The sequence below is a fragment of the Apibacter sp. B3935 genome (assembly GCF_009827705.1).
GTDB lineage: Bacteria > Bacteroidota > Bacteroidia > Flavobacteriales > Weeksellaceae > Apibacter.
On record NZ_WINL01000002.1, the window covers coordinates 346,029 to 403,699 of the forward strand.

The 57,671-nt window shown below is 30.1% G+C and carries 42 protein-coding genes and 1 tRNA gene (2 of these 43 cut by a window edge); 24 read left to right on the forward strand and 19 right to left on the reverse strand.

Annotation, left to right across the window (positions count from 1 at the left end):
- From GFV00_RS04470 to GFV00_RS04510, 9 genes are all read right to left on the reverse strand, one after another.
- Positions 1-805: the 5' portion of a PfkB family carbohydrate kinase gene (locus GFV00_RS04470; protein ID WP_160557071.1), read on the reverse strand. 116 nt of this gene lie to the left of the window's left edge; the window shows 805 of its 921 coding nt (coding positions 1-805); it begins with the start codon at positions 803-805; its stop codon lies off the left edge, out of view.
- Positions 806-999: 194 nt separating this feature from the next.
- Positions 1,000-1,917, reverse strand: a complete 918-nt coding sequence (locus GFV00_RS04475; RefSeq protein WP_160557070.1) for a DUF3078 domain-containing protein — start codon at positions 1,915-1,917, stop codon at positions 1,000-1,002.
- Between the two features lie 420 nt (positions 1,918-2,337).
- On the reverse strand, positions 2,338-2,946 hold the full coding sequence (locus GFV00_RS04480) for a DUF4254 domain-containing protein (RefSeq protein WP_160557069.1): 609 nt from the start codon (positions 2,944-2,946) through the stop codon (positions 2,338-2,340).
- 37 nt (positions 2,947-2,983) lie between these two features.
- Complete coding sequence (tatA, locus tag GFV00_RS04485; RefSeq protein WP_160557068.1) at positions 2,984-3,178, reverse strand: twin-arginine translocase TatA/TatE family subunit; 195 nt, start codon at positions 3,176-3,178, stop codon at positions 2,984-2,986.
- A gap of 76 nt (positions 3,179-3,254) precedes the next feature.
- A complete protein-coding gene (locus tag GFV00_RS04490; protein WP_160557067.1) occupies positions 3,255-4,793 on the reverse strand; it encodes a murein hydrolase activator EnvC in 1,539 nt (512 codons plus the stop codon).
- Positions 4,793-5,587: a DUF4292 domain-containing protein gene (locus GFV00_RS04495; protein ID WP_160557066.1), complete on the reverse strand. Its 795-nt coding sequence runs from the start codon at positions 5,585-5,587 to the stop codon at positions 4,793-4,795. Before GFV00_RS04495 ends, GFV00_RS04490 begins: the two co-directional genes overlap by 1 nt.
- A gap of 5 nt (positions 5,588-5,592) precedes the next feature.
- Positions 5,593-6,603, reverse strand: a complete 1,011-nt coding sequence (locus GFV00_RS04500) for a sugar phosphate nucleotidyltransferase (protein WP_160557065.1) — start codon at positions 6,601-6,603, stop codon at positions 5,593-5,595.
- Between the two features lie 49 nt (positions 6,604-6,652).
- Positions 6,653-7,087: a dUTP diphosphatase gene (dut, locus tag GFV00_RS04505; RefSeq protein ID WP_105296616.1), complete on the reverse strand. Its 435-nt coding sequence runs from the start codon at positions 7,085-7,087 to the stop codon at positions 6,653-6,655.
- Positions 7,088-7,122: 35 nt separating this feature from the next.
- A complete protein-coding gene (locus GFV00_RS04510) occupies positions 7,123-8,748 on the reverse strand; it encodes a hypothetical protein (RefSeq protein ID WP_160557064.1) in 1,626 nt (541 codons plus the stop codon).
- A 268-nt stretch (positions 8,749-9,016) separates the two neighbouring features.
- Between GFV00_RS04510 and GFV00_RS04515 the strand changes: the two genes are divergently transcribed.
- From GFV00_RS04515 to GFV00_RS04545, 7 genes are all read left to right on the forward strand, one after another.
- Entirely contained in the window at positions 9,017-10,576 is a 1,560-nt protein-coding gene (locus tag GFV00_RS04515; protein WP_160557063.1) for a helicase HerA-like domain-containing protein, read from the forward strand.
- 26 nt (positions 10,577-10,602) lie between these two features.
- A complete protein-coding gene (locus GFV00_RS04520) occupies positions 10,603-11,868 on the forward strand; it encodes an exonuclease domain-containing protein (protein WP_160557062.1) in 1,266 nt (421 codons plus the stop codon).
- Between the two features lie 167 nt (positions 11,869-12,035).
- Positions 12,036-13,052 (forward strand): ferrochelatase, encoded by a 1,017-nt coding sequence (gene hemH, locus GFV00_RS04525; protein WP_160557061.1) that lies wholly within the window; start codon positions 12,036-12,038, stop codon positions 13,050-13,052.
- Positions 13,053-13,123: 71 nt separating this feature from the next.
- The gene (locus GFV00_RS04530) at positions 13,124-13,999 is read left to right on the forward strand and encodes a lysophospholipid acyltransferase family protein (RefSeq protein ID WP_160557060.1); all 876 of its coding nucleotides are present in this window, start codon (positions 13,124-13,126) and stop codon (positions 13,997-13,999) included.
- Positions 13,963-14,979, forward strand: coding sequence for a glycosyltransferase family 2 protein (locus GFV00_RS04535; protein WP_160557059.1), 1,017 nt, complete (start codon positions 13,963-13,965; stop codon positions 14,977-14,979). The genes GFV00_RS04530 and GFV00_RS04535 overlap by 37 nt, the downstream gene beginning before the upstream one ends.
- A gap of 67 nt (positions 14,980-15,046) precedes the next feature.
- The gene (gene lysA / locus GFV00_RS04540; protein ID WP_160557058.1) at positions 15,047-16,261 is read left to right on the forward strand and encodes a diaminopimelate decarboxylase; all 1,215 of its coding nucleotides are present in this window, start codon (positions 15,047-15,049) and stop codon (positions 16,259-16,261) included.
- Positions 16,262-16,330: 69 nt separating this feature from the next.
- A tRNA-Ser gene (locus GFV00_RS04545) sits at positions 16,331-16,415 on the forward strand.
- 968 nt (positions 16,416-17,383) lie between these two features.
- Here the strand turns inward: GFV00_RS04545 and GFV00_RS04550 are convergent.
- The 4 genes from GFV00_RS04550 to GFV00_RS04565 all read right to left on the reverse strand — a co-directional run bounded on the left by GFV00_RS04550 (position 17,384) and on the right by GFV00_RS04565 (position 23,856).
- On the reverse strand, positions 17,384-17,818 hold the full coding sequence (locus GFV00_RS04550) for an ASCH domain-containing protein (protein ID WP_160557057.1): 435 nt from the start codon (positions 17,816-17,818) through the stop codon (positions 17,384-17,386).
- Positions 17,781-19,286, reverse strand: coding sequence for a hypothetical protein (locus GFV00_RS04555; RefSeq protein ID WP_160557056.1), 1,506 nt, complete (start codon positions 19,284-19,286; stop codon positions 17,781-17,783). Before GFV00_RS04555 ends, GFV00_RS04550 begins: the two co-directional genes overlap by 38 nt.
- A gap of 950 nt (positions 19,287-20,236) precedes the next feature.
- Entirely contained in the window at positions 20,237-22,096 is a 1,860-nt protein-coding gene (locus GFV00_RS04560) for a hypothetical protein (RefSeq protein WP_160557055.1), read from the reverse strand.
- 542 nt (positions 22,097-22,638) lie between these two features.
- Positions 22,639-23,856, reverse strand: coding sequence for a DUF6051 family protein (locus tag GFV00_RS04565; protein ID WP_160557054.1), 1,218 nt, complete (start codon positions 23,854-23,856; stop codon positions 22,639-22,641).
- Between the two features lie 418 nt (positions 23,857-24,274).
- Between GFV00_RS04565 and GFV00_RS04570 the strand changes: the two genes are divergently transcribed.
- Complete coding sequence (locus tag GFV00_RS04570; protein WP_160557053.1) at positions 24,275-25,219, forward strand: 3-oxoacyl-ACP synthase III family protein; 945 nt, start codon at positions 24,275-24,277, stop codon at positions 25,217-25,219.
- Positions 25,220-25,772: 553 nt separating this feature from the next.
- Here the strand turns inward: GFV00_RS04570 and GFV00_RS04575 are convergent.
- The gene (locus GFV00_RS04575; protein WP_160557052.1) at positions 25,773-26,321 is read right to left on the reverse strand and encodes a hypothetical protein; all 549 of its coding nucleotides are present in this window, start codon (positions 26,319-26,321) and stop codon (positions 25,773-25,775) included.
- Positions 26,322-26,574: 253 nt separating this feature from the next.
- Between GFV00_RS04575 and GFV00_RS04580 the strand changes: the two genes are divergently transcribed.
- Complete coding sequence (locus tag GFV00_RS04580; RefSeq protein WP_160557051.1) at positions 26,575-28,095, forward strand: lipopolysaccharide biosynthesis protein; 1,521 nt, start codon at positions 26,575-26,577, stop codon at positions 28,093-28,095.
- A 540-nt stretch (positions 28,096-28,635) separates the two neighbouring features.
- On the opposite strand, the gene GFV00_RS04585 is transcribed toward GFV00_RS04580, so the two are convergent.
- Positions 28,636-28,824 carry a hypothetical protein gene (locus tag GFV00_RS04585; protein WP_160557050.1) on the reverse strand — a complete coding sequence of 63 codons (189 nt, stop codon included), beginning with the start codon at positions 28,822-28,824 and terminating at the stop codon, positions 28,636-28,638.
- 55 nt (positions 28,825-28,879) lie between these two features.
- Between GFV00_RS04585 and GFV00_RS04590 the strand changes: the two genes are divergently transcribed.
- Complete coding sequence (locus GFV00_RS04590; protein ID WP_160557049.1) at positions 28,880-30,211, forward strand: HTTM domain-containing protein; 1,332 nt, start codon at positions 28,880-28,882, stop codon at positions 30,209-30,211.
- A 92-nt stretch (positions 30,212-30,303) separates the two neighbouring features.
- Here GFV00_RS04590 and GFV00_RS04595 read toward each other — a convergent pair whose 3' ends face one another.
- Complete coding sequence (locus tag GFV00_RS04595; RefSeq protein ID WP_160557048.1) at positions 30,304-31,251, reverse strand: DMT family transporter; 948 nt, start codon at positions 31,249-31,251, stop codon at positions 30,304-30,306.
- Positions 31,252-31,547: 296 nt separating this feature from the next.
- Here GFV00_RS04595 and GFV00_RS04600 point away from each other — a divergent pair, with 296 nt between their 5' ends.
- Positions 31,548-34,343, forward strand: coding sequence for a hypothetical protein (locus tag GFV00_RS04600; RefSeq protein WP_160557047.1), 2,796 nt, complete (start codon positions 31,548-31,550; stop codon positions 34,341-34,343).
- Positions 34,344-34,783: 440 nt separating this feature from the next.
- Entirely contained in the window at positions 34,784-36,316 is a 1,533-nt protein-coding gene (locus GFV00_RS04605; RefSeq protein WP_160557046.1) for a DUF6770 family protein, read from the forward strand.
- 26 nt (positions 36,317-36,342) lie between these two features.
- Here GFV00_RS04605 and GFV00_RS04610 read toward each other — a convergent pair whose 3' ends face one another.
- Positions 36,343-37,650: a M48 family metallopeptidase gene (locus GFV00_RS04610; RefSeq protein ID WP_160557045.1), complete on the reverse strand. Its 1,308-nt coding sequence runs from the start codon at positions 37,648-37,650 to the stop codon at positions 36,343-36,345.
- A 108-nt stretch (positions 37,651-37,758) separates the two neighbouring features.
- Between GFV00_RS04610 and metH the strand changes: the two genes are divergently transcribed.
- From metH to GFV00_RS04660, 10 genes are all read left to right on the forward strand, one after another.
- Positions 37,759-40,422, forward strand: a complete 2,664-nt coding sequence (gene metH / locus GFV00_RS04615; RefSeq protein WP_160557044.1) for a methionine synthase — start codon at positions 37,759-37,761, stop codon at positions 40,420-40,422.
- 151 nt (positions 40,423-40,573) lie between these two features.
- A complete protein-coding gene (locus GFV00_RS04620; RefSeq protein WP_160557043.1) occupies positions 40,574-41,251 on the forward strand; it encodes a response regulator transcription factor in 678 nt (225 codons plus the stop codon).
- Positions 41,248-42,606, forward strand: coding sequence for a HAMP domain-containing sensor histidine kinase (locus GFV00_RS04625; RefSeq protein ID WP_160557042.1), 1,359 nt, complete (start codon positions 41,248-41,250; stop codon positions 42,604-42,606). Before GFV00_RS04620 ends, GFV00_RS04625 begins: the two co-directional genes overlap by 4 nt.
- A gap of 129 nt (positions 42,607-42,735) precedes the next feature.
- Positions 42,736-43,860 (forward strand): efflux RND transporter periplasmic adaptor subunit, encoded by a 1,125-nt coding sequence (locus tag GFV00_RS04630; protein WP_160557041.1) that lies wholly within the window; start codon positions 42,736-42,738, stop codon positions 43,858-43,860.
- Positions 43,861-43,875: 15 nt separating this feature from the next.
- Positions 43,876-46,968, forward strand: coding sequence for an efflux RND transporter permease subunit (locus GFV00_RS04635; protein ID WP_160557040.1), 3,093 nt, complete (start codon positions 43,876-43,878; stop codon positions 46,966-46,968).
- A 12-nt stretch (positions 46,969-46,980) separates the two neighbouring features.
- On the forward strand, positions 46,981-48,264 hold the full coding sequence (locus tag GFV00_RS04640; protein WP_160557039.1) for a TolC family protein: 1,284 nt from the start codon (positions 46,981-46,983) through the stop codon (positions 48,262-48,264).
- A gap of 94 nt (positions 48,265-48,358) precedes the next feature.
- Positions 48,359-49,339 carry a tRNA dihydrouridine synthase DusB gene (gene dusB / locus GFV00_RS04645; protein ID WP_160557038.1) on the forward strand — a complete coding sequence of 327 codons (981 nt, stop codon included), beginning with the start codon at positions 48,359-48,361 and terminating at the stop codon, positions 49,337-49,339.
- Positions 49,340-49,520: 181 nt separating this feature from the next.
- Positions 49,521-50,606: a DNA-processing protein DprA gene (gene dprA, locus GFV00_RS04650; protein ID WP_160557037.1), complete on the forward strand. Its 1,086-nt coding sequence runs from the start codon at positions 49,521-49,523 to the stop codon at positions 50,604-50,606.
- 333 nt (positions 50,607-50,939) lie between these two features.
- Positions 50,940-51,455, forward strand: a complete 516-nt coding sequence (locus GFV00_RS04655; RefSeq protein WP_160541823.1) for a YceI family protein — start codon at positions 50,940-50,942, stop codon at positions 51,453-51,455.
- Between the two features lie 211 nt (positions 51,456-51,666).
- Positions 51,667-52,665: a homocysteine S-methyltransferase family protein gene (locus GFV00_RS04660; RefSeq protein WP_160557036.1), complete on the forward strand. Its 999-nt coding sequence runs from the start codon at positions 51,667-51,669 to the stop codon at positions 52,663-52,665.
- 130 nt (positions 52,666-52,795) lie between these two features.
- Here GFV00_RS04660 and GFV00_RS04665 read toward each other — a convergent pair whose 3' ends face one another.
- Positions 52,796-53,212 (reverse strand): Hsp20/alpha crystallin family protein, encoded by a 417-nt coding sequence (locus tag GFV00_RS04665; RefSeq protein WP_160557035.1) that lies wholly within the window; start codon positions 53,210-53,212, stop codon positions 52,796-52,798.
- Between the two features lie 323 nt (positions 53,213-53,535).
- On the opposite strand from GFV00_RS04665, the gene GFV00_RS04670 reads away from it, so the two are divergent.
- On the forward strand, positions 53,536-54,189 hold the full coding sequence (locus tag GFV00_RS04670) for a DedA family protein (RefSeq protein WP_160557034.1): 654 nt from the start codon (positions 53,536-53,538) through the stop codon (positions 54,187-54,189).
- A gap of 117 nt (positions 54,190-54,306) precedes the next feature.
- Positions 54,307-55,704, forward strand: a complete 1,398-nt coding sequence (locus tag GFV00_RS04675; RefSeq protein ID WP_160541820.1) for a dicarboxylate/amino acid:cation symporter — start codon at positions 54,307-54,309, stop codon at positions 55,702-55,704.
- A gap of 343 nt (positions 55,705-56,047) precedes the next feature.
- Here GFV00_RS04675 and GFV00_RS04680 read toward each other — a convergent pair whose 3' ends face one another.
- Positions 56,048-57,671, reverse strand: partial view of a thioesterase family protein gene (locus GFV00_RS04680; protein WP_160557033.1) — the 3' portion only. 251 nt of this gene lie beyond the right edge of the window; 1,624 of the gene's 1,875 nt are visible here — the last part of the coding sequence; the start codon falls outside the window, past its right edge — the gene reads right to left on this strand; the stop codon is at positions 56,048-56,050.

Consider the following 57,671-nt stretch of genomic DNA (forward strand, 5'->3'; position numbering starts at 1 on the left):
CTAATGCACTTCCCACGATAATGGCTTTTTTCATGTTTTCATAGGATAAATCTGCCGTTTGGGTTATATAGCCTGCAAATCCCCCAGCAAAAGTATCTCCGGCACCCGTTGGATCAAAAACATCTTCTAAAGGCAGAGCGGGAGCAAAAAATATTTTATTTTCATTAAACAATAAGGCACCATGTTCACCTTTTTTTATAATCACTACCTTAGGACCCATGCTTTGAATTTTTTTTGCTGCTTTAACTAAGCTGAATTCCCCCGATAATTGTCGGGCTTCTGCATCGTTTACTGTTAATACATCTACTTTGGAAATAATTTGAAGCAATAAATCCCAAGCGGTATTCATCCAGAAGTCCATAGTATCTAAGATTACCAATTTTGGTTTATCAGTCATTTGTTCTAAAACGGATAATTGTATGGCGGGATGTAAATTTCCTAACATTACAATTTCAGAATTTTTCTGAGAATCGGGTATTTTTGGCTCAAAATTTTCCAACACATTTAATTCGGTGATTAATGTGTCTCGATTATTCATATCTATATGATATTTTCCTGACCAAAAAAAAGTTTTTCCGTCTTCTATTTTTTTTACTCCTTCAATACCAATGGAATTTTTATGAAATACCTCTATATATTCAGGTTTAAAATCACCGCCTATTACAGAAACAAGGTTAACTTCTGCTCCCAGCTTGGAAGCAGCCAAACCTATATAAGTGGCAGCTCCGCCTAAAATTTTATCAGTTTTCCCAAATGGGGTTTCTATGGCATCGTATGCTACGGTACCCACTGCTAGTAATTTCATTTATTTTAATTAAAATTGTGTGTCTACAAAGATAAACCTATTGTAAAAGATAAGAAAAGTTTTACCGAAAAATATATCCTGTTTTATAAAAAATTTTTTACTTAAATGCCTATACTTCAATAATTATTTGAAATATGTTTAAATTCATTCAGGTTGATTTTTATTTTCAATAACTGATTCTATTCTCCTTACGGCTATTTATTTTTTGACTTAAATCCGTAGGATAAGCCTATTCCAAATGTTTGTCTTGTTTGAACTCTTTCTATTTGATCGTGATCGTAAATTAAGTCAAAGGTTAGTTTCGTGGATATGTGGTTATTGACTTTCATATCTATAACACTTCCAAAATTCACATCAACCCTTTCGGTGTGAGATAAGTAATTGGTAAATAAAGACAAAGCATTATCCCAAACAACATTTTTCATGATTTCAACTTTATATTTAGCGGTAACCATTGCCCCAAGTTCCATAAACATACAATCTCCATCATGTTTTAATCCGTAATTATCTTTTTTCTGCAATTTTCTGTCCAGAACAAATGTATTTTTAGAGGTTATGGGTAATAATGATAATTGAAAATTTCCATCCGGTTTATATTCAAAACCAACCCCCAACGTTAAATAGCCCGGAGACATAAAAGAGGAAATTCTGTCTTTGGAAGTGTAATCCGGATGGGCAGAATAATCATATCCGTTAAACATTTGTGTTTTAAAAGACATATCTATACTTGCATACCAATTCTTCGATATGCTCCGTCCATACATCGACTCAAGTAACAAAATATCATCTGTTTTTCTCATCTTATCGTTTTTGTTGTTAACTTGACCGTAGCCGATGGTTATTGTATTTTTAAAAATATTTTTTCCTTTTTTGTAATCTAAGGAATATTTTATTCTTGCTGATCCTCCAAAAGAATTCGTTCCTCCGGCTATCCAATGTGAAAATGAACTTTGATTTACTATAAGTGAATGGTCTCCACTAATTTTCCAATTTTTAGTTTTCTTGGGAACAGTTACCGTATCTGTAACAGGATTTTCTGTACCTAATTGTTGAGCATAAATAAAATGTGAAAGGATGGATACAAATAAAAATAATAAAATTTTCTTCATCATTCTTGATCGATTTATTGGTTTTAAAAAAAGTTAAATATAGCAAGTATTCAATTTACGTATTAGTTTACATTTTACTTCGTTATTTATCAATTAAAGGATTGAATTGATATTGTTTTTCTTGTGTTATATAAGTTTCTTGTTTAATAAAATAAATAATATACGAATATATTCGTATATTATCTAAATTCAAAATTAAATATGCGTATTGTTGATAACCTTACTAATTATCTAGTTAAAAAATGATAATTTTTAAGTATTTATTGGTCGCAAAAATATTCCATAGAAATTAGTGAGGTAAAATCAAAATGAACATGAATGCAAAAAAAATAAAAATAACTATAAGAGCAATATCATATATAGCTGTTGTTATTATTCAGCTATATATGATGTAACTAATTTATATTAACTAAATGATAAATTTTATTTTTTGCTTTTATAAAGAACCGGATTTAATTCGTCATCATTGTACATCTTCATTTGTTTATATACTTTCATATACTTTTTCCCGGCTGAGTAGTCTTCTAAAAGTTCTTCTATTGCAGTAGACAGATCCACATACTGCTGTTGTAAAACATCTAATTTTTTCTGACAGCTTTCTTTGTGTTCTTGGCCCGCATCCGGACGTTCAACCTCAGCTTTCATATGATATATCTTTAAAGATAAAATCGATAAACGATCTATCGCCCAAGCCGGACTTTCCGTATTTATTTTTGCATCGGGAAGAATTTGAACGTCTTTATATTTATTTAAAAACCAGCTATCCAAATTTTCTACCCGATCAGTCCTTTCTTGATTAGATTTGTCAATCCACCTTTTTAATCGTAAGGCTTCAATCGGATCAATATTTTCATCTCTAATTAGGTCTTCCAAATGCCATTGAACGGTATCAATCCAATTTTTTAAATACAATAAGTGTTCAAGGCTATCTTGAGGATATGGGTTGTTAATTTTCTGGTTTACATCATCTTTTACATGATAATCCTGAATACTTAGATTAAATATTTTCCAGGCTTTTTCTGTAAATTTCATGTTGTTATTTATTATTTTACTAATAATTAATTTGTGATTAGTTTTCGTTTTTGGAATTGGATGATGATTGAGAATCTTTTTTCTTTTCATCATCTGACTTAGTAGCATCTTTAAACTCCTTCAATCCTGTTCCCAAACCTCTCATCAATTCAGGAATTTTTTTCCCACCAAACAATAATAATACTACAATCAATATTATTACTATAGACATAGGATGTTCAAATAATCTCATAATTTTTTTGATTTGTTTCAAAGTTAATGAATTTTTGAAAATTCTTAACTTCAATAATAGATTTTCTATAAATAACTTACATACCGGATAACCAGTTGGATGGATTTTGAGGAACAGTGCCTTTCCATACCTGGAATCCTAAAAGGGTGGTATTCGTATCGTCTGTGTAAATTTTACCTAACGCTTGACCTGTTTTTACTTTGTCTCCTACGGAAACAATAACGGTTGAAAGGTTTGAATATAAGGTAAAATAATTTCCATGACTGATCAATACTGCCTTACCTCCTCCGGGAACTATTAAAATTCTGCTTACCGATCCGTTGAATACGGATTTAGCCAAACTACCCGGTGCAGCAGCTATTTCAACGCCTTGATGCTCTACATAAATATTCGGTACTACCGGATGTGGCGTTCTACCAAATCCCGAAACCACTGTTCCTGCAACCGGCCAAGGAAGTGAGTTTTTATTGGCTTCAAAATTTCTAGACAGTGTTTCTGAAGCACTCGAATTTATATTTGGAATATCTAAGGACTTCTTCTTTGCAACTGCTTTTTCTTCTGCAATTTTTGCATCTTGTGCTTTTTGGGATGCTAATTTTTCGGCTGCCGACTTTTCAGCAGCTGCCTTTTCTGCAGCTTTTCTAGCGTCGTCCGCTCTTTTTGCGGCTGCTTTATCATTAGCCTCTTTTTCAGCTGCTAATTTAGCGGCTAAGGCTTGTTCTGCTGCTTTTTTAGCTGCAGCCGCTTTTTGCGCAGCCATTTTTTCTGCCGCCATATGAGCTTCCATTGCTTTTTTAGCTCGTTCTTCTTCTATTGTTTTTTTTCGTAATCTTTCCGCTTCTTCTGCCTTTCTTCTTTCTTCTGCCTCTTTTGCCTTAACAACTCTAAGCTCTTCTGCAATAATCGCTTGAACCTGTCTTTCCAAAGCCTTTCTTTGTGATTGTTTTTGCTTTATTTTTTCGGCTAAATCACCTTGCTCCTTCATATATCGCTCAACTAAAATTTCTTTTTCTTTCTTTTCTGTGTTTAGTTGATTGATTTGGGCTTGTTGTTGAGCCAAAACCTCTAATTTTTCTTTTTTTGCGGCTTCTCTTAATTCGATGGTATGCAAAATTTGCTGTTGTTTTTCATTAATTTCAGCAACTTTTTCATCTTGGAATTCCGAATATTTCTGTAAATATTTTATACGTCGAAAAGCTTGGGATATGTTTTCTGACGATAATATGAATAAAATCTTATTTTGAACGGATTTATTTTTATAGGATCGTATCAATACATCTGCATAATCTTCTCTGAGCTTTTTTAATTCTCTTCGTAATTTATTAACTGCTAATTGATTTAAATATATTTCTTCATCTAACACTCTGGCCTCTTTCCGTGTGGTGTTGATCAATTTTGCCCGTACGCTGATTTTTTTATTAAGATTCGCAATATAGGTAATAGATGTTTTCGATTCATTTTTACTTGAAATCAAAGCCTTGTTTAGTTCGGCAATCTCTTGTTTTAACTGAGCACTCTGTTTTTGAAGGTCTTCTTTCTTATAGGGTAACTGACTATAGATAAATATAGTTAGTAAAAGAAAGAAAAATGTATATATTTTTTTATTAATAGCCATTAATTAATTTTTCTTTGCGAATATCCCTTTGGAATTTCAAAAGGCGTTTCCATATTAACGAACTCAAATTTATTATAATTCAATGTAATTTTAATCTCTTTTTCTCCTTTTATGAAAATTTTAATATTTCTTGGCAAAATTTTATTCTCAATATTTATATAATCATCATAATCTATCTGTAAATACGTATTTTTTGATGAATCATCCATACGTATCTGTCTCAAATTAAAATTGGAATCGAAGGTAAGTCTTCTTGAAAAATTTCTTGCATCTTTACCGCTGCCTACTTTCATAGTTTTTTTGGAAGTAAGTATGTAATAATTATTCTCAATTGAAAAATTAAAATCGTTGATATCTAAAGGAAAAAATAATTTACCTATCAATAAATCTTCAATATTTTTATAGGTTAAAAAATCTACTTTTAAAAGATTATTTAGATAATCAAAATTTGAATCAACATATGTTTTTCCTAATCTTTCGTACATCTTAAATCCTCCCGGATAAATAGAAGCTCTTGCTAAAGGAAGAATCAAAGATGCGTTAGCCCAAATTTGATTTCCTTTATCGATATATAGGGTTAAGGCTACCGAAGGATATGAATTCCCCGATTCTATATCTGCATTGGCTTTTATCTTTAAAGTAGTAAAATCGACAGGTTGAGCAATCGTTTTAACTAAATTTTCAACACTTGCATTTTCAGACTTGATTTCTTTTTCATTAATGGATATTCCTTTTTGGGTTTTACATGAAAATATCAATGCAGAAGCCAAGAATAGAATCAGTAATTTTTTCATATCTTTCATTTAGTTTCCAATACACTAAAGTCACCTAAGCTTAATGATCGAGAGACACCGATATACTTAGCAGAATTACCAATCATTGAATTGGTAAGATTTCCATGACTGATCTGAGTGTTTTCTTGTATCAACGAATTTTCTATATTACTTTTATTAATTTTAGTTCCATTGCCTAAAGAAACATTGGGACCTATTTTTGAGTTAATTATTTCTACATTTTCACCGATGAAACAGGGAGGAATAATTAAACTGTTTTCAATTTTTGCACTTTCAGGATATAAAGCTAATTCATCTTTTTCATAATTTAAAATTTTAGAATTAGTTTCTACCGTTACATCTTTGTTTCCACAATCCATCCAGTCATCTACTTTTCCAAGTGTGAATTTGGCACCTTTATCTCTTAAAATATCTAAAGCATTGGTCAGCTGATATTCATTAGCTACTTTAATATCGTTATCAATTAGATAATTTATTTCATTCATTAATTTATCTGCATCCTTAAAATAATAAATACCGATAATTGCTAAATCAGAGACAAACTCTTTAGGTTTTTCAACGATTCCTTTTATAATACCGTATTCATCTAATTTCACCACTCCAAAAGCACTCGGATCTTCCACTTTTTTAACCCATATTACTCCATCAGAATTTTTATCTAATTGAAAATCTGCTTTAAATAAAGTATCCGCAAATGCAATTATAATTGGGCCTTTCATACTTTCTTTCGCACAATGAATGGCATGTGCCGTTCCTAAGGGACATAATTGATGATATATAGTACCTTTAGCTCCTAATTTTTCAGCAATATCTATTAATTGATTTTCCGTTTCTTGTCCAAAATCGCCTATTATAAATGCTATTTCTTCTATTTTATCATCCACTACTTTAGCGATGTCTTCAACTAATCTTTGAACGATAGGTTTTCCTGCAATAGGTATCAACGGTTTTGGAATAGTCAATGTATGCGGCCTTAACCTTGACCCTTTACCGGCCATTGGAACAATAATTCTCATATTTATCTAATTAAAATGTTCTTAAAAAGTTTTTTTAGTGTTATTAATTTTATTTGATTCCTGAACTTCCATACCCACCTGTACCTCTTACCGTTTCACTCAGTTCTTCAACTTCTTCCCAAACTATCGTTTCATGTTTTGCTATCACTAATTGCGCTATCCTTTCTCCATCATTTATAGTAAAATCTTCTTTAGAAAGATTTACTAAAATTACCCCTAATTCACCTCTATAATCAGCATCTATAGTTCCCGGAGAATTGGGACAACCGATTCCGTGTTTAATAGCTAATCCACTTCTTGGACGGATTTGCCCTTCATATCCGGGAGGAATTTCAATATATAGTCCTGTAGGTATTATTTTTCTTTCCAAAGGCTTTAATAATACAGAAGCTTCCAAGTTTGCTCTTAGATCCATTCCTGCGGAAAAGGCCGTTTTGTATTCGGGAAGCTCATGCTTTGATTTATTTATAACTTTAATTTTCATTTGCATTGGTATATTTTTAAATAAATAATTTATTATTATAAATTATCATAGGATTTATTCCAAATAAAATTAACTCTACTTGGCAGTTCTTTTTTATTAAATTCATTTAATGATCTTATTAAATATTGTAAATCTTTTGGATCATTACTTATACTATATACTGAAACTTCAGAATTGGCCACTACTGAACAACAATTATTTAATTTCCAAGAGCCTATTTCTGTGTAACCTCTGTATACATTTGGGTCAAACCAATTTTTATAAATAAAAATAACATTTACATTTTTTTTCTCTAATTCTGTTTTTATTACTTTAGCAAGATATTCTTCACTTATTTTCTTACTTAGTGCAATATTCTTATTTCCTAAACCAAACATATCAACAATATAAGAATTAGATAAAAACGACGGATAACCAATATCATTGATTCCTACGCTCTGATTTTCATAATATTTCTTTATAAACTTAGCTGTTTGATACTGTTGATAATAAATTTCTTCAGCACCTCTTTTTATGCAAATATAATTAAAAACTGATCTTTGTGTAAACCTAATTAAAGGATATAGTAAAAATAAACCTATAAACGAAGACAGAATGATCTTTTTAAGAGTTATTTTTTTAGTTAAGATTGGATATAATTGATAAACTGAGTAAAAAAACAATGACAACACCATGGGAAATAAAAATGCCTCATATCTATATATCCATCCGAATTTAGCAAATGATATATAGAGAAGAAGATTTAACAAAAAAGCAAAAATTACATAAGTTACTCCATCAATTTTTTTCTTTTTAAACCTTATTATAAGTTGTGTACACAGAGAAAATGAAATTAAAATTATAAAACATATCAGATAAATTCTCGACCCTTTTTTCCATATAAAATTTTCTAAAATTGATTTAAAAGGAATAATTTTTGCCAAAAAGTTTTGTTCTGCCAAATTTGATTTAACTATTACGGAATATGGAAAAAAAGTCCCCCCGTTATAAATGAAATAAACCCCAAAGATAGAAACTGATAAACCCGCAGCAATAAAACCTAAAAAACTTAATTTGAATTTATGTTTATACAGAAGAATTATCCCTCCTGCTATTATAAGAAAAAGCCCCTCATATCTTGAAATGGGCAAAAAAAAAGAAATAATTATATAACTGATTATATTTTTTTTCTCAAATTCACCAGAAGTAATTTTCCATAAAACAAAAATATACAATAGAGATAAAAGGGCATGCAATATATGTTCCATTGCAATTATACTCATATTGGGTAAAGGTGTAAATATTATAATAGAGGATAATAAAAAGAATACTGTTAGATTTGAAATTTTATTTTTAAAAAAATCCCAAACAAAGTATATTAAAAATAGTGAAATAATAATATTAATAATTAAAGGAGCTAGTTCATTAACTCCAAATAAAAAAAAACATACTGCTAAAAGTAAAGTAAATAATGGAGAAGATGAAGCAGAGCTAAATTCATGAGGGTTAATGCCCCATGTGCCGTATTCTGCTAAATTTTTGGAAATCGCCATATGAATATAAGTATCATCTAATGGATAAGTAAATTTTCCAAGCGATTCGACTATAGAATAGCATAATCCCCCAAAAATAATAAAATAAAAAACAAAAGACAATAAAAGTAATAGTATTTTTTTACCCATATATATGTTAAAGTTATAATTTGTTTAACAAATATATAAAAAAGGATAATTTATCTTATTAAAAAAAATTCTTGGTTATTATTATTTTAGATTTACAACATACCTTTAATTAGTTAAAAAACTTAGCCCATATTTAAATATAAACTATTAATTTTTAGAATGTTAAACATCAAAATTAAAATTTAAAAATATTGTTTTTAAGAAATAAATATAGCTTACTAACTAATATTTAATATTATATTTGTTTTTAAATTATTAATCATATTTAATGAATAACCTGTTTATTAAAGAGCTTACTTCTCGTTATAATTATAAGGGAGAAAAAATAATGCTTGGAAAAGCTTTGTTAGATGGCCAAATAGTACCGGAAGTTGAAATATCGGTTCCTTTAAAAATGATAAACAGACACGGTTTAATTGCGGGTGCTACGGGTACCGGAAAAACCAAAACACTTCAGGTATTGGCCCAGCAACTTTCCCTTAAAGGTGTTCCAACTTTATTAATGGATATTAAGGGGGATTTAAGTGGTATTGCAAAAGCAGGTGATCCTAATAATCCAAAAATACTGGAACGTTATAAAAAATTAGGTTTATCTTACCATGCGCAAGGATTCCCTGTGGAATTATTAACTATTTCACAAGAAAAGGGAGTCAGACTCAGAGCTACCATAACTGAATTTGGACCTATATTATTAAGTAAAATCCTTGAACTTAATGATGTTCAAACCAGTATCATATCAATACTTTTTAAATATTGCGATGATAAAAAACTTCCCTTACTTGATCTTGACGATTTACGAAAAGTTTTACAATTTGTAACCGACAATGATCAAGGCAAATCGGAATTGGCTCAAAACTACGGTTCAATTGCTCCCAGCTCTTTAGGTTCAATTTTAAGAAAGATTGTTTCTTTGGAACAACAAGGCGCCGGTCGTTTTTTTGGAGAACCCAGCTTTAATACAGACGATTTATTGGAAGTTAGAAACGGGTTGGGAGTTGTGAGTATTATTCGTTTAACAGATATTCAAAATCAACCCCAATTTTTTTCAACTTTTATGTTGAGCTTATTGTCTGAAATATATCAGACCTTTCCTGAGGTAGGTGATCTTGACAAACCTAAACTTGCCATTTTTATAGACGAGGCCCATCTTATATTTAATGAGGCTTCTAAAGCTTTACTTAATCAGATTGAAACTATGGTTAAGCTTATACGTTCCAAAGGGATTGGATTATATTTCTGTACCCAGGTTCCGGGAGATGTTCCCGAAGGTGTTTTAAGTCAGTTAGGATTAAAGATACAACATGCTTTGCGAGGCTTTACCGCAAAGGACAAAAAAGAGATAAACAAAGCGGTTGAAAATTATCCGACTTCTACATATTATAAGGCTAATGACCTGATACAACAATTAGGTATAGGAGAAGCATTTGTAACTTCATTAGATGAAAAAGGAATTCCTACTCCTTTGGCAGATACATTCATGATCTCACCGAGTTCTCGTATGGATGTACTTACTTCCGATGAAATTGATGAGATTGTAAATAATTCAGACTTGGTTAAAAAATATGCGGAAGATATTAATAAAGAAAGTGCTTATGAAATTCTTAGTGTAAGAATGAATGCCGTTTCTAATGATAAAAATTCTACAACTACAGAAACTCAAACGAACAAAAAAGGAAACACAACTACTCAAAAATCCGAACCCTCTTTATTTGAAAAAATAATGAATTCACCATTTGTTAGAGATATTGGAAGAACATTTGTACGAGAAGGGTCAAAAATGTTTTTCGGAGCTTTAGGGGTTAAAAAAAATACAAGAAGAAAAAACTAATTTTTGACGAGTATAGATATTTTTATATGGACTATGCAATTTTAGATGTGGAAACCAGCGGTGGTAAATTTAATGAAGAAAGTTTAATTGAAATCGCCATATATAGATTCGATGGAGAAAAAATTACAGATTCTTTTAGCTCATTAGTCAACCCTGAAAAGGAAATACATTTTTATGTTCAAAAGCTCACGGGCATTACGCAAAAAATGGTAAAAACTTCACCCAAATTTTATGAATTAGCTAAGCGAATTGTTGAAATCACGGATGATGCCATTCTTGTTGGACATAATATTAGTTTCGATTATCGTGTAATACGCAGTGAATTCTCTCGTTTAGGATATGATTATCAACGCCCCACCCTGGATACTATCACATTAAGCCGAAATCTAATTCCGGGTATGACCTCCTATTCTTTAGGTAAACTTTGTGATTCGCTGGGAATTCCTGTAAGTGATAGACATAGAGCTCATGGAGATGCTCGCGCTACCGTTAAATTGTTTCAGCTTTTATTAGCTAAAGATTTACATAAAAATATTATTGGATCATCCATAAAGCATAGCAACTACCAATCTTTAAATAAAAAAATACTTTCTTTTTTAGAAAAGCTTCCCCTTGAAACCGGAGTTTTTTATTTTCATGATGAAAATGACAAAATTATATACATCGATAAAGGTTTAGATATTTCTACTAAAGCCAGACAGATTTTAACTTCAAAAAGTAAAAGGTCAAGAATTTTACAAGTTAAAACCAAAGAAATCAGTTTTGAGCTTACCGGAAATGAAATTATTGCGAACATAAAGGCTTTAAATGAAATTAAAATTAATCGCCCCCTTTATAAGCCTACTAAAGAAAATTATACTACTATATTCGGTATTTTCTTTACGCCACCCACTTTAAGCATTGATTTAATCAATTTTAAAAATAAAAAATATGCTTTATTCGCTTTTGAAACCTTAGATAAAGCCGAAGATGCATTACTTTCTTTACAAAAAAAAATAGACAGTGGTGTAAATATACTTTCAGAAATAAATTTTCAAGAAGATACGTATATTTTATTAACAGATAAGGGAAGAACATTAGGTGAAAAATCTTTTTTGTTTTTTGAAAACGGTCATTTTAAAGGATACGGTTTTTATTCTCTGCACACACAAATAAAAAATGTAGAACAAATAAAAAAAATTATGGTACCATCCACCATAAATGCTGAAATTTTACTTCAAATACGTAATAAATTTTTCATTTTAAATAAGTTACAAAAATTTGTTATTTCAGAACCCAACCTTTTCAGTTAAATTCAATTTAAACATTTTTTTTTAAAAAAGTTTATCATTCTATTTTTCTATAAGGTGTGTATTACGAATTAATTAATTATTTTATAATATAATCAGTTCTTATTATGAGAAAAAGAAATTTTTTACCAATAGATTCTTATTTTTGTAATTATATATACTAAAAAAAGATGAAAGGGATACTTTTGGTCAATCTGGGATCACCAAAAACTCCATCAGAACAAGATGTTCGAATTTATTTGCGTGAGTTCCTAATGGACAAACGGGTAATTGATGCGCCGTGGTTAATTCGTAAATTCATTGTGGAATGCATGATCTTACCTAAAAGGCCTAAAGAATCTGCTCATGCCTATCAAAATATTTGGTGGAAGGAAGGCTCTCCTTTAGTTGTAATTTCAAAAAGAATTACTCAACTATTGCAAAAAAAGTTAAAATATCCCATTGCATTAGCGATGAGATATCAAGAACCTTCCATTCAAAATGGTCTGCTCGAATTAAAAAATCAAGGAGTTTCAGAAGTTTTGGTTATTCCATTATACCCTCAATATGCAATGAGCACAACTGAAACTGTAGTAGAAAAGACTAAAGAAATTCAAAAAAAGTATTACCCGGATATATCAATAAGCTTTCTACCTCCTTTTTATAATGATGAAGAATATTTAGAGGTTTTAAGCAATTCTATAAAAAAACAGCTGCCCGAATCCTACGATTTGATTTTATTCAGTTATCACGGTCTTCCAGAACGTCATATTTACAAAACCGATCCGACTAAGCAGTGCCGAATTGACGATACTTGTTGTTTCGAAAAAGGATTGGCATCTCATCCCTACTGCTACCGACATCAATGCTATTACGTTACCGAAAAAGTTCGCCAAAAATTAGGTTTAGATACATCTAAAATCAGGCAAACTTTTCAATCCAGATTAGGCAGAGATCCCTGGTTAAAACCTTATACTGATAAAACATTGGAATCTCTTCCTTCTGAAGGGGTATCTAAAATAGCGGTTGTGGCACCTGCTTTTGTATCCGATTGTCTTGAAACTTTGGAAGAACTTGCGATAACGGATAAAAAATTATTTATGGATTGCGGTGGCAAAGAATTTCATTATATAAAATGCCTGAATGAAGATGAGAATTGGATTAATTGGTTACAAGAAAAAATTAACAATTTTTTATATCAATCTTAATCAATGGTTTATCCAATAGAAAATTTAAATTATAAAATTCTTTACTACTTTTGTATTAATATTCAATTGTTTTGAAAAGGTTAATTAAGAATATATTACTTCAGATATCCAAAGTATCTTTTCCCGCTCTATATGGTATCTCAACATTTTTATATTTTATCATTTATTATATCATTGGTTATAGAAAAAAAATTGTCAGAAATAATCTCTTAATTGCTTTTCCTGATAAAACCAAGGAAGAAAGATTGAAAATTCAAAAACAGTTTTACAGAAATTTTATGGATTTTATGGTTGAACTGATTAAAACATTTTCGATGAAGGAAGAAGATTATGATGAGAGAATCAAATTTGTAAATTTGGAAGTTTCACAACAATGCCATAAAGAAAAAAAAGATATCATTATGCTTATCGGACATATGTTCAATTGGGAGTGGTTAACAGGTATTTCCATGGATTTAAGTCAGAAGCATTCATATGCTGTATATAAAAAAGTGGCAAATAATTTTTTTGATCAGGAAGTACATGAATCTCGCGCCAGGTTTGGAACTATTCCTCTTTCGGTTAAAGAGGTGGTAAGATCCATGATTAAATTGCCTAATGACGGTTCTCATGTATTTTTGTTTGTTGCGGATCAAAGCCCCTTTAAAAGTAGAATTCATTATGAATTAAATTTTTTTAATCGAATAACTCCCGCATTTAATGGATATGATAAAATTGCTCGAAAAAAAGATTATGCGATTGTGTATGTTGATATGGTAAAGTTGAAAAGAGGAAAATATGAAGCTCATTTGAAACGTATTCTTCCTGATGGCGACCAATTCAGGGAAAACGAAATTGTCGAAAAATTTTACTCTGAATTAGAACAAAATATAAAATCCAATCCAAGTCTTTGGCTTTGGTCTCATAAAAGATGGAAATACACAAGCGGAATAGACTATCAACTTTAGCAATTGCTATACTTAACTATAACGGAATTGGCTGGTTTGAGAAATTTTTACAAAAGGTAATCGATTACAGTCCGGGCTCATCTATATATGTAATTGATAATGCCTCAACGGATGATTCTATATATTATTTGCAAAAAAATTTTCCGTCGGTAAAAATCATACAAAACAATAAAAATTATGGTTATGCGGATGGATATAATGAAGGTTTAAAATTTATTTCGGAAGATATTTATTGTTTATTAAATTCTGATGTGCAAGTTACTGAAAACTGGATAGTACCCATTTTAAAATTATTTCAAGACAATTCGAATATTTCAGCTATTCAGCCTAAAATTAGAAGTTACAAGGAAAAAGATTATTTTGAATTTGCAGGAGCTGCAGGTGGTTTTATAGATAATTTAGGTTATCTGTTTTGTCGCGGAAGAGTTTTTTTCAGTCTGGAAAAAGATACGGGACAATATAATGACAACTGCGAAATATTTTGGGCAACCGGAGCTTGTTTATTTATAAGAAGGGAGGATTTTTGGGAAAATGAAGGATTCGATTCCGATTTTTTTGCTCATATGGAAGAGATTGATCTTTGCTGGAGATTAAAAAATAAAGGTAAAATTATTTATTATTGTTCTGAGTCTACGGTATATCATGTGGGTGGTGGCACTTTGGATGTTTACAATCCTGAAAAGACTTATCTTAATTTCAGGAATAATCTTTTGATGCTTATTAAGAATTTACCGTCCGATCAAGTGGTATGGATTATTTTATTCCGGTTGTTATTAGATGGATTGGCAGGAATTAGATTTCTTTTTTCAAATGGTTGGAAACATTGTTGGGCCATCGTTCGGGCTCATTTTGCTGTTTATCGAATGTTGCCTAAATTTTTAAAAAAACGTAAAGCCGGAATTAAAAAATATTATAACAAAAAATACATTATATTTCAATACTTTGTTGAAAAAAGGAATACATACACGCGCTTAAAATAAATTCTTATTAATTTATTTAGCTATCTACTTTTTTATAACTTTACAAACTGTATATTTTTATAAAACTATGGAATTAGCAAGAATACAACAACTTGAAAATTTAGCCAAAGAATTTGGCACTCCTCTTTATGTTTATGATGCCGATATAATTAAAAATCAATATAACAGGCTAGTTAAAGCATTTAAAAGCGTTAAAAAAGTCAAGTTAAATTATGCGTGTAAAGCTAATACCAATCTTAATATTTTAAAATTCATAAAAAGCATTGGTTCCGGATTGGACACTGTATCCATACAAGAAGTTCAGTTGGGTTTAAGAGCCGGATTCGAACCAAAAGAAATTATTTACACTCCCAACGGGGTTTCTTTTCAAGAGATTAAACAAGCCGTTCAGTTAGGCGTTCGTATCAATATTGATAATCTTTCGATTTTAGAAACTTTTGGTCATGAAATAAAAAATTATCCTGTTTGCATTCGAATTAATCCTCACATTATGGCAGGCGGCAACACTAAAATTTCAACCGGCCATATTGATTCGAAATTTGGAATTTCCATTCATCAGCTTCCTCATGTTTTGCGAATCGTAAATAATACGGGAATCAAAGTGGAAGGAGTACACATGCACACAGGTTCCGATATACTTGATGTGGAAGTTTTTCTTAAAGGAGCTGAAATACTTTTTAATGTTGCTAAGGAATTTCATGATCTAGATTATATTGATTTCGGCAGCGGATTTAAAGTTGCTTATAAGGAAGGAGATCATGAAACCGATATTAATTATTTGGGTAAGAAATTGGGAGAGCGTTTTAATGAGTTTCAAAAAACGTATCCTCATGAATTGACCCTTATGTTTGAGCCGGGTAAATTTTTAGTTAGTCAATCCGGATTTTTTATTGTTTCTGTAAATGTAATCAAGCAAACTACTTCAACTGTTTTTGCTGAAGTTGACAGCGGGTTTAATCATTTGATACGCCCTATGTTTTATAATGCTCACCATACCATTACTAATCTTTCCAATCCTGAAGGAAGAAACCGATTTTATACTGTAGTAGGCTATATTTGTGAAACTGATACTTTTGGAACGAATCGAAAGATAAGCGAAATACACGAAGGAGATTTGCTTTGTTTCCAAAATGCAGGGGCTTATTGTTTCTCCATGTCCTCCAATTATAACTCAAGATTGAAACCTGCTGAGGTTTTATTAATAAACGGTAAACCTCACTTAATCAGACGAAGAGAAAATTTAGACGATTTATTAACTACTACGGAGGAAATTTCTATTTAAAAAATTTGGAAAAAGAAAAAAGGTTTGTATATTTGCAACCGTTAAAAATAACCTACCTATAAGGTAGCCGGAGAGATGGCAGAGTGGTCGATTGCGGCGGTCTTGAAAACCGTTGACTGTAACAGGTCCGGGGGTTCGAATCCCTCTCTCTCCGCAAAAATGAATCGTAATAATTTAGTTAATAGATTATTACGATTTTTTTGTAATAAGCAAAATAGAGACGAATATTTAGAAAATGGAGAGAAATTCTCTTTTTTTAATCTTACACTTCGCATGGCATTTATTTTTATACTTACTCAATAAAATATTTTTTAAACATTCCATTAATAAGAGATTTATGAAAGATAAGTTTTTATGAATAACTATTTTTGTATTTCGGTTATAACAATAACCAGACAAAGGATACCAAATAAAGAAAATGAAATTTAGGATAAAAAATCAAGAAAGTCGATGCCCCCATCAAAAGAAATCCAATTACCTTTTAAGTAATTAGTGGGTAACTTTATAAATAAACTCAAATCCTTCGAATTTAGATAATTTTGTTGACTGGTCTTAATAAAGAATTGATTAAATATATTTCACAAAGATACTCAACAATATGCATACTTGTTTTAGCCACTTTGCTTTATTTCTTGTAGATTCTATCATCCAGCAAAAAATCATTCATAAAACCTTAGTACATCTTATTTTTTGTTTTATTGATAAGTTAAATTTAAAAATCATATTCCACTTTTAAGAATATCTAAATATCTATCTTTTGTGAAAAAAGAATACATCAATACTGGTTATACCTTTTAATATTAAATTAATGTTAAACTTAATATTGACATACATGTCAATAGATGGAAGATAAATTTTTAGCTTATAAAAATTTCTTGTAAAGAAAATTAAATCAATACATGAATTTAAAGAGCTATCTTTAAATGATTTATCTTCTTTGTATAATTTAGTGAAAACATCAATTTCAAAAATTTAAAATGGAAGAATTAACATTACTTATAGGATTGCTCGAATATTTTATATGGCTTTGAATTTTAAATTAAAAAATTTTTTCAATATAGAGCAAAATTTTAAAAGTATATTATATATTCTATTTTTCACTACTTCTTAACAGTTAAAAATTTATTTAACTTTTTTCACTTTATTTAATACAGCATCTAATGCTAATTTTTCATCTATATATATATATGATTGCGGAGCCGAAAATTCTTCAATAAATTCAATAGGGTCTATTTCATTTTTAAATTTTTCATATTTATTAATTATGATCGTATATCCTCTTTCAATACCCTTATAATATTCAAAGAAATCTTTTTTATTAATTCCTCCTATTTTATTAAATTTTTCCCAAAGATTTTCAGGAGTATCTTCTACTATTTCTGAAAATGTAAAATATCCTATAATCATTTTTTGTGGAGCAGAAGAATATATAAATATTTTGTCTACAGATTTTTTAAATATTTTTTTTCTAAACTCCACTTTTTTCACTCCACTTATTATAGCATTTGCATAAACTGGCTTAATTGATAATATAACGTTCGTCAAAGTATTTTTCATTTTTTAGCTGTAAATAATCACTTTCAGATATTTTGGTAATTGTTTGAATTTTATTTTTAAAACTACTTAATTCTTTAATTTTAGATAATTTAATTTTTGTTTTCAGATAATTAATTAATCGGAAAGTAATAACATTTAATTTCCCTTTTTCGTGTAATTTACTTATTAGTTCTTCTTGCGAAAATACAGTCTTTTTACTTACTAACTCCCATAATCTATCAAAATTATCAACAACTTCTAATGATTCTAATACTCCTATAGGTTCAATTGATTTATCTTTTTTAGATGCATAAAAAAACAAAATATCTCCTTGTTTTAATTTTGTTATTTTCGAATTTGATATATATGCCTTAGTTATTGTGTTTCCTTGAATTTCATTAATACTGTCCTCTGAAAGATCAAATAAAGTAGGTAGTCTTAATTTACCATCTTTAAATAATTTATTATAATATTCTGGCTTTATAGGAATTGCATATTTAGAAACACTTGAATTATCAAAATAAAATGGATGTATATTAATACAATTTTGTTTTATTGTAATTAGATTTTTATTTAAACATTTTATCATTTGTATTTCAGATAATCCTTGTTTATTGATAAATATATTTTGGTTAAAACCAAACTGATTTAATAAATTAATTAAATGAGTTTGTCTTTCATAAACAGTTAAATATAAATATTGAATTTGTTGATTAATACAATATTCAAACATTTTATTTAAGAACAACTCTCCTAATTTAATTCCAAATACCGTATCTGAGACTTTAAAAGTACAAATCTTCATAACATCACAATATATATCTTTTAATTGATGCTGTTCAATTTTTTCTAAATTATAAATTAATAAAGCTTGTAGTTTTCCTTCCACTATTAAAGAGTAGCATTTTCTATTTTCTTTGATACATTTCTCTAACCAATTATTGAAAACTTCTTTTCCATAATCCTCTCTTAAACTATCAAAAAATGTAGAATCAATTTTATTTTCTATTTCCCTTAAACTATGCTCTTTTAAAATAGGATGAGAGGGAATTTTTATTGTGTACAATTCTTCTAATAACTTTTGTATTTCAAACACATTTAGAACTTTTGGCTGTAGTCCAATCCTTTTAGCATTATTATGAATTCCGTTATCTTCTGTTATAAAATAATCTACATATCCCTTATATAGTTGAAATAATTGTAGGATATCTATTCTATCATTATTTTTTTTTATTTTAAATAAAGATTCAAAATTTTCAGTAGGAAACGAAAAATCTTCTAAAGGTTCATATTTTTTTAGTTTTGATATTATAATACTTTTTCTTTCAGAATTAGAATCTCTTTCTAAGTCAGCAGAAATAGCTTTAGGATGATATAATACTTTACAATTATTTATAATTGCACTTCTATAAAATTGTGAAAAGCTATCTTTAACAACTTTATTATCTTCTAAGTTGATTAAAATATTAGTATCTATCAAAATTCTCACGTATAATAAAAAATTTTCCTTATTTACAAATATACTAATATTTTATCTTACTTATCTTATACCTTTAATCTTATCCAGCAACTCCACTTCAAGAAAAGAGATTAATTTATTTGCGAAATCCATAAGATTGTAAATATAAATTCGTATATTTTCTTCTAATTTTTCTTAATTAAAGTACAAAGATTATTGAGATATAATAATTAATATTCAAAGTAAATAATCTAAATCATTTACTATACATTTTAATTATTAAACAATATTTTCCTTACTTAAATTAATAATCACTTTTAGATAGATTTTAGCATTTTTACAAATGATTTATTTTTATCATAGCATTCTATGAAGCAAAAAAGTATATAAAATAAAATTTTCAAAAAATGATAATTTCTTTATATTATATAGTTCTAACAGTAATTTGTAGGTTTATTTTTATCTAATTTTACTTACTTTTGCTAAAATACTTTTATATAGGTTATAAATACAGCCCTTTAAAAATTACATCATCAAGGGTGAAATATAAAAAATTAGAAGATATGCTTAAATATCAATAATAATCTCTAGCTTTTGATTTAGCAGTTTAAATAGCGACATATATTATAGAAAATTTCTAAAATTTTGAAAATTACGGCTAAAGCTTTCATATAAATTTTTAGAGATTATATAATTTAATTTTATAGTTTCAATCTACTACAATATCAGTTTATTTACGAAGTATCTAAGTGATTAATAAATATTTATATTTCTCTGCTTCTTAGCTTATTATTTATTAATAATACTGTTCCCTATTTAAAGGTGTAATGAAAGCACAACCCATATTTATATTAGATTCTATTTAAAATATTAAATACTTTTAAATATTCTTGATTTTACTGAATTTTATTTTTGATTTTTATATGCTATATAAAACGGAAACTTAAAAAACTATAATGTTTTACATGGTTTCAATCGATTTATTCTCTCGACTGAGAATTAATTCCATTGGTTTGAGCTGTTTCTATAGCCCAAGCAATTGCATTTGCGGTAAAAATTGAATTATATATAGTATGAATAGGTCCTCCTATATTAACATTTCCATAATTAGGCTTGGGTATTGGATAATAAGGATATGTATAATCGTTAATTGTAACTTTATCTATTAACATAGGATATTTATAAGAACTTGCATCATTTCCATTCATTTTATTAGGATAATTAGTAAGTGACGAATTAAATCCTCCATCTCCAACAAAGATTAAATTATATTTTTTATGTTTAAATGCAGAAATTCTTCCATCTTCAGTTCCTGAAAATATTTCAAGATCTTCTATAGGCAATGATTCTAAAACTGCTGTTTGACTAGTATCATCTCCCCATTTTTTTCCTCGTATGTCTCCAAAAGGACCATTTAAAACAGAACTATCCGCATCTGTAAAATCCCATACAATACCATTTCCTTTTTGATCAGTATACAATGAGCCTTTGATCGGCAAATCAGGATATAAAGCTTTAAAAAAACGTTCTACACGATTTTGATCTTCTATAAAAAGAAGCACAATCCCTTTTCTTTTAAGATACTCTACATAAATTGGAGCTGATTTAAGCGTGATTTCAGATGTTTGTCCGGTAATAAGTATATCCGGTGGATTATCCCCCAGCAACAAATTTTCTAACTCTGTTTCTTTGGGAGAATCTAATATATTTTTATTATCAATCCATCCTTTAAATTTAACTATACTGTTTGGTGAAGGACCAAAATTTTCGGAACTGTTTACCATTAAAGATAAATTACCACCATATGGACCGGTTGACAAAGCATTATATACTCCTGCACCGGTAGCATATAATTTCACATAATCATAATAATAAGTCATGGGTACCGATGCTGAACAACTGGTTGATAATTCACTGTTAGAATATATAGTTAACTCTTTGGGTGAATAACCTTCCGGAATTCCATATCCTTGCAGCTTTACCGTTTGAGTTATTATATTATTATTGTTCTGCTGATCTCCTTCTAATGTTAAATTTTCAGTCTTAAAACCAATACCATCAACAATATTTGTATATAAAGATAATGGAGCTCCAATGTTAATCGGATTAAAACTTATGGTTACTTCAATATAATTATTGGGAGATAATTGAGATCCACTTGTATAAGATCCCTTTACGGATATAGAAGAACAATCTAAATTATATGCGGATTTCATTACCCGCTGGTTTACAACGACATTAAATTTACATGAATTACCTTCATTTATTTCCTGAGTTGTTAAAGTAAATTCATCTCCTGAATTATTTTCAGGGGTAAAATCTATAGGAGTACCATATCCCGGAATTTCAATTGTGTAAGTTCCTGTAGAAAGAAATTCTCCTGATTTAGAAAAAAAATACCTGTTATCCGGAGAAGAAACAGCATTAATTGTATAGGGCCCCGGTTTAGTAACATGTACCGTTACAGCGATTTTATTTTCCGAGGTAAGAGTTTCATCATTAACATAATTTCCTAACACTTTAATAGTGGAACAATCAATGCTGAAATCAGCATTTATCTTATTACCGCAAATACTTTTCCATCTCGCTTCGATCTTATTCCAGTAATTAAAGCAGTTTTCAGTAGTATTAAATATCAACAAACCATTTTTGCTAACAGCAGTATCAATTGAATCTCTTTGTTTCTGACTTAGTCTTGGTATTAAAATTCCCTTGTTATTTTTGGGGGAAGAGATATCTAACATCGTTTGGGGATCTGGAAATTCATTTCCAATTCCTACTTGCGCATTAAGTGTGTAAATAAATAGTAAGAAAATAATCAAATAGTTGAGTTTGCTCATAATCAAATTTTAGTAGTTATAGTATTATTATTAATTGGATTTTTTAAAATTATAAAATTTTTAACAATTAATTAGCCTTTTATACATAAAATTTTAAAGATTTTTTAAAATACTTACATAAAAGTAATAAATTAATAATTACGTTCGTAAATTTTTTATCCTTTACTTCTTGATTGTTAAAACGTTAAATATTTAAATAAGATCTATAAAAGAATTAGTGTAATTAAAATTTACACTGAACAAACATGTGTAATTAAAAAACAATAGACCTATTATCGGTTATTTAAAATTGATGAATTTTTTTTTCTGCATCTACATATATATTTTTAGACAGAAAATTTTTAAAACTTACCATCTATTGATTTCAATTTGCAGAATATATTGTGTTTTTTTAAATATTATATGATTTAATATAAAAAATTCTAATTCAAATTTAGTATACATTATACTAAACCCAGATAAACTGCTACTAAATTTAAAATAGTTTGTATTTTTTATATCAAATAAATAGGATATTTTTAAATAGATGGTAGAACAATAATTTATTTTTCCATTAAGAAATTACAAATTTTATCAAATGTAAAGGTAAAACATTCATCAACTTCATCTGAGATTTCTTTTCCACAAGGAAATGGGTCTTCGTGAATATACGTATAAGGATAATCCATTAATTCAATTTTTACCGGAATATCTCTTGCCGTTCCTTGTAATGTATTCATAATTTCGTAGGAAGGGATCACTTCATCTTTAGCCAAAGTGATTACATAAAACTGATCGCTGATTTTTCTAAATGTTTCTTCCCTTTCTTTAATTAAGTTTTTATAACAAAGCATACTCCTGAAATTAGGCCCCTCCGGTTCAGTATACATATAGTGTCGAAGAACCTCGTCTCTTTTCATATGACTTTCCATATGTTCAACAATAAAGGAATATAATCCAACACCGGCTTCACTGTCCAAAATAAATTTGGACACGGGTGTTAATCGGTTAAATACGGCACCTCCACAAAAAATGGCACATTTGGTATCTGAAAAATAACCGTTTCTGTTACTCATTTTTAAAACTTCAGCTAAAAAAGCACCTATGGAATAGGCAAAAAAGTCAATTTTAGCATCTTTATCAATTGCCGGATGTAGATCTTCTTTAATATCTTCAACAAAATCTATAACATCGTAATAAGATTGTAAACCCGACCAAATAAACCGTTGAGGTTTATTATTTATACGTGTACTTATTGCTACATTTGAAAGGCTGGAACATATAAGTATGGGAATTCTTTTTTTTCGTTCCTCACTTACCCGATACATTTCTCTGGAATTACTCCATAATAAGGGAGCTCTATTCATATGAAATGCCATTGGAAATAAAACAATAGCTTTTCCGGTTTTTTCTGCCAAATAGGTTGCCCAGGGTAAATACTTACTCCAATACTTTTCATTAAACCCATGAAATAGAATAATTATTTCTTTTGCCTTTTTTTCTTTTTTAGGCATTATTATATGATAACGAAACTCAATATTCTCGGATATATCTGCATCTTTTTTATTAAGCATCTTTTGTATGACATCCGGATCAAGATCGTTAATTGGATTACTTAAGAACTCATAATCATCATTATTACCTAAACCACCTGGAAGTATAAATCGATAATTTGATTTAAATGAAAAATTTCTTATAACCAAATTCTCGTCTATTTCAATTTCATCCGTTGTATAATTTTCAATTTTCTTTAAATAATTAAACAAGTCTAAATATTTCATTTATATGTTAAAATTTGTAGTTAGGTATTGACTCACAAATAATTATACTATTATTAGGTATTTTAGGCTACAATTATAATAATTTTTCTGAATATATATAGGATATAAACCCATATTTTTTCGCAATAATAAAGATAATTTAATCTTATTATTAAAAAAAATATTCGCAGATGATTCAATATTTTCTTAAAAACAAAAAATACATTATAAATATAAATTTAATTAATTAGTTAAATTATAATCATTTTTTTTGAATTAATTTTACAAATAATTAGCAATGGCATAAAATTTGATGTTAAATTATCCTTAATAATATGTTAATATATGCGTTCTTTTAATAAAACTCAGCTAAATAAATTAAAAAATAACTTATTAGAAGACTATATTTGCAAAAATTTTAATAATTAAATATTTTAAAATGTTTATAAATTCTAAAGGATGTTATATACCTACTAGGAGAGTTACTAATAGTTATTTTGCAAAACTTAATGATTTATCAGAAGATTGGTATTTTAAAAGGACCGGGATTTTAACCCGAGCCAGAGCTTCAGAAGAAGAAACTATAGACTACATGAGCATTAAAGCCGTTGAGGATGCTGTTAAAAATTTGCCCTACGACATTAGTGAAGTGGATTTAATTGTATTTGCTTCTTATACACCCAATGATACGGTGGGAACTACAGCTCATATAGTTCAAAAAGAGTTTAACATCAACAATGCCAAAGCTTTTTATATATCTTCTGCTTGTTCATCTGCCATCAATGGTATGGAAATTATTAATTCTTTTTTTAAAAGCAAAATATCTTCAAAAGCATTATTAATAAGTGCTGATAGAAATTCCAGCTATTCCGATGACAAAGATATTCAATCCGGACATTTATGGGGAGATGCTGCCGTTGCTCTATTTTTTTCTTCAGAACCTATGCGTCCAAATGAAGCTGAAGTTTTAGATATTAATACGCTTGGTCTTGGTAATATAGGCTATGGACCTAAAGCGGTTACTATGGAGCCTAAAAATGGTTTACATATGCCTTATGGTAAAGATGTATTTACTCAAGCGTGTATATATTTAACAAAGCTAACAGATGCTATAATCAAGAAAAATGGTTATACGATATCTGATCTAACTTATTTTATCGGTCATCAAGCAAATAAAAGAATTTTAAATAATGTTTGTCATGAATTAGGATTAGCTGAAAGTAAATCGCTGACAAATGTAGAAGAATTAGGCAATACAGGGTGTGCAAGTGCCCCTTTAGTTTTTGCTCAGAATTATAATATTTTTAAAAAAGGTGATCTTGTATGTCTTTCCGTTTTTGGAGGTGGCTATTCTTGCGGTACATGCTTAATTAAATTTAATTAACAAACTAACTGATATTAATTTTTAAGTTCTTACCATTTCAAATTTCATTGCTATAAGAATCAAAAAATTTTAATATCTTGTTTATTCAGAATGTATTATAATACATTCTTAAAATTTTATTTTGCTAATTTTTAACTATACAAAATGTAAACTTTTGTATAGCCGGGTATTGTTTTTTATAATTTTAAAGTTTTGCTCTTTATTAATAAATAGCTCTATGAGTTCTATTAAGAAATAATTTTAAAACACATATGTATAAACATAATGTAGTGTATAAATCCGTTTCGGTAATTGATTGAATTCAAGCTTAAAGATTTACAAAACTTATAGAGATCTTTTTATATAATTTAAATAATCATCTTTTGTTAGTTACTTCATAAGTAAGATTAACTAATTATCTGTATACTTTTATAAAAGACATTAGCAATTATATGTGTATTTCCAATTAAATAGCAAACTAATTTTGATAAATATTAAACAAAATCTTTATTGGACGATAATGCAAATATTTATTTTTAATAAAATTCTATAAAGCTATTATAAATATTAATTTTTAATGTTTGGATTTTGCAAATGCCTCACAAATTACTTGATGAATCAAAGGCATATACTCAACCATATGAGAAATGGCATGTATATCATCCAATTCCAACACCTTTAAAGACTCACCAAATACTTTTTTATAATATTCAGGATAAAGAACCTCATCATTTTTAGAGATAATAAGGTGTATATTTTTGTTTAAAATATTTTCAGAAGTAGCCGAAAATATTTTTTCTTTCATTTCGGGAGGAATCCGTTTTTGATCTTTGATTTGTTCCGAAGAGAAAACAGGATTAGTCATAACATAATGAATATCTTTAAAGAAATTTACCAAATTCCAAGCAAGATTTGCCCCCATACTGTCTGCCATAATAATTTTATCCCCTTTATCTTCCTCGAAAATTTTTGCTTTTTCTTCTAAAAATTTGGGAATGTCCATAAATTCATCCCACTCCCAATATATAAGGCTAAATTCTTTACTATTGCGATAAAAATTTTGTAAGCAATAAAATTTTTTTCCTGAAGTTTGATATCCGTGAAGAAAATATATTTTTTTCATTTGTATTTTTAGCCTGTCTAGCAGCTATTTAGATAATTATATTTATATAGGCCTATGCAATATCAATTGCAAACTTAATAATCTTATAAACCTCCCTGTTAGTTCATTATAAATTTCATAAAGCTTTTACCCTATTTTAAAATTGACATCTGTAAACCTAATCAAATTTATTAAATTTGTCAATAATATAAAATTAAAAATTGTATTATTACATTTATCGTAACTAAAACAGAAATAATTTAAAAAGAACTCATTGTATAAGAAGTTATTTAGTCAGACATTAATATATGGATTAAGCAATGTTTTAGTCCGGGTATTTCCATTTATCCTTACTCCAATGTTAGTGCGAGCTTTCGGTCCGTCTAAATATTCAATATATGCTGATTTTTACTCAGCCGCGGGGATACTTTCTGTTTTACTAACCCATGGAATGGAAACTACTTTCTTTCGTTTTTTTCAAAAATTTAAAGACCACGAAAAACGACAAAATGCAGTTTATTTTACTTCATTCACATCTGTTTGCATTGTTTCTCTTTTATTCTTAGTGTTTGGCATACTTGCCAGACACCCGTTAGCCTCAGCATTTAAACATCCTGATGAGGTAATTTTTTTGGTATGGTTTCTATTTATTCTTGCTGCCGATGCTATTTCTGCTGTTCCTTTTGCTAAGCTCAGAATTCAAAACAGATCCTTATATTTTGCTTCTTTAAAAATACTGAATTCAGTCACCATGTTCTTTTCCACAATTATATTAATATTTTGGATTCCTAAACAAATTGAAAATGGTGGAATTGGCGCTGTTTTTTTTAGTAAGATTTACAATTTTGATTACGGTATAGGTTATGCTTTTGCTGCAAACTTATTTGCAAGTATTATTACATTCCTTGTTTTAATTCCTACCATGCTTGATGGCAAATATGCTTTTGAATTTTCTTTATGGAAAAAGATGTTAAAATATGCTTGGCCAATTACCATTGCCGGTCTAGCCGGAATTGTTAATGAAACCATGGATCGACAATTCATTAAATACCTCCTTCCGGAAGGCATTGCCGAAGTTCAAATGGGTATTTACAGCGCTGTATACAAAATTGCTACTTTTATAACGTTGTTTAAGACTGCTTACCTGTTGGGGGTTGAGCCTTTCTTTTTTTCTCACGCTGACGACAAAAATTCAGGAAAAACGTATGCTACTTTAATGAAGTATTATGCTATATTTAGTGCCTTCATTTTATTATTCTTAGTAGCCAACTTAGATTGGATCGGTCGTCTTTATATTAGAAACACCGACTATTGGAGCGGCTTCCAGGTTGTACCGGTTTTATTAATAGGGTCTACGTTTCTGGGAATATATCTCAATTTATCCATTTGGTATAAATTATCTGACAATACCCATTATGGTGCTATTATATCGGGAATTGGCGCATTTATAACTGTTGTTTTAAATTTTATTGGATTGAAATATACGGATCTTGGCTATTGGGCGTGTGCAATTGCAACTTTTGTATCATACTTAACCATGATGCTTATATCCTATTTTTGGGGACAAAAAGAGTATCCCATACCCTACAATTACCGAAAACTGATTTTTTATATAGGCGGAAGTTCATTGTTAAGCTTTATTGCCTATTATTGTAGCAATCGCATGGCCGTGAGAATTGGGGTTGGTAATATTTTATTTTTTATTTTCTTATACCTTACTTTAAAAATTGAATATAAGGATGTACAAATTTTTAGAAAAAAACTTGTACAACTGAAAAAACGCAAAAAGAACTAATTTCAGTAGTTTTATTACATTCAAATTTTTTATTTTTTAGTAAAATAAATACAATTATTATCAAATACTCTTCTTTCTATAGCCCTATTATCTCATATATACTAGCGAACAACCTTGATTGTTTATCATACATTTTTAAAAGGTATATAATTTTAAATTTAAAAATTTATTTTTTTTATTTTATATCATTATGATTATTAATTAAAATTTTATAAAATAAATTTATAATTTATATTTATTGTATAGCCGCTTATTCAACGTACAATAACCATAGAATAATTAAATAAATATATTTATTTATTCTATTAATTATAATAATTAAATATATAAATAAATATTTATTGTAGCATATTAAAATAAATTTACTATATTTGCATTAATATTTATTTTATCTTATAATTATAATTTTGAGCATTCACAGATAGATATTCTTTCTATGCTGTGAAAACAAATAAAGCGGTCATAATATGGCCGCTTTAAATTTTTAAAAAGTTAAATGCTGTACTCAATTGTAATAAATTATGTGTATTATAATAAGATCTAATCAAAATTAAATTTCCTTACCAGGTCATCAATGGTAACAGTTAAATTTTTTCTTTGTACTAATAGTCTTACTTGATCATCAATATTTGGAAATTCAAAGGAAATTAATCCTAAATATGTTTTTCTTATTTTAAGAATCCATTCAGCAATTGAACTTATATCATTATTCAATTTACCCGAAATCATTTATTTCGAATTATTTTTTATTTATTATCTTTATTGTATAACAAATAAATATAGCATGGTACTATCAAGACAAAGTTTATTTCGCAAAATAGATAATTCACCATTGATTGTATTCCGTATACTATTTGGATTTTTGCTATTGGCGGAAACTTGGGGAGCAATTTTAACAGGTTGGGTAAACATCAATTTAATTACCCCTAAAGTCTTTTTCCCATTTATTGGTTTTACTTGGCTCCACCCTCTACCGGGATATGGTATGTATCTTTATTTTATTTGTTTAGGTATATTTGGACTTTTGGTTATGATAGGTTATAGATATCGTTTAAGTCTTTTATGTTTTACTATATTGTGGACGGCTCAATATTTAATGCAAAAAACAGCTTATAATAATCATTATTATTTTTTAATTCTAATATGTATTATTATGCTCTTTTTACCTGCGAATGCTTATTATTCTTTGGACTCAAGAAGAAATAAAAATATAAGATCTTTGACCATGCCTCAATGGTGCTCATTCGTTTTATTATTTCAAATATCCATTTTATATTTTTTTGCGTGTGTTGCTAAACTTTATCCTGATTGGATAGATGGAACTTTTACGCGTTTATTATATTCCAATAAAACAAATATCCCTTTGATCGGCCCATTTTTCACCCAAAAATGGTTTTATATTTCTATAGCTTATCTTGGAATTTTATTTGACGGATTGGTTGTTCCTTTAATGCTTTGGAAAAAAACCCGAACGTTAGCCTTACTTGCCTGTTTAATTTTTCATCTTGCTAATTCGTTTATTCTAAACGTAGGAATTTTCCCCTATTTTGCCTTAAGCTTTACCGTTTTTTTCTATCCTCCGGAAACCATCCGTAAAATATTTTTCAAAAAGCGCCCAAATCTATCTTTCGAAGAAAATAAATATGATTACTCTAATAAAAAAACGGTTTATTTTCTCTTAGTAATTTATTTCACTATTCAACTGATTTTACCTATACGTCATTATTTCATTAAAGGAAATGTATTTTGGACTGAAGAGGGGCATCGGTTAAGTTGGAGAATGATGCTGAGACAGCGTAATGGGTCAACACATTTTACAGTTATTGATAAAAAAACTAAAAAAATTCTGCCGTTTCATATGCAGGATATATTTACTGATAAACAAATACTTAGAATCAATTGTTACCCTGATTTTATATGGCAAGCGGCTCAATATATAAAAGAGGATTTCAAATTGCGTCATAAAGATGTAGAAATTTATGCCGATACTCAAGTATCCGTAAATGCTCATCCCTATAAGAGGTTTATTGACCCAAAAATTGATTTAGCAGATGTAAGCTGGGATTATTTTAAACATTCCGATTGGATTCTTTTATACGATGAATACAGAAAATAGATTATTTATTAAATTTAACAGATTAGTGATAAATTAAATTGATGCTGCTACTTGTATTGTTTAATATTGTAAGAATAAATTAAATCATATCATTACTTTTTTTGAGATACTATAATCCCAAAAACACCCATTATTATGAGGAGAATACCAACTAACATCATTGAGGAAAAGGGTTCTGAAAACACTACTACTCCTATAATAACAGCGGTAATGGGCTCAAATGCGCCTAAAACTGAGGTAAGAGTAGATCCTATTCTTCTAACCGCCTCAACTAAAGTTATAATTGATACTATGGTGGGAATTAATGCTAATAATGTTATATTTAGAACACATGAAGTATCTTTTACCGGAAACCATTGAAAAGAACCGGTCAATAAACAGAATATAAGAAGATAAACCACTCCAATAACTTGAATATAAAAGGTATATCTAAGCACCGGCATATCTTTTACCGTTGATTTAACGGATAATACCAGGAAAAATGCATAAAATATTGCTGCTGAAAGAGCAAACACAATTCCTTTGAAATTGATGTGACCTATTCCCTCCCCCAAAGATAAAAGGGCAACACCAACAACAGCCAATAGTATTGATATAAAACCTTTAACGGAAATTTTTTCACGAAAAAAGATTCCCATAATGATGGTAACGAAAACAGGATATAAAAAATGGACGGTAGTGGTAACTCCTCCTCCTAAATACGTATAGGATAGAAAGAAAAAGAGTGAACAAGTATTACAAAGTAAACTTAGAACTGTTAATGCTTTAAATTCTTTCAAGGAAACTGAAAAATGTACTTTTTTTATTTTCATCAGTATTGCAACAGCAATGCATGCTAATAAAAATCGATAAAACAACACAGTATCAAAATTCAATCCTTTTTTCATTAAAGGAATGCTAAATAAAGGAATTAATCCATAGGTCATGGATGAAATGATTGCGCTCAATGATCCTTTAAAAAAGGATCCTTTTCCATATTTTCCAACCAGTGCTTTTGACTTTCTTGGTAAGCGTAATAATATATACCTTGCTGCCCTCATTTTTAGTGCAAAATTTGCTGCAAATGTATTTCTTATATTTCACAAAAAAAACTAGATTATTTAAAAATTGATCTTAAGTGCATTAAATTATCAATTTTAAGTTAATAATCATGCTTACAACTAATTATTCAAAAAAAATACAGATATAATCTTGATATTTCAAAATGATTTAAATTTTTCACTAATCAAAATCAACTTATCATTTACTTTTCTAATCCAATAATTAACTTTTATTTTTATTTTATTAATATTGGATTTATTTTTTATATATATTTGATAAAAAAGAATCCAATTGTATGAAATGGAAAAAAATTTCATTAGGATTAATTACTCTCTTTATTCTGGGAGTTATACTTAACTTCGGAATTAATAGTTGGATTAAAAACAGTTTACCTGATTTCATTTCTAAAAGAAATGATACACCCTATAATTTTAATTATTCTGACGTTACTTATTCGCTCCTCCAGGGAGAAATGAACATAAGTGATATCAATATTGCTCCCAAGTCCAATAAAAAGGGCATTTATACCATCAAAGTAAAGAAAATAGTAATACACGGGGTAAAATTTATACGATTTTTACTATTTAAAGATTTAGCGGCAGATCTTATCGAAATTGACCAACCGGATATCATTTGTAAACAATATGCCGATTCATTAAATCACAAAAATGATTTAGTAAAATACAAGCTGGGAAATTCAATTCAAATTGGAAAATTTGAAATTAATAAAGGAAATTTAGCTCTTTACAACAAGGCTGACGGAGCTAAAAGAGCTTCTTTACGAAATCTAAACCTTCATCTTTCCGGGGTATTATGGGATATGGTGGATAATGAAAAACGTATACCGCTTACTTACGATAAAGTAAAATTGGATGTGTCAGATATATTTTATCAGCTCGATGAAATTCACCAATTACAATTAAAAAAGTTTAAGTTTACCAACGGATTTCTTGAAACCAATCAAATACTTTTATATCCGAATATATCCGAAGAGAATTTTAAAACCGGAAACTATTTTCAAAAAACCTTACTTTCTATAGAGGTCCCGACCGCAAAAGTCAAAAATTTAGATTGGGGATATGATAAAAACGGTTACTTTTATCTTAAAACCTCTAAAATTGAAGTTGATTCCACTCATATTGCAATCATTGAAAAAAATTCAAATTCAAAACCTAAAAACATTACGGAGCATATAGACCGAATAATCCCTTTTAATTTGAGTATTGATACCATCCAAATACTTAAATCGAAATTAAATTTCAATAATCATTTAACAAGCAATAATGTAAATATCGAAATTCTAAAAATAATCAACAAGGTTAATGATAAAATCACCCTGGAACGTTTAAAATTATATGATAATTTTTTAATTATAAAACAACCTTATGAAACTAAATCAGCTAAAAACAATGCAGGCAAATTTACCTATTTATTCGACGATGTTCTTGAGATAAAAAATTTCATCATAGCTAATTCACATATTCAATACTATAATTCGGCTAATAACTCATTATTGGAAATGGGAAACATTAATTATTCGATTCATGATATTAATATCAATACGATATTTACTAATACAAAAAAATATATTCCTTTCTCCTACTCAAATTTTCAATTGGAAGCAAACCATATATTTTATACGGGATTTAAGTATTATAATTTCAAAATAGATAAAATGATTTTATCTGACAATAAATTTGAAGCAAAGAATTTAAACATTCTTCCTACTATATCTCCACAAAAATTTGCAGCACAAAAAGTAAGCAAAAACCTCTATAAAATCAATATGGATCATATACTACTCCCGAGGATAAAGTGGGATTTGAATAACAATAAATTCAGTTTACAAGCTTCTTCTCTGATTATAAATGAAATGAAAGCTTCAATATTTCAAAATCCAAAAGTTAAAGTCAAATCAAAAAATATACATTTCAACACGTACGACCTGGATACAGAAATTCGTTTAGATACATTTTTAATCAGCAAATCCTCCATCCATCAATATAATGCGGCCAATACAACACTCACTACATCAATAAAAGATTTAAATCTTTCACTATACGACATTAAGGTAAAAGACTCATCCGATATCCATACCTTCGGTTTCCCTTTTTCTTTTTCAAAATTCAATATAACAGGTAAAAATATTTACCATGATATGGGATCTCATACGTTACAAATGAACCATCTGTTACTTTCCCATACTTCCCTATATGCAAACACTATAAATATACGGCCCAAAAAAAGTCAATTGAATTTTATGAAAAAAAAGGGTATTGATGCTTATACGGTGAACCTTTCCAAAATTGTAATTCCCAAAATAAATTGGGGTTCATTAGATAAACAAATCGATTTTATTGCTCCTAAAGTCATCGTTGAAAATATGCAAACCACTATCCATCAATACGACATTCCTGACAATGTTTACAAACCTGTTTACAAACCTTTTTTCAGCGAAAAACTTAGAAAATTAAAATTTAAGTTAAATATTAAAGATGTCCATTTGTATAATTCTTCCTTAACGTATGAAGAAGAATCCCTTACTAACAATATTGGAAAAATTTTCTTTACCAATATCAATGCAAAAATCAAAAATATTTCCGGTGGATATAATGTTTCTCATTTACCCGATGTAGTCATAGATTTTAAAAGTACTTTCATGAAATCCGGAAAACTATCTGCCAGTTGGAAATTTAATACATTAAATAAATCGGATAATTTTACCGTTAAAGGAAATTTATACGAACTTCCTGCCGAAAAATTGAATCCATTTATAAAACCTTATTTACATATATCGGCAAACGGAGATATCCAAAAAGTTTCATTTAATTTTAATGGCGATAATACAGTTGGAAACGGTACATTCGGTATGAATTATAAAAATTTAAAAATTACCCTATATAAAAAGGATGGTGAAAGAGAAAAAAAATTCCTTTCTTCTCTAGCAAATCTTGCCTTAATAAAAAATTCAAAAGACTCCCTAAAAATGTCGAAAATTAAAAAAGTAGAAAGAATCAAAGACAAATCATTTTTTAATTTTCTATGGAAACTGACACTCAGTGGACTTAAAGAAACTTTATTGATTTTTTAATTACAATTTAAATCAATAATAAATAAGTTAAATTAAAAAAATCAAATATTTCATAAATAGATATAAAAATATCATTAATTTAAAAATATTTACATTAAAATATATAATGAAATTTTTTTACAGCAAAATAATTGATTTTTAGCAAATTTATCACCATTTATAAAATAATTATTCAAAATAAATACTATTTATAAAATTGAATATTTAATATTTAAAATAAGTTTTTATTATTTTTGAATTTTAAATATAATTTATTTGTTACAATATTAACATACAAATAGTTAAGAGTCAATTTATATACATTAAAAATATCTAAACCTTAATTATTAATATTTTTTCAATGATAAATTAATTTACAGCTAAAAAATGAATTAGTAAATAATATATATTTAAAAAAATTATTTTAATAGATAGATTGAATTTAAATAAATTAACTAAATATGAAACAGAAAATTTGGACTACCTTATTATTATTTTTTATAACTTATTATTTTTCTGCTCAAACTCAAGATCTAGCTAATTTAGCCGATGGAGAATTAGTCTACGGTCAGATTTTATACACTCAAGAGAGTAAAGTTTATGGATATATTTACTTTTTTGATCAAGGAAAAATAGATAAAGAAAATGAAAAAATAGAATATGTGATTCTTGATAAAAATCTTAATAAAGTTTCAAATAATACATTTACTAGAAAAATCAGCAGATTTGTAAAAAGAAAATATAGTGATTGTTCCCTTATCAATGATAATGAAATATTGATCAAATATAAACTTAACCATCCCGCATTTAGTTTAACAATCAATTCTTTCAATATACTCACTATTAAAAACAAAACAATTTCTCCCGAATATTGGTACAAAAACGGTAATATAGTTGAAATACCTAAAACTTTTAAAGAATATAGAAAAATGATGAAACACATAGATTATAGTGGAATATTTTATGTAGACCACAAACACAATTCTATTTTCATCATTGAAAAATCCTTTGTTAAATTCGGTTCAAACAAAAACATACGTTTCTACAATACTAAACTAGAACTATTATGGAGTTATGAATATAATCCTGTAGGAAAAGAGAATAATTTCAAACAACTTACAGTTCGTAGTATTTCAAATAACCTTATTTATTTGTTAGAATCCCAACATAACTCAAAATATCCCGAAGAATTTAAAATTGTTGCTTTAGATGCAGCAAAAGGTGAAAAGAAATTTGAATATATTTTAGAAAATAATAAAAGTGAATATTCGCATACATTATATGTAAAGGAAGCTAATAAACAGCTCATATTAACCGGAAACTATTCCAAATACAGTAAAAAAACCGATTTTAATTTAGATAAAAATCTAGGATATTATAAAATAGTTTTAAATGAAACCGGAAAAGTGGTTTCAAAAAAATATACCCAATGGGAAGAATTCAGAAGCAAAATTGATGTTGATAAAAACGGTAAAGTGGAAAGTAATTACCAACTAAGACCTATCCAATTTTTTATATTTAACGATGGATCTATATCAATTTTAACTGAAAAATACAAACCCGCAAAAGAAGGTGTTTATTTACCAATCCCTATTCTTGGTGATATAACAAAATTAGCCACCACATCTAGGCAAAAAACAACTGATTTTATCCTTTTCAATATGGACGCTTCATTTAATAATAAATCAATTTCTACCATACATAAAGAGCTTTCAAAAGGATACATTTCAGATTATTTATTCTCACAATATATTAAAAATGATCAGGGAGTTGCTTTCTTCTTTATAGATTATTTAAAATCTGATAAAACATGGATCTTAGGAGTCAATACTATTATTGATGGAAAACTAAAAGAAGAAACTATAACCATCTATTCCAAAGAAGATAAGTTTACTATTTTACCAATGGTAGCTAAAGAAGGCTATATAATGTTAAGGGAGTATAATGAAAAAGACAAATATAATCAGATACGATTAGAGAAAATTAATTATTAAAATAAATAATATAGTTTAAAAAACATCTACTTAGTAGATGTTTTTTTATTATAATAATCGGAAATATTTTTGATTTCATCTAAAGACAAATTCCACATAAAATTTAAAAATCTTTGGTAACTTTCCGTTTGATTTTCAGGATCAACCCTTTCTAAATATCTATTTAATTTATAATTTTTTCTTCCCTCATATATTTTTTCAAAACACTTACCCATCCATTCTCTGTAATAAAAATCCTTACTATTCTTTTGTAATTGTATTAATGACAAATAGATTCCTTTGCCGTATTCTTCAAAGAAATACATAGACGGAATTTGTTCAAAATGAGCAATCCTTTGTAAATCAACAAATTCCTTAGATGGCTTATTCTTTATAGAATTTTTATTAACAAAAGTAAAACTTGATTTTAATTTTTTAATTCTATCCTCAATTTCCGGATGAGTGGAAATTGAATCCTTATTAATTTTTTCTTGATATAAAGAATAATCATATTTTGAAAAATCTTCCGTTTTAAACCAATTCTCATTAAAAGGTTGATTAGGTAAATTAAATATTTTTCTATAAATATTTTCTTTAACACCCTTAAGTTTAACAGAATCGTATTCAGCCATTAATTCAAGAGCATCAATAAAAACCATTTCATTAAAAGGTGAATTTTTAAGCAATACAAAACCTAAAGAATCTGCTTGGTATTCATTATTTTTTCTCATCTCACCGGTTGCATATAGCTTTGCTTTAAAAAGATCAAGAGCTGCACTGGATTTATTATATTTTTGCTTTTTAATACTTTTAATTTGATTTTTGGTGCTGGTAGATAATTGATCAGAGACTCTTTTTTCTTCTGTTTTCAAAGAATGTTTTAACATATCATGACTCAATTCGTGAGCTAAAACAGATGCAAATTCATCATCATTATCCAACCAATAAAATAAGCCCATATTTAAAACAAAGGTTCCATTGGGTAAACAATAAGCATTTAAACTCGGATCCTTAGAAATTAAAAAAATTAAATTTTGAGGAAGATTAGAATTTCCTTTTTTTAATTGATTAAAAATAGAATCCACGTAAGAAGAAAAACGAGAATCATATATAAATGTCCCTTCCTTAATCTTCTTTTCAAATTCTTTATTAAATTCCTCATAATTTTTTGCCATTAATTTTCCTATCTTTTTAGGATATTTATTCTGAATCGATTTTACCCACTCACCGGCTGAATTTTCAAAAGAAGAAGCAGCCAATTCTCTAGCTGTTTTATCAAGAGTGTCAATAGGAATATAATTTTGAGCCAATAACAAATTTGTAAAAACAAGAAACACACACTTTAGAATTTTCATTTTGTTAATTTTTTAAATCCAAAAATAAAGTATTTGTGCTAAATTCCAAATATTCGATTTATAATCCTTACAAATAATCGTAACTTTGTTAATTCTTTGAATTACCCCATGCAGAATACATTAAAATTATCAGGATTAGAAGTTTTTACTGTTTATCCTGGAAGCAATTTTATAAACATCGGTGAAAGGACCAATGTTACCGGATCGCGTAAATTTTTAAATCTGATAAAAAATGAAAAATTTGATGAAGCTCTTTCAATTGCCCGAGATCAAGTGGAAGGAGGAGCTCAGATCATTGATATTTGCATGGATGAAGGCTTAATTGACGGCGTGAAAGCTATGACTACCTTTTTACGTTTGATTGCTTCTGAACCCGATATAGCACGAGTTCCTATCGTTATCGATTCTTCAAATTGGGAAGTCATTGAAGCCGGATTAAAGAACATTCAAGGAAAAGGAATAGTTAATTCCATCAGCCTTAAAGAAGGAGAAGAAGAATTTATAAAAAAAGCCAAAATCATCAAACGATACGGAGCGGCTATGATAGTTATGGCATTTGATGAAGAAGGACAAGCCGATAATTTGGAAAAACGAAAAATTATATCTCAACGCTCCTATGATATTTTGGTTCATCAATTAAACATTAACCCCTCTGATATCATCTTCGACCTCAATATTTTCCCGGTAGGTACCGGAATGAAAGAACACCGAAGAAATGCACTTGATTTTTTTGAAGGAACTCAATGGGTGAAAGAAAATCTTCCGGGGTGTTTCGTTTCGGGAGGAGTAAGTAATGTATCCTTTTCGTTTAGAGGAAATAATAAAGTTCGGGAATCGATTAATGCAGCATTTCTATATCATGCCATCCAATACGGATTGGATATGGGAATTGTCAATCCCACCCAACTGGCCATTTATCAAGAGATTGAACCGCAATTACTAAAAAAAATTGAAGACGTCTTATTTGATAGAGATGAAGAGGCTACCGAAAGGCTTATAGAATATGCAGAAACTATTGTTGAAAATAAGGATACAAAAGAGCAAAAAATAGAAGAATGGAGGTCGTGGCCGATTGAAAAAAGATTGGAATTTGCTTTGATAAAGGGCAATGCGGACTACATTGAACAAGATGTTGAAGAAGCCCGTTTACAAGCCAATAAACCTTTGGATGTAATTGAAGGCCCTTTAATGGATGGAATGAATACGGTTGGCGAGTTATTTGGAGCGGGTAAAATGTTTCTTCCTCAAGTGGTTAAAACTGCTCGAGTAATGAAAAAGGCTGTTGCATACTTGCAACCTTTCATTGAAGCAGAAAAAAACGGAGAATCTCAATCTAACGGTAAAATACTAATGGCTACCGTTAAAGGTGATGTTCATGATATCGGTAAAAATATAGTCGGAGTCGTATTGGCTTGTAATAACTATGAAATTATAGATTTAGGAGTTATGGTTCCTAAGGAAACAATTATCGAAACTGCCATCCGTGAGAAGGTGGATTTGATTGGACTTAGCGGTTTAATTACTCCTTCTTTAGATGAAATGATCCACGTGGTTGAAGAACTCGAAAGAAGAAATCTTTCATTTCCGGTCATGATTGGAGGAGCTACTACTTCAAAAATCCATACCGCCTTAAAAATTGCCCCTAAATATAGTCATACAGTTGTTCATGTCTTAGATGCCTCTAAATCTGTTACCGTTGCATCTTCTTTACTCTCTTCACAAAGCGAGGATTTTAAGAAAAAAATATCAGAAGAATATGCCCATTTAAGAGAAGGCTATTTAAATAGAAGTACTGAAAAAGAATATCTTACGCTAGAACAAGCTCGTAAAAATAAACTAACTATTGATTGGAATCAATACATTCCCTGTAAACCCAAACAGCCAGGTATACAGGTTTTTTCTTCCATACACCTGGAATATCTAACGGAATATATCGATTGGCAACCCTTTTTCAGAACTTGGCAACTGACAGGAAAATATCCCGACTTGTTTTCAGATGAAGTAACCGGAGAAGAAGCCACAAAATTATATCACGATGCGTTACAAATGATTGAAAAAGTAATTGCTGAAAAACTATTGCAACCCAAAGCCGTAATTGGATTATTTAAAGCCAATTCAAATGAACAAGACGACATTGAAATTTACTCGAATGACAATAAACTAATTCATATATTTCGAACCTTACGGCAGCAATCTGTAAAGTCCGAAGGAAAACCGAATTTAGCCCTATCCGACTTTATATTACCTAAAAACAAAGAAAATTTACATGACTATATAGGATGTTTCGCTGTTTCTATTTTTGGAGCAGAAGCCTTGGCTAAACATTACGAAACAAACCATGACGATTATTCGGCTATTATGATAAAAGCTGTTTCGGATAGATTTGTGGAAGCATTGGCTGAATACATGCATCACAAGGTAAGGAAAGACATTTGGGGATATGCTCCCGATGAAATCTTGGACAAACAATCACTATTTAAAGAAAAATATCAAGGCATACGTCCCGCTCCCGGTTATCCTGCTTGTCCGGATCATTTGGAAAAGCTTACTATTTGGGAATTGTTGGATGTTACGGATCGTATTGGAGTACAATTGACTGAGAGTCTTGCAATGTATCCGGCTTCTTCAATTTCGGGATATTATTTTGCCAATCCACAATCTAACTATTTCGGATTAGGGAAAATTACGCAAGAACAAGTTAAAGATTATGCTAAACGTAAAGAAATAAAACTAGAAGATGCACAATATTGGCTTAAACCTAATTTAGCCTAAGAATCTTACTATTTCACTTTTATTCTTGTATTAAAAAGTAATGAATTAAATATTTATAAAAGCTAAACAAGAGACTACTTTTCTTTATAGAGAACATTACTAAGCCAATAATTCCTTATCTAATATAAAAAGAAAAGGTACATTTGCAATTATGAATATTCTATTAGTTGAAGATGATTTAAGAGTTTCGGAACTGATAAAAAAGGGTCTTGAGGAACAAGGATTTACTGTAACCTTAGCTTATGAAGGTTTATCGGCAAAAAATTTGTTTCTAAGCCATGATTTTGACCTGATAATCACGGATATTATATTGCCTGAAATTAATGGAATAGCTCTTTGTAAAGAAATAAGAATGTTAAAACCGGAACTTCCCATTATCATGTTAACCGCATTGGGAACTACCGACGATAAAATTGACGGTTTTGATGCCGGAGCAGACGATTATCTAGTCAAGCCTTTTGAAATGAGAGAGTTGACAGCAAGAATAAAAGCTCTGTTAAAAAGATCATCCAAAAATAAATTAGGATTTATCTTAAAATTTTGTGATCTGGAAATGAATTTGCAGACGAAAATTGTGAAAAGAAGCAATAAAGAATTAAATCTTACCCTAAAAGAATTTAAACTCCTGGAATTTTTATTGCAAAATCAAGGCAGAATTATTTCCAGAACGGAAATTGCCGAAAAAGTCTGGAATACTCATTTTGATACGGGAACTAATTTTATAGATGTGTATATTAACTACTTACGAAAAAAAGTAGATAAAGATTTTGAAAAAAAACTTATTCATACGCGCTCCGGTATGGGATTTATATTAAAATCCGATACATGAAAATTCGTACTCAGATCACTCTATTGTTTTCTTTGATTACAGCATCCATATTGCTGATATTTGCCACTATCATTTATATTTCAGCCAAACAAAACAGAGACAAAGAATTTTATTCTTTATTAAAAAAAGAAGCCATAACCAAAGCAAATCTCTATTTTAAAGCGAAAGTCCCCCCACAAACTCTTCAACAAATTTATCATAACAATTATCAAACAATTCAAGAAGTTGAAGTAGCTGTATACGATAAAGAATTTCATCTTCTCTATCATGATGCAGTAGATATTGATTTTGTGAAAGAAACTCCTGAAATGATTCATGAAATTTATTCCAAAGGAGAGATCAAATTTCATCAGGGCGACTGGCAAGTAATAGGACTTATCTATTCCTATAATAACAATAAATACATAATCACTGCGGCTGCCTATGACCAATACGGATACAATGAACTCAAGTCCTTATTGAGAAATTCATGTATTATCTTTATATTTTCCATACTTTTTATCATCCTTGTCGGTTATTATTTTTCTAAAAAAGTATTCCAACCGATTAAAAACCTAACCACGGAAATGAAAAAAATATCAGCCAATCATTTAACGGTTAGATTGAAAACCAAACCTGATAAGGATGAGCTTTCCGAATTGGCAATTACATTTAATCAAATGCTGAATCGGTTGGAAAATTCTTTTGAAACGCAAAAACATTTTGTTTCCAATATTTCCCATGAATTACGAACCCCGTTAGCAGCCATTATTGCTGAACTGGAACTTTCTTTACATCATCAAAAAACATCGGAAGAATATCAAAGGATTTTGAAAAACGCCTTATCAGATGCTAAAAAAATCACTAAATTATCTAATAATTTGCTAGATCTGGCCAAAGCCAGTTATGATCCCTCTCAAATAACATTTAAGCCAACAAGGATCGATGAAATCCTTATAGATGCCTGCAGTCAAATACAACAAGCAAATGCTGCCTATCAAACAAAATTATTTTTTGAAGATGATTTCATTCTCGATAATGAAACAGTACTAATGGGCAACGAATATTTGTTAAAAGTAGCCTTTATCAATATTATTGAAAACGGATGTAAGTTTTCCGAAGATCACCTGTGCCATATATCCATTTCAACTAGTAATTCAAAACTTCAACTGAAATTTTCAGACCGTGGAATTGGAATTCCAACGGAAGACATTCCCAAAATTTTCACTCCTTTTTACAGAGGAAAAAATAAAAGCTTTAGCTACGGAAACGGAATCGGCCTTTCTCTTACTAAAAAAATTATTGAACTGCATTCCGGAACTATCAACGTAACCAGTCAATTGCATCAAGGTACTACCTTCACCATTCTATTATAACCTTTGTATTGCATTCTTTTCTAATAAAATTCTAATTTTTTTTTAAATCTTTTTTAATATTCATTAACAATTAGTTACCTTATTTTTGTATACAAAAAAAATTAAGAATTTTTAAAAAAGGCGGAAAATATGAAAACTATAAAAATCCGAAACATCAACTTACTAATTTTAGGATTATGCTTTATAACTTTTTCATGCCATAAACAAAATACAGAAGAAGAAAAGCCGGAATTTACTATTAGTGGAAACACAATTATTTTACCGGATAATTCTAACATAAAAAATCACTTAAAAATAGAACCCGTAAAAAGTGAATGGTTAAGCCCCGACTTAGCAACCGTAGGAGTCGTCAGAGCCATACCAACCGGTTATGCGGAAATAGTACCTCCGTTTGCAGGCAGAATTACCCAATCCTTTGTAAAGCTGGGACAAAAGGTAGACGTAGGTTCTCCTCTTTTCGCTATCAGCTCTCCCGAATATTTCAATGCACAAAAAGATTATTTTGAAGCACAACAAGAATATTCCTTATCAAATTTAAATCTTAAAAGACAAAAAGACTTATTAGAGCACGGAGTAGGAATACAACGAGTGGTAGAAGAAGCTAAAACCGATTACGAAACCAAAAGATCCGCACTTGAAAACGCAAAAGCTGCGTTAAAAGTTTTTAATATAAATCCCGGCAGTTTAAAATTAGGGCAACCCTTAGTTGTTACCTCTCCAATCAAAGGGGAAATTATTACCAGCAAAATAGTTATCGGTCAATATATCAAAGAAGAAGCTGAACCTATAGCCACCATAGCAGAATTAAATAAAGTATGGATTGCCGGACAAATAAAAGAAAAAGACTTAGGATTCATAAATAAACTAAAAGAAGTTACCATACAGGCAGACGCTTTTCCCGATAAAAATATAACCGGCAAAATATTCCACGTCAATGAAATGGTGGATGAAGACACCCGAAGTGTTGAAGTTTTGGTTGAATGCGACAATTCGGACAGAGCCCTGAAACCGGGAATGTATGTAAACGTTCATTTTAAAAATGAACCGGAAGAAACTTTAACAGTTCCTACCCGAGCAATCTATCAAGTAAACGATGATCAATTTGTATTTGTACAAGTAGATAAAAATAAATTCATCAAGAAAAAGGTTGAAACCAAAGATATTTCAAAAGACAAAACCGAAATAAAAAAGGGAATTAAAGCAGGAGAAAATATAGTGACCGAAGGAGGAATATATTTACTGGAAGCCCAATAAAACAAAAAGAAAAACATGAATAAACTTATTCAAACAACTATACACAAACGTTGGGTACTGGTTGCCCTTTTTGTTATGCTTGCCCTATTCGGGTATTATTCCTGGAAGCACCTTTCCATTGAAGCCTATCCGGATATCGCGGATGTAACATCTCAAGTGGTCACCCAAGTTCCCGGATTAGCGGCGGAAGAAATAGAACAACAAATAACTATTCCGGTGGAACGGGCCCTAAACGGTCTTCCGGGAATGCATGTAATGCGCAGTAAAAGCACCTTCGGACTTTCCATTATTACCATCGTTTTTGAAGACGGTGTAGATGATTATTGGGCGAGGATGAGAATACAAGAACGATTAAATGATGTAGAATTACCTTATGAAGCAACTCCCGAATTAGACCCTTTAACTTCTCCTATTGGAGAAATTTATCGATACATTATTGAAAGTAAAACGCACGATTTACGCGAATTGACCGATCTGCAAAATTTCGTAATTATTCCACGAATTAAGCAAGTAGCAGGAGTTGCCGATGTAACAAATTTCGGAGGAATTACTACCCAGTTTCAAATTGAGCTGGATCCCAAAAAACTCGATCAGTATCAATTATCGTTAGGAGAAGTCATTAAAACCATTGAAAATAACAATGTTAATGCAGGTGGAAGTATTTTGCCTCATGGAGATTTAGGATATGTTATTCGTGGAATCGGATTAGTTAAAAACCTGGAAGATATCGGTAAAATAGTAGTCAAATCGGAAAATGGAGTTCCTATTTTATTAAATGACATAGGAAAGCTTAAATACGGAAACATTGAACGAAAAGGAATTTTAGGTTATACAGATAAAAAAAGAAACTATTCTGAGAGTATTGAAGGAATCGTACTTTTATTAAAAGGACAAAATCCATCTAAGGTTTTAGAAGGAGTTCATGAAGCGGTAAACGATTTGAATACTCAAATCTTACCGGAAGGCGTAAAAATACATCCGTTTTTAGACAGAACCGAATTGGTGTACACCACCTTGAATACTGTTTCGCACACACTGTTTGAAGGGATGTCACTGGTTATTGTTGTACTAATAGTTTTTTTAGGAAGTTGGAGAGGTGCTTTGTTGGTTGCCGTAACCATTCCTCTTTCCCTTCTCATTGCTTTCATCTTGATGTACTTCACACATATTCCGGCAAATTTGCTTTCTTTGGGTGCTATAGATTTTGGAATCATTGTAGATGGTGCCATCGTTATGATGGAAACTATATTGCGGAAACGAGAAGAAGAACCTAATGAAGAATTGCAAGAAAAAACCATTGCACAAAGGGCGGCCGAAGTTGCAAAACCTATTTTATTTTCCACCATCATCATTATTACTGCTTATCTGCCTCTTTTTGCATTCGAAAGAGTTGAAAAAAAATTATTTACTCCGATGGCATTTACAGTCAGCTGTGCCTTATTCGGTGCCCTGCTCGTTGCCTTATTACTGATTCCCGGATTGGCCTATTTTATATACAAAAAGCCTCAAAAACTCTATCATAATAAATGGCTGGAAAAGCTGACCGATCGCTATTTTATAAACATACAAAGGATTATGAAAGCTCCAAAAAAAATATTTCTTCCTTTAGGAATTTTACTGGGAGTAACTTTTCTACTGGCTTTTTATGTTGGAAAAGATTTTCTGCCTCCTTTGGATGAGGGATCTATATGGCTCCAAGTTCAGCTTCCGCCGGGTATTTCCGTTGAAAAGTCTAAAGAATTAAGCGACACACTACGCGCACGTACCATGAAATATGATGAAGTAACTTATATCACGGTACAAGCCGGTAGAAATGACGACGGTACCGACCCATGGACGGCATCTCATTTTGAGGTTTCTATTGGATTAAAGCCTTACAAGGAATGGAAAAAAGGAAAAACCAAATACGACCTTATTGCTGAACTTGAAAAAGAATATTCAAAACTTCCCGGTTTTACCGTCGGGTTTTCTCAACCTATGATTGATGGGGTAATGGATAAAATTTCCGGAGCTCATAGTGAGCTGGTAGTAAAAATTTACGGAGATGATTTCGGGGAAACCCGAAGAATTGCCGAGGATGTTATGAAAACTTTAAAAACTGTTAAAGGAGCAGTAGATTTAGCTATCGATCAAGAACCGCCCCTACCTCAACTTCAAATAATTGCAAACAGGGACAAAATTGCTCAATACGGTTTAAATGTAGCGGATGTTGCAGAACTTATTGAAGTAGCCATTGGCGGGAAAGCCATTTCTCAAATTTTTATAGGAAATAAAGTTTACGATATTATCTGTCGTTACGATGAAAACAGCAGAAATACGCCTGATAAAATTTCAAATTTGATGCTTACCTCTGAAACAGGAGCCAAAATACCATTATCACAAGTTTGCGATATCAAGTTAAGTACCGGAGAAAGTACCATTACGAGAGAAATGAATAAAAGGCATTTAACGGTAAAACTTAATTTGCGAGATCGAGACTTAGGTAAATTCTTAGTAGAAGCACAACATAAAATAGAAAAAGAAGTAAAATATAATCACGAAAAATACCATATCAAATGGGGAGGACAATTTGAAAACCAAAACAGAGCTTATGCTCGTTTGGCCTTTATCATTCCTTTGTCTTTGGGTATTATGTTTATCTTATTATACAGCGCCTTCGGAAATTTCAGACAAGCCGGTTTGCTGATGAGCATTGTTCCCCTGGCTTTATTTGGCGGAATGTTAGCGTTAAATGTAAGGGGCATGACTTTAAATGTTTCTTCAGCAGTTGGATTTATTGCTTTATCGGGAGTAGCTATACAAAATGGCGTAATTATGATTTCGCATATAAACTTTTTACGAAAACAAGGACAAACACTTCTCCGGGCGGTACTATTGGGTGCAAAAGATCGATTCAGACCGGTACTAATGACCGCAACAGTGGCTATTTTAGGTTTGCTCCCGGCTTCTTTAGCTACGGGTATTGGTTCGGATGTACAACGACCTTTGGCTACCGTAATTGTTTATGGACTATTATTTTCAACTGTTATTACCCTGTTTGCCTTACCGGCTCTATATTATATTATTGAAAACAAATGGGGAAAAGATGAACAAACAGAAGAAATTTAAAATCTGAAATTTATGAAATCAAAGTATACGATTCTATCGATATTCATATGCCTCCTGTTTATACCGTTAATAGTACCGGCTCAAGTTGTCGATACCACCTTTGCTAAAAAACAACTGAACTATATTGATTTTATTCAGCAGGTTAAGAATAACAATTTGGAATACGCAGCACAAAAATATACGGTAAATCTCGCTGAAGCAGAGGTTGAAAATGCGAAAATTATTCCTGATGTGGAATGGAACATAGAAGGAAACAGCAACCAAAAACATATGGGTAACAATTTGGAAACCAGCTTAGGATGGACTATCGAGCTGGGAAGAAAACGAAAAGCCCGTATCGACTTAGCTAAAAGTCAAGTTGATTTAAATCGCTATTTGTTACAAGATTACTTACGAAATTTATATGCGGATGCTTCTTTGCAGTTTTTGGAATGTATTCAAAATAAAAACCTGTTGGATGTACAACTCAATTCTTATAAAACGTTATCCAATTTAGCCGCATCCGACAGCATTCGATATAAATTAGGAGATATTACTCTAACAGATTCTAAACAAAGTAAGTTGGAAGCTCAATTCATGCTCAATGAAGTCTTTAAAGCCGAGTCGGAATGGAAAAATTCTTTATATGCCTTAAATTTAGTCATGGGTAAATCTCAAAAAGATACTTTATATACAGCTAACAGCAATTTTACCGACTTTACCAGAGATTTTGATTTGGCAGATTTGATAACAACCGCACAAAATAATCGTGCCGATTTACAAGCCGCTTTACAAAATAAAGAAGTTTCACAAAAAATGTTGAAGTTAGCGAAAGCTAATCGGGTAATGGATTTAGGAATTAGTGCCGGAATGCAATTTAACGGAAAAGCTACCAATGAAGAAGCGCCTTCTCCGTATCATACGGGGGTAACAGCCGGACTCTCCATACCTCTTCGTTTTTTAAACAACCGAAAAGGGGAAGTGCAAACAGCACATTATACCATTCAACAAGCAGATTTAGAATATAAGCAAGTGGAACTTCAAATTCAAACAGAAGTTACTCAGGCATATCAAAATTATGTAAATACCAAAAAACAAATGCAGCAGTTTTCCAATGGTTTGCTTTCCGAGTCCAAGGCCATTCTTGAAGGTAAAATTTACTCCTATAAAAGAGGTAATACGTCTCTTCTTGAAGTCTTAGACGCACAAAGAACGTATAATGATGTTCAGGAAAATTATTATCAAACGTTATATAATTTCTGTTCTGCACTAGTAAGATTGGAAAGAACTGTAGGTATTTGGGATATAAATTTTTAATTTTCAACCCGATAATCTTTTCATACCCTTGTATTTTTTACAGACCTTAGGTATTTTAAATGGCAGATTATATCTTTGCAAAAATTTTAAATAATTGGTTAAAATAGGAAACATAGAATTACCAGACTTTCCCTTTATTTTGGCACCTATGGAAGATGTGAGCGACCCTCCCTTCCGTCGTTTGTGTAAAATGCATGGAGCAGATCTCATGTATTCCGAATTTATTTCCTCAGAGGGTCTTATACGAGATGCCATAAAAAGTAAGAAAAAGCTTGATATATTCGATTACGAACGCCCTATAGGAATACAAATATTTGGCGGAGATGAAGAGGCTATGTCTCTATCTTCCAAAATAGTTGAAACCGTACAACCTGATTTAGTTGACATTAATTTTGGATGTCCGGTTAAAAAAGTTGCATGCAAAGGAGCAGGTGCGGGAGTGCTGAAAGACATTGATTTAATGGTTCGTTTAACTCGAGCTGTTGTAAGAAGTACTCATCTTCCGGTAACCGTCAAAACCCGTTTAGGTTGGGATGAATCTTCCATTACCATTGATGAAATTGCTGAACGTTTGCAAGACGAAGGAATACAAGCACTGACTATCCATGCACGTACACGATCTCAAATGTATAAAGGGCACTCCGATTGGTCTCATATTGCGCGGGTTAAAAATAATCCAAAAATTAAAATTCCTATTTTTGGCAATGGTGATATCAACTCTGCTAAAAAAGCGAAGGAATATAAAGAGACCTATGGAGTTGACGGTATCATGATTGGAAGAGCTGCTATTGGAAATCCTTGGATATTCAGCCAAATTAAACATTATCTGAAAAACGGAGAGGAGCTTCCACCGCCCGATTTGCAACAACGTGTTGAAGCTGTTAAAAATCATGCTACATGGTCAGTGGAATGGAAAGGCGAACGCACCGGCCTTTTAGAAATGCGTCAACATTATTCTAATTATTTTAGGGGAATTCCTAATTTTAAAATCTATAAAACTCAATTGCTTTCAGCTCTAACGTTAGAAGAATTGAACCAAATATTCGACGACCTCCTTGCTAATCAAGCAATTTAAATTCCTATTTGAATTGATGGTTTACCTGATTAAGTAAATTTTTATTATTACTAAAATCTGTTGAAAAGGTTGATTTTTTAATTTGATTTATAAAAATATAGCCGTCACATTTTTCATAAATTCTATTACATCGATATTTTTTCTTTATCTTTATCAAGACTATTGATAAAGCTATCTACTAATGAATCAGGAAATTGTACATCTTATTGCCTTACGAATGTGTCCTCATATCGGCGATATGACGATTAAGAAATTAATAAGCCATTTCGGAAGCGCACAAAATGTTTGGTCTGCAACTTCTCAAGAATTGCTTTCTGTGTATCATATAGGTCATAAAACCATTCAACATTTAGGTAATCAATCGCTTTTAGATCAAGCTTATAAAGAGTTTGGTTATTGCATTACTAATAATATTCAAATAGTGCATCTATGGGATGATTCCTATCCTAACTTATTAAAGGAATGTTCGGATGCTCCTGTAATACTCTATTATAAAGGTGCTATAAATTGGAAGCTACCCGCAGTAAGCATAGTAGGGACTCGTAAAATGACCTCTTATGGCGAAAATTTTACAAAAAAATTAGTAGAATGCTTTCAAAACAAAAAAATCAATATTGTTAGCGGATTGGCTTTAGGAGTGGATGGATGCGCTCATAAGAAAGCTAATGAACTTGCCATTCCCACTCTGGGAGTACTTGCTCACGGCCTATCTACTCTTTACCCGCCACAACACAAAGGATTAGCAGAAAGAATGATACAAAACGGAGGTATCCTTAGCGAATTTGCACCTAATACTAAACCCGAAAGAGCTAATTTTATACAGCGTAACCGTATCATTGCCGGGTTGTCTTCTGTAACGGTCATTGTAGAATCAGGATACGGAGGTGGTGCCATTTCCACTGTGAAATTTGCTAATTCGTATCATCGTGAGGTATTTGCTTTGCCCGGAAAAGTTACGGATACTTGCAGTCAGGGATGCAACCAGCTTATCAGAAACTTGGAAGCTCAAATACTCACCCGACCTGAAGATGTGGTATCCTTATTTGGAGAAGCTCCTATAAAAAATTTACAACAAGAATTATGGATAGATCTCACAGATCAAGAATTGAAAATTATTGAATTGTTAAAACGTAAAGGGAAATTGCAAATTGATGCTCTATCTTTAGAATTAAATTTGCCTACATTTCAACTCATGCCGATTTTGTTACAATTAGAACTTAAAAATATCATTGAAACTCTACCCGGAAAATATTTTTCTTTACTTTGATCTCCTACTTATTTTTAAAAAATATCAGTAATAAATAGTGCCCATCCGCGAAAAATTTTAAAAAAAATCAAAAGAGAAAATAAGGTCTAATCACTTATTATCATTGTAAATGTTTTCGGAATCTTAAATTATTGATTTATTACATCCTAAACAACTACTTTGGAAAAATGATAAAAAATTTCTATTAATTTCTTTTCAAGAAATCGATTAAAAAATAATAACTATTATCCTTTATCATTTATTCATATATGGTACAGTATATGTTTTTATAAATATCTGATCTATAAGTATCAATAGTTAAAAGATTATTCATTACTAATAAAAAAAGGTAACATGAAAACAAAATGGTTAACTGATCCCGCTCACTCCGAGATCTTCTTTAAAGTAAAGCACATGGTAATATCAACCGTAACCGGAGAATTTACCAAATTTCAAGGTTCCATAGAATCTGAAAGTGATGATTTCTCAAATGCAAAATTTGATTTTTCCATCGATGTTGATTCTATCAATACAAAAATTGCTGATAGAGATACACATTTAAAATCAGAAGATTTCTTTGACGTTTCTCACTATCCTAAACTGACTTTTACCAGCAATTCCGGTATTAAAGACAATAAAATCACGGGCATCCTCACAATCAGAGACGTAAGTAAAGAAATTACCTTAGATGCAGATTTTGGGGGAATCATCAAAGATCCATGGAATAATCAACGTGCCGGATTTGAATTTACCGGAAAATTAAATCGTAAAGATTTCGGTTTAAACTGGAGTCAAATGACTGAAGCCGGAGGTTTGGTAGTTAGCAATGAAGTTAAATTGCAAATAAATTTAGAGTTTATCGCTCAATAAATAATATAATAGTAAAAAACAGACTGAATTTAAATTCAGTCTGTTTTTTTGCTCGTAAACTACTCTCGATTTTCTCATTTCGATCCTTTTTATTTATTCAATTGTATTTATCTGTTTTAATTGCAAGTGTATACACAAATAGTTTATAAGAATTCTAATTTTAAGAAACTTATAATGTTTTATGTACTTTTGTACGCAGGTAACTTGTAACATGAAAATAGAAGAACTCATTAAACATAAGATTCTGATCTTGGACGGAGCCATGGGAACCATGATTCAACGTTTTAAATTAAATGAAGAAGATTATAGAGGCGATAGATTTAGAGATTGGAACACAGATTTAAAGGGAAATAATGATTTGTTGTCCATTACACAACCGGATATTATTAAAAATATTCATTTAGAATATTTTGAGGCGGGAGCTGATATTATCGAAACGAATACATTTAATTCGAACCGAATTTCAATGACTGACTATGATATGCAGGATTGGGTACATGAGCTTAATTTTGCTTCTGTTCAAGTGGCTAAACAGGCCCGAGAGGAATATTGGAACAAAAATGGCACAAAACCTCTTTTTATTGCCGGTTCCATGGGCCCGACCTCAAAAACCGCTTCTATTTCTCCTGATGTTAATGACCCTGCTTACCGTGAGGTAGATTTTGATTATTTAGCGGAAATTTATAAAGAACAAGCAGTATCTCTTATTCAAGCCGGAGCGGATATTCTTTTAGTTGAAACTATCTTTGATACTTTAAATGCTAAGGCTGCTTTTTTTGGTATTGAGGAAGCTTTCGATAAAATCGGCAAAAAACTTCCCCTAATGGCTTCAGGCACAATTACTGATGCGGCGGGAAGGACATTATCCGGACAAACGACAGAAGCTTTTTTAGTTTCTTTATCACATTTACCTTTATTGTCCATTGGATTAAACTGTGCTTTGGGTGCTGAACAACTTTTTCAATACTTGGAAATATTGGCTAATAAAGCACCTTTTTACCTTAGCGCCTACCCTAATGCCGGATTACCCAATCCTTTAGGCGGGTATGATGAAACGCCGGAAATGATGGCTGAAAAAGTTCAATTATATTTGGAAAATCAACTGGTGAATATTTTGGGTGGATGTTGTGGAACGACTCCTGAACATATTAAGCTTTTTAGTGAATTGGCTTCAAACTATACTCCTCGAACAATATCTTTTACCAAATAATGGGTTTTTATGAGTGTTATTTATATAGATTTATTTCCGCGCTATAACCCATAAAAAAGGAGCTAAAGCATAAAACTTTAACCCCTTTAACTAACTATAAATATTGATAGGTAAATATATAAGTAAAATTTTATTTTACTTCAATTTGTTTAGGTGCAATTTCTGTTTGTTCTTTCTTAGGTAAAACTAATTTTAAAACTCCATCATGATAGGTAGCATGTATTTTGGCTGCATCTATATTACTGTCATCTAATGTAAAACTACGTTTAAAGCTGGACTGGTAATATTCAGTTCTGTGAGATTTTTTATTATGCGTTTCAGCTTTTTTATCATAACTAATCGTTAGTAATCCTTTTTCTAAATTAACTTTAAAATCTTCTTTTTTCAATCCCGGAGCGTATAAATCCACTTCAAAATTGGCTTTATCTTCAGAAATATTTACAGGTGGAAATTTTACTTCTGCTCTATTCAATGCAGGAGCATTTGTGAAAAATTCATCTAATAAATTTCCAAAACTTTTGTTGTTGCTTTTAATTAAATCTGCCATAACTTTTATTTATTTTTTTAAGATTTTTATGTTTTATGATTTTCAAATTACAGACCAAATACTTAAAAAAAATTGTAATTTATTAAAACAAAACCTTTTAGATAAAAAGCAAATTTTTAAATAATGTCATTTTGTCTTATTTTTAATTAAATAATATTTTTTAACGACATTTTGTCATCATACAAAAAGAATTATGGTAGAGTGTTTTTATTTTTTATTTCATTTAACATACCTGATCGTTTTTACTATATTTGCAATCTTAATTTAAAAATTTTACTATTTTTTATTAGTTTTTATTAAAATAAACAGTATCAATATTATTCATGGAAACTTTACACTATTTAGTTGATTTTATTCTTCATATAAATGTTCATTTAGATGAATTAATGCGCAACTACGGAAATTGGGTTTATGCCATTCTTTTTTTAATCATTTTTTGTGAAACCGGACTAGTAATTACCCCTTTCTTACCCGGTGATTCTTTATTATTTTCCGCGGGAGCTCTTGCTGCTTCCAGTGATGAATTTAGCATCTATTTATTAGCCCTATTATTTGTGGTTGGAGCTATTATTGGTGATACGGTCAATTTTGAGATAGGAAAATATTTTGGACATAAACTATTCAGTAATCCCAATTCTAAAATATTTAAGCAAAGCTATCTTCAAAAGACTCATGAATTTTATAAAAAACACGGAGGCAAAACCATTATATTAGCTCGTTTTGTTCCTATTGTTAGAACCTTTGCTCCTTTTGTTGCCGGAATGGGACGTATGAGTTATAAATACTTTATTTCCTATAATATTATAGGAGGCGTTGTATGGGTGTTTATTTTCTTATTCTTGGGATATTTTGTAGGCAACATTGGATGGGTTAAAAATAATTTACCTCTGTTAATGATTTTAATTATTGTAGTATCTATTTTGCCTGCCATTTTAGAAATTTTACGTAATAAATTTATTGTTAAAAAGGATAAATAAAATGCTAATATTCATGTAAGAGTTTTTATAAAAAATTTTATTTTAATATATTTGTTAAATTATTATCTATAAATGGGTAATAATTTCGTAAAATTTTATAAAAAATCATAAACTTACATGAATATATCTCGTTTTTTTAATATACTCCCTTTTATTTTTATTACTATTACAGGCGCACTGTATCTGGTTAACTTCTTTTTTGGAGTTATTCCGGAAAATCTTTTTTTCGCTTGTCGTTGGTTATTTATTATTTCTATTATCATCTTTGCATTTAAAAAGAAAAATTTAACCATATGGATTTTTGTAGCGTTACTAGTTGGTGCTTGTTTAGGGTATGATTTTCCGGGGGTTAGCGGAAAACTCGATATATTAAGTAAAGTATTTCTTAAACTGATAAAAACGATTATTGCTCCTTTGATTTTTGCAACCCTAGTTCATGGTATAGCCAGTCATTCAGATATTAAACAAGTAGGTAGAATGGGTTGGAAATCTCTGGTTTATTTTGAGATCGTTACTACCTTTGCGCTTTTTATCGGACTAGCAGCCATTAACCTTACTCAAGCAGGAGTAGGAACGAAAAAAATAAATATAGCCCATGAACAATTACCACAAGTAGCATCTCAATCTTGGGAGGATATTGTACTGCATATTTTTCCTGAAAATATAGCAAAGTCTGTCGCAGAAGGGCAAGTATTACAAATCGTCATATTTAGTATCTTATTTGGAGTAGCCCTAATAATGGTAACCAAAGAAAAGCGAATGTATTTGGTAAATTTTACAGACAGTCTTGCCGATACGATGTTTAAATTTACTAATATCATCATGTATTTTGCTCCTTTCGGTGTCTTGGGCGCTATGGCTTATACTATTGCACATATGGGACTAGATGCCTTAATCCCACTTATTAAGTTGTTATTAACTCTATATGGTGCTCTCATCGTATTTGTTCTCATCGTATTCCTTCCGATAGCTTTACTTATAAAAATGCCTATAAAACGATTCATTAAAGAAATCAAAGATGTGGCATTTTTAGCTTTTTCAACGGCTAGTTCAGAAGCTGCTCTACCCAAAGCCATGATTGCGATGGAAAGACTCGGCGTTCCTCGAAAAGTGATTGCTTTTGTAATGCCGACCGGGTATAGCTTTAATTTAGATGGAACTACTTTATATTTATCTTTAGCTATTATATTTGTAGCACAAGCAACCGGGGTTCATGTATCCTTTACTACCCAATTAATTATGATACTTACCTTAATCGTAACCAGCAAAGGTGTAGCCGGAGTACCTCGTGCTTCTTTAGTTATCTTAATGGGTACGGCAAGTACTTTTAATCTGCAAGAATGGCCCATTTTAATGATATTAGGAATTGATACGTTAATGGATATGGCTCGTGCTACGGTAAATGTTATTGGAAATTGTTTAGCTACTGCTGTAATTGCCCGATGGGAAGGAGAGTTTGATCCTGAAGGAGCAGAAAAAAAGTTGTTGGAAGAAGAAAATGTTCAGAAAGCCTAAGTTATAAGTAAGCTATAACCTATTATTTTTTATTTAAATTTATCAAAAACGTTAAATATATAAATTTAGTTTTTGACAATCAACCGATTAATGTCTCATTATTTATAATATATTGAATATTATTATCCATTTTCAATGAATGTAGGATAAATTATTGTTAATACCGAAAAAAGTATGATCGGCATAAAAATGAGTGAATTTTTTTAAATATTAATTAATCATTTTTTATTACAGCTTTTTTAGGTCCTACTGTTTTTAAGTAATCAATTTTATATTCTTTTAAAGCTTGAACTAAAATAATTCACAACCTTATAATAATTAAGAAATTCTTGGAAGTATTAAATTACATATAAGGCATAAAAGCTTTTATGACTTCGGGAGGAATATCCAATAAACGGTAATCTTTAGGAGAAACAAATATTAATTGTTGTTTTCCTTTACCCAATAAATTTCCGGCGGAATCGAAAACTTGATGTTCCAAAGTGGCAATCTTTCGATTATATTCCGAAGCTCGTATTTTTACGCTTATCCGTTCGAATTCTCTAGTTTCAGTAATGTATTTGTGTTCAAAAGATCGTGTTAATATTAAATAGGTAGTATCTTTTAAATTAAAATCGGGTAATACATAATTAAAAAATAATTCGCGCGTCTTTCCAACCCAAAGAGCATAAACTCCAAAATAAACATTTCCAACTGAGTTGGTATCTGCATAGGTTGCCATAAAGGAATGCACAAACCATTTACCTTCAAAATGACTTCCCGTGCTAACTTCCAAGGTTTTCCCATTAATAGCTGTATGAGTTGCTTTAGATAAATTTTTTAATACAGGAATTTCGGACGCAGCATCTATCACTTCTTCAACTTTCTCTTTCACGACTCGTAGTAAATCAGTATTTAAAACCAACCAAAACACATAGAGTATTGGAAGTATTGAGCCTATGATCATCAATACGGCCATTTGCATAAAATAACCTCCTGCAAATACCACTAATGAAAGTGCTCCAATCGAAAAAAGTTTCACTTGAGGTAAAGAATGCTGTGAATTGGGTACAAAACAACGTGCTATACCTAATGAGGCATAAGCCACAAAAAAAGTGGCATAAAATACCATAAAATATTCCAATTCAAAATTTGCCAATACAGAGAATATCGTAATTAAACCCGCCAAAATATAGGTAGGGATGGGAGAATCTGCAATTCCTTTAGGTATTATGGATAAAACAGGACTATTACTGGATTTGGAAACTTCTTTCACAAACCACCGAGTCGAAACATATCCGCTATCTAAAGTTGTTAATACTGCGAATACTATAAATAAATAATAGGAAAGCGGAACCCATTCGGGAAGTGTAGATCGAAAGTGGATCATATAATTTACAATTTGCTCATGACCGTATTTTATACCTCCCAATCCAATCGATGCCATATTCGGATTAAACCAATTACTGTTAAAAACAAAACTTGCCATTAATCCATGAAAAATAAGCAGGAAAAAAAATATAACGGATCCGAAAAAATATCCGGTACATATATTGGTTTCTTCTTTTCTCATTTGTATAGCTCGCTGCCATTGTTGTAAATCCAGCCAAGGCCCTACAAAAAAACCAACAAAAATGGCTACCATATAGCCTATGAAAATAGGTTTTTGAGTTTCACTTTTTACCCAAGCTTGATAATTGTATATTTCTTTAGGTTGTAAATAAGATAATAAGGAAACAATTATGACTAATAAAACTGCTCCAATTAATAGATGCCAGTATTTAATAGATTTAATCGAAAATTCTTCACCCAGTAAACAGGAAGCAGAAATAACCAATGAAACCACAAGTAATAAAGAAAAAATTTGTAATATACTTCCCCCATCATCCCAGCCCGGCCAATAAGAAGTAAGCAAAGGAATAAACAAATATTTTACAGTAGCAAAAACGGTTAAAGTAATTGCCAATAACTGATATAAATATAAACTG

Bases quoted from the DNA above. Each gene is read 5' to 3' on its own strand.
- GFV00_RS04625 (WP_160557042.1), top strand. From the start codon at position 41,248: ATGAAAATTCGTACTCAGATCACTCTATTGTTTTCTTTGATTACAGCA.
- GFV00_RS04550 (WP_160557057.1), bottom strand. From the start codon at position 17,818: ATGAAAAATACTTTGACGAACGTTATATTATCAATTAAGCCAGTTTAT.
- GFV00_RS04590 (WP_160557049.1), top strand. From the start codon at position 28,880: ATGGTACTATCAAGACAAAGTTTATTTCGCAAAATAGATAATTCACCA.
- GFV00_RS04595 (WP_160557048.1), bottom strand. From the start codon at position 31,251: ATGAGGGCAGCAAGGTATATATTATTACGCTTACCAAGAAAGTCAAAA.
- GFV00_RS04635 (WP_160557040.1), top strand. From the start codon at position 43,876: ATGAATAAACTTATTCAAACAACTATACACAAACGTTGGGTACTGGTT.
- GFV00_RS04655 (WP_160541823.1), top strand. From the start codon at position 50,940: ATGAAAACAAAATGGTTAACTGATCCCGCTCACTCCGAGATCTTCTTT.
- GFV00_RS04585 (WP_160557050.1), bottom strand. From the start codon at position 28,824: ATGATTTCGGGTAAATTGAATAATGATATAAGTTCAATTGCTGAATGG.
- dprA (WP_160557037.1), top strand. From the start codon at position 49,521: ATGAATCAGGAAATTGTACATCTTATTGCCTTACGAATGTGTCCTCAT.
- GFV00_RS04600 (WP_160557047.1), top strand. From the start codon at position 31,548: ATGAAATGGAAAAAAATTTCATTAGGATTAATTACTCTCTTTATTCTG.
- GFV00_RS04515 (WP_160557063.1), top strand. From the start codon at position 9,017: ATGAATAACCTGTTTATTAAAGAGCTTACTTCTCGTTATAATTATAAG.
- GFV00_RS04660 (WP_160557036.1), top strand. From the start codon at position 51,667: ATGAAAATAGAAGAACTCATTAAACATAAGATTCTGATCTTGGACGGA.
- lysA (WP_160557058.1), top strand. From the start codon at position 15,047: ATGGAATTAGCAAGAATACAACAACTTGAAAATTTAGCCAAAGAATTT.
- GFV00_RS04570 (WP_160557053.1), top strand. From the start codon at position 24,275: ATGTTTATAAATTCTAAAGGATGTTATATACCTACTAGGAGAGTTACT.
- GFV00_RS04500 (WP_160557065.1), bottom strand. From the start codon at position 6,603: ATGAGAATTATTGTTCCAATGGCCGGTAAAGGGTCAAGGTTAAGGCCG.
- hemH (WP_160557061.1), top strand. From the start codon at position 12,036: ATGAAAGGGATACTTTTGGTCAATCTGGGATCACCAAAAACTCCATCA.
- GFV00_RS04575 (WP_160557052.1), bottom strand. From the start codon at position 26,321: ATGAAAAAAATATATTTTCTTCACGGATATCAAACTTCAGGAAAAAAA.
- GFV00_RS04620 (WP_160557043.1), top strand. From the start codon at position 40,574: ATGAATATTCTATTAGTTGAAGATGATTTAAGAGTTTCGGAACTGATA.
- GFV00_RS04520 (WP_160557062.1), top strand. From the start codon at position 10,603: ATGGACTATGCAATTTTAGATGTGGAAACCAGCGGTGGTAAATTTAAT.
- GFV00_RS04495 (WP_160557066.1), bottom strand. From the start codon at position 5,587: ATGAAAAAATTACTGATTCTATTCTTGGCTTCTGCATTGATATTTTCA.
- GFV00_RS04475 (WP_160557070.1), bottom strand. From the start codon at position 1,917: ATGATGAAGAAAATTTTATTATTTTTATTTGTATCCATCCTTTCACAT.
- dut (WP_105296616.1), bottom strand. From the start codon at position 7,087: ATGAAAATTAAAGTTATAAATAAATCAAAGCATGAGCTTCCCGAATAC.
- GFV00_RS04630 (WP_160557041.1), top strand. From the start codon at position 42,736: ATGAAAACTATAAAAATCCGAAACATCAACTTACTAATTTTAGGATTA.
- GFV00_RS04535 (WP_160557059.1), top strand. From the start codon at position 13,963: ATGGAAATACACAAGCGGAATAGACTATCAACTTTAGCAATTGCTATA.
- GFV00_RS04480 (WP_160557069.1), bottom strand. From the start codon at position 2,946: ATGAAATTTACAGAAAAAGCCTGGAAAATATTTAATCTAAGTATTCAG.
- GFV00_RS04605 (WP_160557046.1), top strand. From the start codon at position 34,784: ATGAAACAGAAAATTTGGACTACCTTATTATTATTTTTTATAACTTAT.
- GFV00_RS04640 (WP_160557039.1), top strand. From the start codon at position 46,981: ATGAAATCAAAGTATACGATTCTATCGATATTCATATGCCTCCTGTTT.
- metH (WP_160557044.1), top strand. From the start codon at position 37,759: ATGCAGAATACATTAAAATTATCAGGATTAGAAGTTTTTACTGTTTAT.
- GFV00_RS04560 (WP_160557055.1), bottom strand. From the start codon at position 22,096: ATGAGCAAACTCAACTATTTGATTATTTTCTTACTATTTATTTACACA.
- GFV00_RS04665 (WP_160557035.1), bottom strand. From the start codon at position 53,212: ATGGCAGATTTAATTAAAAGCAACAACAAAAGTTTTGGAAATTTATTA.
- tatA (WP_160557068.1), bottom strand. From the start codon at position 3,178: ATGAGATTATTTGAACATCCTATGTCTATAGTAATAATATTGATTGTA.
- GFV00_RS04610 (WP_160557045.1), bottom strand. From the start codon at position 37,650: ATGAAAATTCTAAAGTGTGTGTTTCTTGTTTTTACAAATTTGTTATTG.
- GFV00_RS04510 (WP_160557064.1), bottom strand. From the start codon at position 8,748: ATGGGTAAAAAAATACTATTACTTTTATTGTCTTTTGTTTTTTATTTT.
- GFV00_RS04670 (WP_160557034.1), top strand. From the start codon at position 53,536: ATGGAAACTTTACACTATTTAGTTGATTTTATTCTTCATATAAATGTT.
- GFV00_RS04565 (WP_160557054.1), bottom strand. From the start codon at position 23,856: ATGAAATATTTAGACTTGTTTAATTATTTAAAGAAAATTGAAAATTAT.
- GFV00_RS04675 (WP_160541820.1), top strand. From the start codon at position 54,307: ATGAATATATCTCGTTTTTTTAATATACTCCCTTTTATTTTTATTACT.
- GFV00_RS04490 (WP_160557067.1), bottom strand. From the start codon at position 4,793: ATGGCTATTAATAAAAAAATATATACATTTTTCTTTCTTTTACTAACT.